Raw genomic sequence first — 57,671 nt, 5'->3', positions numbered from 1 at the left:
CGCGCCGGTCTGCCCGCTGCTGTCGCTCGCCGAAATCTTGGAAACTGGCCTTGGCCAGCGCCCGGTGCGTGCGGGTGTTGCGATAGTCCGGCTCGCCAAGCACCAGCTGGCACTGCGGGTCTTGCTCTAGCAGTGCTGCGGCCAGCTCGCTCAGAAAAGAAGAGAAGATCCCATGGCCAGTCAGTTCTGGCTTGCCGATTGCGATATGGGCTCCCAGGTCGTGGGGTTGAGAGAGATAGCTGCTGCCAATCTCGTCCCGGTGCGGGCGATAGATTTCCACGTACCCCACCGGGGTTGTGGCGTCATTCTCGTCAGACGGTGTAGGAGCTGCGGAGGCATCGCCCCTCGTGGCTTCCTTTGCAGCCCGGATGTGGGGGGAGCGGGGTATCGAATAGGACAGTATTGCGGCGCGAGCGTAGGTGGTGTGAGTTTTTGCGACCCAGTCCTGGCGCCAGCGTTCGGCTGGCCAGGGTTGTTCCCACGTCTCGCGCAAGTGAGGGCGGGACATCCACTCGGCCACCAGATCGGCATCGGAAGATTCGGGATCTGGGTCCGCAGGGCGTAGGGAAAAGGGAGGGTTCATCTGCGGTAACGGTGGCGGGGAAGGGAGGAAATCCGCTGTCGGGATGTCGTGGCGCAACCGGGCCAGTATTTCCTCCGGGCGGGGTTGGGGGCTTCCTGTGAGCAGTGACTCAGGCTGTTGCTGGGGGTCATTGTCAATCATGGGTAAGCATACTACCGTCTATGTGTAAGGTAAGCCTTCACTTGGTAAGGGAATGGTAAGTTGAAATCATTGGCGATCATCGGAGCGGGGCCAAAAGCGCTAGCCGTTCAGGCGAAACTCCACGCTCTGCGCAGCCTGGGCGTTCCAACCCCGGAAGTAACCGTGCTGGATCCGCACGGCATTGGCGGTAATTGGAAGCCTTGCGGTGGGTGGACGGACGGGCGGCAGTTGCTGGGAACCTCGCCCGATAAAGATCTGGGATTTCCCTACCGCACGCGCATCGCGGGCGAGCTCAACGAGGCCGTGGACCGGAGCATGCTGGGGCTTAGCTGGGTGCGCTTCCTTACGGAGTCGGATCGTTATGCCTCTTGGATCGACCGTGGCCACCCCAACCCACCGCACTACCTGTGGGCTAGCTACCTGGAGTGGGCGGCGCAAAAGATGGGAATGCGGGTGGTTCCAGCAACGGTGCGGCTACTCGACGTGACCACTGAAAGTAGTGCCACTAGCCCTACGGGCACGGCCACCGGCACTGCCTCCCAGCCCTGCCGGTGGCGCCTCACTGCCGAGGACACACGTGGCGCCGAGTTCACTCTGGAGGCCGATAGTGTGCTCGTTACCGGCCCTGGCCGTAGCGACGGCAAAATTTCGGATGTTCCGGGTGTGCTCTCTGTGGCAGAATTTTGGGATCTCAAGGCGCGTGGAAGCCTCCCCGAGGTCCCTCGTGTTGTGGTGATCGGTACTGGGGAATCTGCAGCTTCCGTGTTGGACCAGCTAATTCACCTCAATATTGAGGAAGCTCTGGCCGTATCGCCCCTGGCCACGATGTTCAGTCGTGGGGAGAGTCAATTCGAAAACGAGTTGTATACAGATCCGCGCAAATGGGTGACACTCAGCGAAGCAGCGCGTAGAGACTTCATCCGCAGAACCGACCGTGGGGTGCTTTCTGTGCGGGTGCAGCAGGTGTTAGATTCCGATGATCGCGTGGCACATCGCCGTGGCGTTGTCCGCCGTGTGGAGCTGGCGAGCTCGCCGGACGCTGATTTTCGACTGCGGGTGCATATTGATGATGAAGTGTGTGGCTCCTACACCGAGCTGTGCGATCTCGTCATTGACGCTCGCGGTGGTAGGCCCTTGTGGTTCTGTGATGTGATGACGCCACAGGTGCGCCTCCTCCTGGAGCGCGCACTAGGCAACCAGTCCGATGCAGCGCTGAGCTCCGTTCCGGCCTGGGAGGCCAGTATTGGGGCAGATCTGGCAGTGGAGGGATTGGTTCCGCACCTGTTTGTTCCGGCACTGGCAGGTATGCGCCAGGGGCCGGGGTTTGCGAACCTGAGCTGCCTGGGCGAGCTTTCCGATCGGGTAGTAGCTGGGCTCGGTGTAGGGGACGGCCTGGGCGATAATGCCGCCGATGTGCAGGCTGGCATGCGGGCTGGGGTGCAGGCTGGGGTTCGGGCGGAGGTGCGTTCATGAGTGCATTTCCAGCACCGCGGCCTCATGGCCGCCGAGTGAAGCAGCGCTATGCCACGGTGGATGCGATGATTTGTGCGGCAGTCCAGGAGTGTGGGGTAGATAGCCCACGGCTAGCGGTTACGGGGCCTGCTGGGGCCATTACTTGGCCAGAACTGGCTAGAGGTGCCAGGCGAGTGGCCGGCAGTATTAGCAGCCGCGGGCTGGGTAGAGGGGACCGGATCGCGGTACTGGCGCGCCGGGATACTCGGCTACCGGTAATGGTGGCAGGGATTCTTCACTCGGGCGCAGTCTATTGTCCATTGGAGGTGGATTCTCCAACAGAGCGTTTGCGTTGGCAGCTGGAAGATCTTCAGCCGGAGCTGGTGATGTTGCTCGGTGTGGAGCAGTCTGCGGAACAGGAGCTGCGCCGAGTCGTCGCCGAAGCTTGCGCCGCTGAAGTGTGGATTGGTGGCGCAGAGTGTGACCGCGAAAATATAGATGGATCGGGTGGCTCGCTGCAGGTGAGCGGTGCGCTGTTGGAGGTGAACACGGACATTTGCCCGGAGGATCCCTGTTACATCACGTTCACCTCAGGTTCGACCGGGCGGCCGAAGGCGGTGGTGAATACTCACCGTGGCGTAGCCTGCCATTTGGAATGGAGCGCCCGGATCGTGGGGCCTGGCGAGGAACTTCGTGTGCTGCAGAAGGCGCCGGCGGTGTTTGATGTGGGTATCGCGGAGATCCTGAACCCCCTGGCTAATGGTGGAACGGTGGTGATGCCCGATTCACAGTGGTGGATGGGGGATATCGATGGCTTTTTGGATTTGCTGGTGGATTACCAGGTCAGTGTGCTGTCGATGGTGCCGAGTATGCTCGGCACGCTGTTGGATGTCATGGACGACATGGGTGAGCCTCTGGAAAGGTTGGCTGGGCTCAAGCATCTGCTGCTAGGTGGCGAGGCTGTGCCCAGTGCGCTGGCAGAACGGTGCCTGCGACAGATCGGTTGCCGGGTGCATGGACTTTATGGGCCCACGGAGGCCGCGATGGATGTGCTGTGGGTTGAATATACCGAGGAATTGCTGGCTGAGCTGGCGGGATCCAGCGCGGGGGATGGTCGGCAACCGTCGCTGTTGGGTCTGCCTCAAGACAATGTGAGCAGTTATCTGCGCGCTGAGGATGGGAAAGAGGTTACCGATCCTGGCCAGGTGGGTGAGCTCTGCATTGCCGGGGTGCAGGTGGCTACTGGCTATTGGCGCCGCCCGGAGCTAACGGCACAATCTTTTGTGCCCAGTTGGTACCCACAGGTTGATGGCGGCCGAATGTACTGCACCGGAGATCTAGCACGATGGAACCAGGTGGGGTTGCTGGAATTCGTAGGTCGGGTGGGTGACCAGGTGAAGATCCGGGGCAACCGAGTGGAGTTGGGAGAGGTAGATGCGGCGCTGCGACGGGTTCCTGGTGTGCGGCAGGCGGCCAGTCGTGTCGTTGGCGAGGATTCACCAGTGCTGGTGGGCTATGTGGTGTGGGATCAGGAAGCAGTGGTACTACCGCCTACGGAGGTGGCTGCTGTGCTGCGCGAATCAGTACCGGAGTACATGGTTCCCAGCCGTGTAGTGGCTCTGCAGGCATTGCCGCTGAGCAGTAATGGGAAGCTGGATCGTCGTGCCCTCCCCGATCCAAATTAAGTTAAAAAGTCTCAGATTGCCCTTGTTAGCCTACCCTTGGTGATGGTAGCCTTACCTAATCTTGTTTGTTTAGTGAAATGGAAACCCATTCAGAATGAAGAACTCAAACGTTGTCCGTGCGCTCAGCATCGCCGTGCTCTCCACTACCCTGGTGTTGGGAGCCTGCAGCTCCGATGCAGATGACAAGGCGGAAAATACTTTCTCAGGCGCAAACTCCGCAGCGAATTCCGGCGATAATGCCTCCGAAGTCAACATCAAGCACGCCTGGGGGGAAGACACATACCCCGTAAACCCCGAGCGCGTCGTTGCCATTGGTCCAGCCATCGACAACCTGCTGGCTATGGGCATCAAGCCCTCCGCCGTGGTGGTGTCTGCTAAGGACATGAATGCCCCGTGGCGCGACGGCAAGTTGGATGGCGTGGAGATTATCAAGCAGACCGATTTCAAGACTCTGCCGAAGGAAGAGATCGCCGCCGCTGCTCCGGATTTCATCGTCGGGGACTACTGGACGATCTCCGAGGATAACTACACACAGCTCTCCGAGATCGCGCCCACTCTGGGTGGTATTGGCACCGAGGGTGAGGGGATCAGCTGGAAGTCGCAGTTGAAGGAGCTCGGCAAGATCTTCAACAAGGAAGATAAAGCTCAAGAAGTCATCGACCAGGATGAGAAAGTCTTCTCCGATGCGAAGTCCGAGCTGCCGAATATCGAGGGTAAGACCGGTGTGGTCTCCCAGTTCGCTCAGGGATCCTTTGGAGCTGTGGCCGACCCGAAGGATCCAGGAGCCTCCTTTATCTACGACCTGGGTATGAAGTTCCCGGAATCTCTGACCGACGGCTCAATCGAGGTACAGCAGGGGCGCGTGACTCTGTCGCCAGAAAACGTCTCCGCCCTGGCTGCGGACTTCATGGTGATCTATAACCGCACCGGTGACATCGCGGAGGTGGAGAAGATCCCGGGCTACTCAGACCTGCCGCAGGTCAAGTCCGGCGCCACCCTGGCGGGTAACGAGGCTGTGGTTGCTGGCCTGAACACGCCGACCGCCCTGTCCCGTGCATGGGTATTGGAGCAGGTCAAGCCTACCTTGAAAGAGATCTCTTAGTCTCTTTTTCTCCAGCACCCCTCGCGAATGTGTCGCCCGGTGTGGCAGCGTGGGGTGTTTTCTTATGCCCTTTCTTGTTCTCTCACTCGCCTCCCCGCTGCCGCCCGCCGACTCACAAGGAACTTGACTTGTCTTCTACGCTGCCGTTAACGAGCGCTCAATACGGTGTCTGGAACGCCCAAAAACTCAACCCCGAATCGCCCTACTACGTGGTTGGTGAGGTACTGCACCTGGGGCCAGGGCACATCGAGCTGGAAACTCTGCAGCACTCCATCGCACAGCTGCAACAGGAAGCTGAGACATTGCGCGTGCGCGTCACGACGGATGGCCTTACCCCGCAACAATCCGTGGTACAGGAAGGCCCCGGGGTCGACCGCGTGATCGACGTGCGGCACGCCGCGGATCCCCAGCGCAGCGCGGAAGCCTGGGTAGATGCGCTACGCGCCGAATGTGCCGAGACGATGCGCACCATGGTGGATCAACCGTTGTGTCGTTATGTCATTATTCTTCTCGACGTCACCGAGACCTGGGTTGTCCAGCTTTATCATCACCTTATTGTCGATGGCTTCTCGGCTTCCCTGCTCACGCGTCGCCTTAGTCAGATTTATACCGCTCGCGTGGCAGGAAAGCAGGCTCGTCCATTCCGGGCAGCTTCGCTGTCCGAACTGGTGGCGCTGGATCAGGAGTACCGCGAATCCGCGGAGCATACCCGGGATAAACAGTATTGGACGTCCGTACTCGCACAGCTTCCGGAAGTTGCTGAGCGCGCCACGATGAATACGGCCACAAAGGCAGAAGGCACAGGGCAAACCACAATCACCACCACCATGCGCCTGGGGCCGGAGATCATGGAGAAGGCCACGAAAGCCGCTACTGATGAGCAGATTACGTGGGTAGAGCTCATGATCGCACTGTACGGGGCGTTTGTTCACCGTCTGTTGGCTCCACGCTCGACCAGCGAACAATTCCTGGCTGTGCCCGTGATGGCACGCTCGCATACGCGAGAGCTCCGCACGCCTGCAATGGCCGTCAATGTGCTGCCACTGCGAGTCAACGTCGACAATCAACAAACGGTGCAGGAGTATCTACACCATGCGGTGGAGTCGCTGCATGGTCTACTGGCCCACCAGCGACTGCGTGGAGAGAGCCTACCGCAGATCACGGGGGACTCCCGGGTGGCTGACGTGCTACACGGAGTGGGAGTGAATGCTAAGGCCTTCACCACCCGGGCGGATTTCGCGGGGGTTCCGGGGCGGTTGCGCAATGTGGCGGGTGGGCCGCCGGAGGATTTGGGATTGGTGCTCACCCCGGCCGAGGATGGCGGACTGGACATGGCTTTTGAGACGGATCCGGCCCGCGTGAGTGCCGAGCATGCGCGGGCTCGGTTGGAGGCACTGCGGGAGTTCACGTGTCAGGCGCTTGAAGACACATCCCGAAAGATCGGGGAGCTGCCACTGCATAGCCAGAGACGGCGCGTGGAAATGTTAAAGCAGCGGCGCGCCCAAGGTGTCGAAGTGGCCGAAAATAGCCGATCGCAGGACGCTCTGAGCACCGCTTTGTCCACGCTGCGAAACCACACACAGGCACATCTGGTGGTTCACACTGCCGATGGCTGGGATACCGAGCCCGGAACTGAGATGTTGGATCGCGAGATACTGGGCGCTGCAGTGCTGAACAGCAAGGATCTCCACGCTGCAGTACATCGCCTGGCTAGTTACTTTCGCCGTGAGGTTCTGGGAAGCGACAGGTGGCGCCAGGCGGAACAAGTCACCGAGCAAGATAGGGCGCGACCAGTGCTCGCTCTCGAGATGGAGCGGGGGCGCGAATTGGCCCTTGCTGTGCTAGCCGCTTTCGCCGCGGGTGTGCCCTTCGTCTATATCGATCCCACCAGTCCTGCCCAGCGACGTGAGCAAATCCATGCGAACGCTGAACCGGTAGCTAGTGTGGATGCGGCGGCCATCCGCTACGCCCTAGCCTTGGGCAGTACCACCTCGGAGGAGAACGTCGTAGAACGGTCCGCGGAATCGGCAGCCTGTCCAGACCCAGAGCAATTGGCCTACCTGATCTATACTTCTGGATCCACCGGCAAGCCCAAGGGCGTGGAGGTTCCCCGCCGTGCCATTAGCTCTCTGTTTGCCCAACACCGCAGCGGATTGTACGACAGGCCGCACGCGGTGGTGGCGCATACGGCGTCTTTCAGTTTCGATGCAGCATTCGACCAGTTGCTGTGGCTGCTGGCGGGCCACGACGTGCACCTCTACCCAGAACAGGCCACTGGGGATGCAGACAAGCTGGTGGAACACTTCGCTACACAGCAGATCAATGTGGTGGATACGACTCCCTCCATGATGAAGGCGTTGTTGGCCGCGCAGTTATTGGAGAAAGTACCGAGCCTGCAGTTAGTGGTTTTGGGTGGCGAAGAGCTGCCCGCTGAGCTGTGGGATCACCTGGCGGCCACCGGCCTGGAGGTCGTCAATGCCTATGGCCCCACCGAAAGCACTGTAGATGCCCTTTTGGCCCGAGTGGAGCCGGGCGTGGCACACCTGGGGCGGCCCGTTGCCGGTATGCGTGCCTACCTGGTGGATAACGCCCTGCAGCTGGTAGGAGACCAAGAAGTAGGCGAACTGGTTCTAGCCGGTCCACAGCTGGCACTCGGCTACCGTGGCCTTCCGGAGGCCACCGATGCGGCGTTCAAGGAGGACGTTCGCATCGACCCGCGTCGGGCTCCGGAGCGCATTTACCGCACCGGGGATCGGGCACGATGGATTCCTGGGCGGGGCTACCAGTTTCTGGGGCGTGCCGATGAGCAAGTCGAGATCAATGGGCAGCGCGTGGAGCTGGCCGAAGTGGAAGCTGTACTAGCCAGCGTGAACGGCGTGCGGCACTGCGCCGTGGCACCACTGAATCGCAGTGGGCAGGCCACTGTGTTGGTTGCTGCGGTGGTAGGGGATTGGCCCATGGACGCTTCAGATCTGACCGCTATCCGGCACCAGTTGCAAGCTGCTTTACCCGCCGCGGCGATCCCCCGGCGCATCCATCCAGTGCGAGCGCTGCCCACCACCACCTCCGGCAAGATCGACCGGGAGGCCATCGCCGGATACGGACTGCAGCCGCCGACCGCTGGTGCGAAGGAGGATACCGCAGCTCCCGAGGCGACCGAACCCGTGGAGGTCTCTAGCGCAGGTAACGCAACTACAAGCGGTAAAAACGACCCGCTTGCGCCGCTCGACCCTGCCCACCTCCTGCTGCATCGCACGGTGTGTGATGTTCTCCATCTACCGCCGCAGCAGACTGATCCTGATCAGGACTTCATCAGTTTGGGAGGGGAGAGTATTGCTGCTCTTCATGTGGCCTCTCGCGCACGTCAGCAGGGGCTGCTGTTGCAGCCGAAGGACCTAATGGGCGGCATTGCGTTAGCGCAGATCCCATTAGACTTCCGTCCTCCGCAGAATCCGCAGGCTCCCCAGGTTTCGCAGGCTGCGCGCCCGACCTTCCTTAGTTCTGGTGAAGACCTGGGCAAGGGGGGTAATTCGAGATCCAATAATGGGGACAATCAATGGCTGGATTGGGGTGTATTGCCGTGGAGTCCGGTGGCACGCACGCAGATTGCAGCTGCGCCCACCGTGCATGCGATGCGTCGCCACGTGATGTACCGGTGGCTAGATATGCCACCCGGGTGCGGCCAAGCCGATGTGCTACGCGCGGTGGAGGTGCTTCAGCGCCGGCATGCGAGCCTGCGGATGTTGCTGGACTGGGACAACGTAGTGCAGCTGATCCCGCGTGTGCCACTGGCTAACGCCGAGGAGATTGTGGTGGAGCTTGCGCCGGACGGCCCAGATCCGGTGGAGCAGCTGGCCGCCGGCATAGCCCCCGATGGTGGAGTGATGTGGCAGGTCGGACTGTGCAGGGAAGGCGCGCTGGTGATGGTGCACCACCTGGCGATCGATGCGCTGTCCTGGCCGAACCTGCAGCGCGAGTGGAATGCTGTATTAATTGACGCCAACGTGAAGCTTCCCGCGCTCACCGGCCTCCTGCGCGCCCACGGGATGCAGCGTGCCGTGGAGCACCAGGCCGTGCAGAACGTGCCACCGGGATCGGCGGAGCTGTCGGTCTTGCCGGAGTTGCCGGAGAAACTGCTATGCCCACGGGGGCAGGCCACGATGATGTGGCGAAAAATTGCGATGCCGGATGCTGCGGCGATGAGTGCCGAGCTGGCGCAGCGTTTTCGAACAGACCGACAGGTCGTGGTGGTGTCATTGTTAGCGCAAGCGCTGCAGGCCGTAGGTTTGACCGAGCTTCAGCTGGTGGTGGAAGGGCACGGCCGCGATGGCGGCACCGGTGCCACTCGTTCTGGTGACTATGGCAGCACCGGTAGCGCGGTGGATTGCATGGAGCTGATCGGTTGGTTCACTACGGAGGAGCGTTGGGCTTTCTCTGCGAGGGCTGACGGTGCCTCCGTTCATTCATCCGCCAATTCTCCGAGGTTTATGGCAGCGTGGGTTCGCGCTGGGCGCGAGGCCGAGTCGCAGGCTCAGCCGTGGGATCCAGCTTCGTGCCCTCCAAACCGTCGTGTGGTGATTAATGTTCTGGATGCCCAGCCGGAGGAGAGCTTCGGCGTGTTGGAATCCGACGACCGGCGGATGACGGAGGCTCTGACGATAAATGTCTTCCTCACCTCGGACGGCGCAGACGTGGAATACGTGGCGGACCTGGCAGCACTCAGGGATGCATCCCCGACCGTGCTGGAGAAACTGCACGAACAGCTACAGCGTGCGGCGCGGGACCTGCTGGTCGCGGATCGGTTGGTACTGCGCCAAGCACTACCTAGCGACTACCGGGCATTCGATACACAGCCGACGAACCCTCGGCTAGGCCACAGCTCAACCAACCAGCCCACACCGACCCTCAGCGTTGCTCATCTGCGCTCCCTGGAAGCCGCCCACGGTCCCCTGGAAGACATTGTCCCGGCTACTGCTTCCCAGCAGGGGCTGCTGTTCCACGGATTGGCCGGAACCGACCGCTACGTTATTGCCGCCGCCGTGGACCTTACTGGTGTGGCCTCCCCAGAGCTTATCCACCAGTCGATGCGGGCAATTCTGCGCCGCCACGCAGCACTGCGCGCCGTGTTCGATTGCAGCGACCTCCCGCTGATGCTGATTCCGGAGCGGCTCGATCTGCCCTGGACAATCCACGATTGCAGAGACTTCTCACCGGCTGCAGCGCATGCGTTCGTGGAACAGCTACGGGAGTTGCGTGGCCACCGCGCCGTGGACCTGGAATCCGGCCCGCTAGTCACCGCAGACCTGGTGCTGTTGCCAGAGAGTAACCGACTAGAAACCAACCGCCCTGCCACACTTGTGCTGGGCAGCCATCACGTCCTCACCGATGGCTGGTCCACCGCCGTGATGCTGCAGGATTTGCAGCGACTGCTAAGCGGCGAGGATCTGGACCCCGCGCCCTCCTTCGCGGAATTTGCCCGAAGCCTGTGCCAACGCAGCGCCGAACAACTGGAGCGGGAACACCGCGCCTGGCAACAGATTTTCACCGGCACCGATCAGCCCCATGAGGCCAGCCGCACAGGCGAGCACGGAGGTGTGATTGCTGGCTTGCGGCCGGTGGCGTCAAGTAAAAAGAGCACAACAGAAGCCCCAGAGGTGCCGCACGTACTGCACCGCGACACAGATGGGCGGGTGGCAACCGCCGCGGCGAGCCTAGGAACCACACCCAGTGTACTGGTACAAACCGCATGGTTGCTCACGCTGGCTGCGCTGCATGGTGGGCGCCGAGTGACTACGGGGGTGACTCTTTCCGGCCGGTCCGCGGAGCAGCCGCGAATGGCTAGTGCGGTGGGCATGTTCATCACCACACTCCCGTTGCACGTACAACTCGAACCGGGGCACACGCTGCGCCATACCGTGCGACAGGTGGCAGATACCATGGCGCTGATCAGCGAGAACCAGACCACGCCGCTACAGGAGATCGAGACCCTGGTGGGAAGTGCACCGTTGTTCGACACCGCGGTGGTGTACGACCATCACGCACACTACGGTGCACCGAGCGGTCCACACACAGTGGAGACCTCCGAGTCGTGCCTGCGCATCCAGGGGCTGCGCACCAGCGGTCGCACGCATTACCCGCTGACTGTCGTGTGCCCGCCCGGGGACGTTTTGGAAATTACGCTGGTGCACCGTCCGGATGTGGTGGAACGCATTCTTCCTGACGCCGCCGCGAGGTGGTTCGGCACATTCCTCAATGCACTGTGCGACGCCGCCACCGGTAGGGATCTCCGGTTGGTGGAGTTGCTTCCGGAGCGCGGCGAGTTTGAGGAGCCAGCGGACGGGCAAATAGAAGTAGATGGGCACAGCGAAGTAGAGGAAGCGGATAGGTGCAATACTGGTAACCGGGAGCTTTCTGAGGACAACCCCGTATGCGCCCAGGTGCAGGCCGCCATGGAGAGCTTGCTAGGCAACCCGATCGGCCCCGAAGAGAACTTCTTCACCTCCGGTGGTGACTCCCTGCTGGCCATGCGTTTGATGGGTGTGCTGCGCAAGCAGGGCATGCAGTTGAAGATCCAGGACATTGTGGATGCTGGTACTCCGGCAGCCATCGCGGAACGGCTGGGGCAGGGCACTGGTGGAGCTATGAAGGCTAAGCAGCCGCCGAAGCCGCAGCAATCCCAGCGCTTACAGACTGCAGAGCATTCGCAACGCCGCCCGGTGTGGTGCCTCCATCCGATCGGCGGACATGGCTTGGCCTTCGCCCCGCTGGCCAGCCTTCTGGCGGACACTGAGTTCGACACCCGCCTGATCGAACTACCGTCCCCGCTACCCCAGGTGGAAACACTGGCCGAGCTAGCGGAGCTCTACACCGAACAGATCCTGGCCGAGCAACAAGAAGGACCCTTCACGTTGGTGGGCTACTCCTTCGGTGGCGTGGTGGCTGAAAACATCGCTGCCGCGTTGCAGCGCCGGGGCTATGAGGTGCGGTTCTTAGGAATTCTTGACGCCTACCCCAGCGGCAGCAGCCCCAGCTCCGGTACGCATTCCTTGCCGCCGGGCACGCCCGATGGCAGGACAGCCTTTGGTGACTACGACGTTCGGGCAATTGCGCGTGCCGATGGGATGTCACACGAATTGGGTACTGTGGGCGTCGATATAGAAAGCAACATCCGTTTCTGCATGCAGTTGCTACACACAGCAGCACCCACCAGCTACGAAGGCCGGGTCGAGCTAGTGGTGGCAACGCAAAACAACAGTGATGTGGCACACGGGCAGTGGGATCCGGCTGCTGCGTGGAGGCGCCGTCCGGGGGCGTATCCGGTGCAGGTGAGCGAGCTTGAACTTACGCACGCGCAGCTGGTGAAAGCCGATGGCTGGAAGAACGTTTTCCAGCAATGGGCACCGCGGCTGCTGGACAAGAGTTCGGCTGACCGGCCAGCACCCGAGGCGACAGGTATCGACCCACCGCATGCCGACCCTGCGCACTGACCCGCTACACACCGACTCACCGCACACCGCCAACCCAGAAACGAGAAAGGAATGACCATGGCGAGGAATAGCCGAGACAGGGAAATCTACCCCATTACGATCCGCGAACTGCAGGTCGATGACATCGAGGACATCACACCAGGGATGCGTCGCATTACTCTGACGGGCGAACAACTACGCGCCCATAGTGCGTTCGGCGTAGACGCACCACCGCTAGTCAGCGATGGTTTCGACGACGATATCCGCATCATCTTCCCAGACCCGGCCACCGGGGAGCGCCCTCACCCCATCACACGGGAGGACGCGACGGTGCTATGGCAAGAGGAGGTCAAAGATCTGTTTCGGACATATACCGTCCGTTCATTCGACGCCTCCCAGGGCCGCCTCGTCGTAGACTTCGCGCGGCATGGCCAAGGCCTGGCCGAGGACTGGTCCGTACGAGCTCGACCGGGAGATCCCCTGTATATCGCAGGGCCGAAGTCTTGCGCAGCGCTGCCCACCCACACTCCGTGGCTACTGATGGTGGGCGACGAGACGGCGCTGCCGGCGATTGCTCGCTGTATAGAGTCTTTGCCCGCCGGGTATAGGGCAGTGGCGATTATTGAGGTAGCCACGCGGGCACATATCCAGCGACTGGAGTTCGAAGCACAGGTGGACATTCACTGGCAGGTGCGAGACGAGGGCGGGGACTTCGTGGCGAAAGCTACCGAGTTGTACGGAGAACACCCAGAGTGGGCGGCCGAGCCCGCCGCGATGCCCTATGTATGGGCTGCGGGAGAGGCCGGGCGATTGAAGGCGATCCGACGCTGGGTTCGAGCTCTGGGGATTCCGCGGGAAAACGTGGAGATTACGGGGTACTGGCGCGCAATGGCACCGGCACAATCGGAAGCAGGGGCGACGGCTACGCAGGGCGACAGTGAGGGGGCGGAGACAGGGGCTGTGACGAGCCACCGTAATGCGGTGATTGAGCTGCATGAACTCACCGAGATGGGGTCGGCGATTCTGGTGCGCCAAGCCGTAGGGTTGGGGATTTTTGGCCTGATTGATGAGGGCGCGGATCGAGTGGATCAACTGGCCGCAGCAACTGGCCTGCAGCAGGAGCTGGCTCTCCGGATTGCGCGTTACTTGGAGGCAGTGGGGTTAGTGACTTTGTCGGCGGATGCAGCACTGGATAGCTCAGCGGAGGATGTGGCGGACCAACGGGCGGTTCGAATCGGCCTCACTGCGCTGGGCAGCGAGTTAGCAAACCCGGATTCTCCAGTAAGGGATTGGATTGCCGGGCCGGCAGCCGCCAAGACCGCAGCACTTGGCCAGCTAGGGCAGGCACTGCAGAATCCGGCTGATACGGGCGAGCACCGCTGGGACTACATTGTGCAAACCCAGCCACAACTGGCCGTGGAGGAACACGAACAGGCGGCCTCCAGCGCTCAGTGGTCGGCCCCGGCCGCAGCGGAGATTCTGAGCAGCAAGCTACTAGCGCGACAGGATGCTGGCTCGCTTCGGTGCGCGGTGGGAGGTCCGGCCGCGGCGGTGTATGCGGATGAGATTCTACGTAAGATACCGCAGGCCAACGCCGTGGTGTTGGGGTCGTTTTCGGAGGCAGAAGATGACGCAAGGATTTCAGTAGGCGCAACAACTGCAGCGATGACGGAGCCTGGGGCTAGCGCAGAGGAGGTTATGCTGCGCGATATTGCTCCACGCCGCCGGGATCGTGCTCGCTATAGTGCACTGCACGCTCCAACGGTTGGGCGTAGCGGTGAGGATGTGCGCCGGGCGGATTGGGCTGGCACAGTGGCTACTTTGTGTGAGCAGGTAGATGCTGTGGTGCTGGTTGATCCGTGGCGGCGTTGGCCAGCTATAGAGCTGCAACAGCTGGTAGCTGCCGTACTACGTTTTGGGGCGCAGCTGTTCCTGGTGACCCCAGTGTTGCAGGAAAGCGGGGCCGAGGATCATGACTACGAGGAAGATTTATCACGCCTCGTTCTGTATGGATCGCAGCTGCCCACGGCCCGTGTAATTGCGAAGCACCTGGCTGCCGTGGGTGCGGTAGCGCGTTCGCAGCAGGCGGTGGGGTGGAGTGCCCAGCTGTTCGAGGTGGGGAGGGGAGGTAGGTAACTGCCGGTGGTCGGGCGAACCTCAGGACATTTGTCTCGGGCGAAGCGTGTGGAGGAGCGGCGGACGTTTGGTGGTTTGCTAAACCGTTTCTAAAGTGCCCCCTGTCGGCTGGCCCCTAGCGGCTGAGCTGCCTCCATATCGGCGGCCACACATCCCCCAAAATAATTAACTTAGGGCAGCCTTTTGTGTGGTTAGCCTAACCTGTGTAAGATGGGCGTGATTGCTGAATCCACCGTAGCTGAAAGAGGCCATCAGCCCTTTGGGGCTACGGGTACTTTACAGCGCTTCAAAGAGTTCCTTACACGTTAGGCTTCCACATGTTTCGAAACAATTCGCTGACCCGTCGAGCGGCACTGAAGACCGCCGCTGTCTTGGCAGCATCCACTCTTGTTCTGTCTGGTTGCTCCCGAGGCGATGACGCGGCGGCGTCAAAAAATGAGGACACCGGGGACGAGCGCATCGCCGCAGTTGGCCTGGGAGACAGCGATACCTTGCTTGCCCTTGGCATCCAACCAGTCCTCGTAGCGCCCTGGGGTGCTGAGGGAGATGTTGATGCGTCTGGCGTCGGCCCATGGGCAACCGAAAAGCTCGGCGACAACAAGCCTGAAGTGGTTTACGGTACTGCCAATGGATTCACTGCTGAAATCCTGGAGAAGATCTCCGCCGCTGATCCGGACAAGATCATTGCGGTGAACTCTGCCGTAGACGCGCAGGCGAAGAAGGCGCTTAATGACATCGCCCCAACCACCGTTAAGCCAGACGGTGCCACGGACTGGCAGATCCCATGGCGGGATCAGGTCAACCAGATCGCCGGCGCTGTAGACAAGCAAGAAGAAGGCGACAAGCTTGTCGAAGAAACGCAGAAGGCCTTCGATGATTTCCAACAGCAGCACCCTGAGCTCAAGGGCAAGCGTGCGGCTATCGTCATGCCTTATCAGGGAAAGATCGGCCTGTACACCTCCGGTGACGGTCGTGGGCAGTTTATCAAGAGTCTGGGCTTCGAGATCCCGAAGGAGCTTGAAGGTAACGGTGGCGAGTTCTACCGCGACATCGCACCTGAGAACTACAGTGACCTCAACAATGTCGATTACCTCTTCGTCCTTGATTATCAGGGTGCCGCCGATACCTTGAAGAAGGATCCAACATTCAGCAAGCTGGACGTTGTTCGCGAAGGCAAGGTCCGCTGGATGGACGAAAACGTGGGCAATGCAATGAGCATGCCGAACCCATTGACCATCCCCTGGGCAGTCGACAAGTTCTCTGACGCAATTTAGTTGAAAGTGTCTGCGTCAAGAACTCGACATTCTTTGGTATTTTCCCGGCGTTTGCTTACTTCGGCCGCACTCGTTGGTTTGGCTTTGCTGCTGGTTGTCTCCCTGTACTTGGGTTCCAAAGATCTTTCCATTGGCGAGGTGACCAGCATCCTCATGCATGGTCCGCACCCGTCCGCGCAGTCCGGCATTAATGCTGAACAGTCCGGCATCATTTGGGACTTGCGCGTTCCGCGTACCCTCTTGGCTGTGATCACAGGCGCAGCCCTGGCTATGGCGGGTGCCATTGCTCAGAGCTGGACCCGCAACCCCTTGGCAGATCCCGGCATTATCGGCGTGAACGCCGGAGCAAGTTTTGCAGTCGCCGCGGCACTGACCTTGGGCTGGGCAACGACGGTCGGAGAGCGGACACTTGTGGGGCTCGTGGGAGCTGCCGTCGCCGCTCTAATCGTGCTGTTGATTTCCCGCGTATCCCGTAACCCGCTAACTCTGGTACTGGTGGGCGTGGGAGTTACCTTTGCCCTACAAGCGGCCACGAACATGCTGAGCCTCTATTCTTCCGACACCCTGGAAGGGCTCCGTCGCTGGACTGTCGGCTCTACGGCTGGGCGGGGTATGGAAGACGTGGCCTTAGCTGCTTTAGGCCTAGCACTAGGTGCTCTATGTGGTGCGCTTGTAGCACGCCCGCTGGATCTACTTGCGATGGGAGAGGACTCCGCCCGTTCCCTTGGCAGCTCGCCCACGAGAACCCGCTTGTTGGCTGCCGCGGCGGTGATCATCCTCGCCGGCTCGGCGACTGCCACCGTGGGGCTTGTGACATTCGTGGGCTTCGCCGTGCCACACCTACTACGCCCGTTTACCGGCCCGGCACTTACCCGCCTCTTGCTACCAACTGCCATCGTCGGCGGTGCGGCTGTACTGCTAGCCGATATTGTGGGCCGCTTCGTCCTGCAGCCCAACGAGCTGGAAATGTCTATTGTCCTAGCTATTGTCGGCGCCCCAGTGATGATTCTGGCGGTGCGACGTAAGAAGAGTTCACCGACCTCGAATGACTCGGAGCTGGCGATATGAGCGATATGACGTCTATCCGTAGTATCAAGCGTTCACGAAGCAGACGCGTCCTGGCAGCCACATCGGGGTTCGCCCTCATAGCGGCCCTTTGTTATTGCTTAATCCTGGGGCAAGGTGCGGTGAAGCTCAGTCCGGTGGAAGTCATCGAGGTTCTCACCGGTGGGGGAACACAGCAAGCAATCAACGTGGTGTGGGATCTCCGCCTGCCTGTAGCAATCGCTACCGTTCTGGTCGGCGCCGCGCTGGGGCTGGCCGGCGCGTGGACCCAAACCATGGCTCGCAATCCGCTGGCCAGCCCGGACATTCTCGGTGTCTCCGGCGGCGCGGCGGTTTTGGTTGTGGCGGGTACCGTAGTCACCCGCCCTGCATGGAGTGAGGGGGTGCCGACGTTCTGGTGGCGTGCTGCACTCGCTTTGGTTGGCGCACTAGTGATCGTTGGTTTGCTCGTTCTACTCGGTGGTTTCGGGACGTCGCAGCGCGTAGTGGTCATCGGCCTGGCACTGTCGTTCCTCACGCAGTCTTTAGTGCAGTATCTTCTGCTCAGGGCTGACTTAACTCGTGCCACGGATGCCCAAACTTGGCTCGCTGGGTCCACCGGCTTTGTGCGTACGGAAGCTTTGTTGCCTATGGTGTTGGGCCTATTGCCCTTCGTGGTTTTAGGCCTCTGCGTTACGCGCGATGTCCCTCTTCTTTCTCATGATGACGCCACCGCGTCCACACTTGGTGTAGATGTCACGAGGGTGCGCGCTATTTTGCTCATCGCCGCAACGGGCATTGTCGCGGTGGTGGTTTCCTTTGTCGGCCCAATTGGATTCGTGGCACTGTTGGCTCCTCAGCTGGCCAAGCTGGTGGCCGGAACGCCCACGCCCCATCCGCTGTGCTCTACTTTTGCAGGCTCCGCTCTATTGGCCGCGTGCGCCGTCGTGGCGGGCGCACTGCCATTTACGTCCCCTGTGGGTTTGGTTACCGCCATCATTGGTGGACCCGCGCTGGTGTTGCTTGTGTGGTTGGCGGCCCGTCGCGGAACTCTGAAAGGAATGGTTCAATGAACGTTCAAGTTGATCACGTCACCGTGGGCTACAACGACGGCCCAAGCATTGTTAAGGACGTGTCTTTCACTGCAGAGCCCGGGAAGGTCACCACGCTCTTAGGTCCCAATGGTTGTGGTAAGTCAACGCTGCTCAAGACGCTTTCTCGGCTGCTTGCTCCCACCGAAGGACGTGTTCTTGCAGAGGATAAGGACGTGCATAGTTTGGGGGCACGCGAAGCCGCCCAACTAATTGCACTTTTGCCACAACACCCTCTGTGTCCGGCGGGGTTGACTGTTGGAGAACTCGTGGAACGCGGACGGCACCCTTATCGTCGATCGCTCTGGGGTGGGGGAGCGACGGCGTCAGAAGATAAAGAAAAAGTGCGCGAGGCGCTGAAGAAGACGAAGGTTGACCATCTTGTTGCCCGCGACGTGGCGGAGCTTTCTGGCGGCCAGCGGCAGCGGGTCTGGATGGCGATGGTGCTGGCGCAGGATACGCCAATTGTGCTGTTGGATGAACCGACTACGTACCTAGATCCGGCACATGCGATAGAGATTCTAAGTATCGTGCGGGAGCTCGCTCAAGAGGGCAAGACGGTGATTACCGTGCTTCATGATCTTGGCCTGGCGGGAGCTTTTAGCGACGAGATGATCGTCATGAAGGAGGGGGAAAAGATCGCCGAGGGTTCTCCGAAAGAGGCTCTGACGGTGGATGTGTTGCGCGAGGCATATGGCCTGAATGCCGAGGTGTGGGAAGATCCCCGCGGTATGGCTCCGATCATTGTGCCGCGAGGAATTGTGGCTAATTAGGGGCGCGCCCTGCCGAGGAACCAATAGGGGCACCACTGCACGGATTCGCTATCGAGACCCCACGTATAAATTGCATGATGCCGAACTTCCTTGCAAAGCTGGCCCTCGCCCGCGACCCAGACGTACTTTGACTGCGTTGCAGGGTGCTGAGAATGGTCAAGCCCTCTCAAATGCGCAATGGTGGTTTCGCTAAATTTCTCAGAAGGGGCGAACAGGATGTCGAGGCTGCCCAATTCATCTTCCCAGTTGGGGTTGAGCAATGGTTCTAGGTCATTGGGGCTCTCGGCAATCATGCGGACATGCATGTCTTTCAATTGATCTGGTGCGAATGCGTGGGTGTACTCCAGGATTGCGCGCACTGAGGGTGCTGCGGACGGATCGGCGATCAAGGTTTGGGAGCGTCGCCCGCGATGCCATAGCCCCTGGCAGGTCCAGATTGCCACCTGATCGCCAGTTTGGGCACTCAAAACCCAACGGAGACCAGGGCCAACGGTCTCATGGCTGGGGGTAGTGACGCCATGCGTCACAACGTCAAAAGTCAGCTGTCCAGCCTCAGGATTCAGCGAGCGGACGGTGTACCACCGCAGGTGAGGACGTAGCTCATCTGGCATGGCAGCTACGCTGGCGCGAATATTTGCGCCGCCGGCATGAATTGGTAAATGAAGCTTGCCACTGGCCACTTGCGGCATAAAGAGCCCGAAGAATTCATCTGGGCCGGAGAGTTTGAAACCAACTAGTTCCGGGGATTCGATGACAATGCGGCGGAGGTGTTGTGCAGGAGCGCTGACGTTGCACACCGTGGCGCGGATGATGTGGTGCTTGGGTTCGCTAGGGGCCATAACAAGTTCATGGTCGACGAACGCTGAGCGATAAGCGTCGCTTGCGGTTGAGGGATCCAATACGAGCTGCTGCAGTGACATAGTAAAAGTGAGCCTACCCTAACCTCATATAGGGTGGCAAAGGGGAAGGGAGTGGGAGGGGCAGGATCGTAGCGATCTTAGGAACAGCAAAAGCACCCCGCGGTGATCGTGTATCGCCGTGGGGTGCTTGAGGTTAACGGCCAACCAAACTAGTGGGTGACTGGAACCTGTGCTCTGGTAGAACGAAGGGGTTCTTACTTGAACAGGTTCGGGATCTTCTGGAGGTTGGTAGCTAGGGTGACGATGCCTGCAACCAGAGCGCCGATGGTGGTGATCAGGGCCACGACATCCGTGAGCTTCTTCTTGCCTTCGGTTTTTTCGTCCCAGCCGAAGAACTTGTTACCGGAGCCAGCTAGCGGCTGATCCTTGTCCTCTTCCTTCTCGCTGCCGTTCTCGTCGTTCGTGCCGTCGGTCTCGTCCTTGTTTTCGCCGTTCTGGGTGCCCTGGCCAGCGGAGCTGGAATTGGTGGCGGGCTCCTCAGCTACAGCGGTAGCGGTGCCAGCAACAGCAACGGTAGCGGCAGTGGTCAGAGCCAGCAGAGACTTCTTGAGCTTCATGTGTTTAAACCTCACGTAAGAAAAGTTGGTGTGTCGGCCTTAAACCGACCTTGGGTACGCAAAGTAACGTAGCACGACTATTGCCTGTGTGCATGGTGTCAATCTGCTGCCTAGCAGCTGTGGTTGCTGCGGAACTATTGCAGTCTTCGCTGGAGAAGACCGCTTAGGTACCCAAGGAGATTTTGAAGCCTCGCGATCCCTGTCGTCCTCTAGGCACGTTTTAAAAATGGGGAGATAGTTCAGTTTTCAATAATATCCCCATGTGGATGCGGTGATTTTCCACAGTCACAAGTGCAGGGGTTGCAAGATAGTGCAATATGAGCAAGAGCCCTGTTGGGGCGCATATCACACTCACATCACGCTGAGGATGAGGTGGCGTCAAAAGGTATAGAGAACTACCGTCGGGGGTGGGTTGAGCTACCCCCGCCGGAATAAATGGCGCCCCACGGGGCAGATTTCTGATACGGCGATTTTGTTAGCCGAGGGCGCGTGTGGAACAATATTCCAGTTGCCGAAAGGTGCAGTGTGCTCCATTGTGTGCTCGCAATGTGCATTCATGAAGAGCCTGGCGCTTTAACCGGCACAGACCGCGTGCGCGAGGGTCGGTAATCCCACGCACGATACGCAAAAATTCTAGGTCAAATTAGGAGACTCAAGTGATTCAGCAAGAATCGCGTCTGCGAGTTGCCGACAACACCGGTGCCCGGGAAATCCTGGTCATCCGTCCGCTCGGTGGTTCCGTTCGACGCTCCGCTGGTATCGGTGATGTCGTCGTAGCAACCGTTAAGGAAGCTACCCCGGGCGGCACCGTGAAGGCTGGCGACATTGTTAAGGCTGTCATCGTCCGCGCTAAGAAGGAGACCCGTCGTCCGGACGGCTCCTACATCGCATTCGATGAGAACGCTGCTGTCATCATCAAGGCAAACGACAACGATCCCCGCGGCACCCGTATCTTCGGCCCGGTCGCACGTGAGCTTCGCGACAAGAAGTTCATGAAGATCGTTTCCCTGGCTCCGGAGGTGCTCTAAATGAAGATCCGTAAGGGCGACACCGTACTGGTTATCTCCGGCCCGGACAAGGGCGCCAAGGGCAAGGTTATTGAGGCCTACCCGCAGCGCGACAAGGTCCTGGTCGAGGGCGTCAACCGAATCAAGAAGCACGTTGCAAACTCCGCTCCAGAGCGCGGCGCTGAGTCCGGCGGCATCGTTACCCAGGAAGCTCCGATCCACGTTTCTAACGTGATGGTCGTTGACTCCGACGGCAACCCGACCCGTATCGGCTACCGCTTCGACGAAGACGGTAAGAAGATCCGCGTGTCCAAGCGCAACGGGAAGGACATCTAACGATGAGCGAAAACTACACCCCACGTTTGAAGACTCGCTACCGTGAGGAAATCCGCGAGAAGCTGAACGGCGAGTTCAGCTACGAGAACGTCATGCAGATCCCGGGCGTCACCAAGGTTGTCGTCAACATGGGCGTCGGCGACGCAGCTCGCGATTCCAAGCTGATCAACGGTGCAATCGAGGATCTGACCAAGATCACCGGTCAGAAGCCGCAGATCCGTACCGCGAAGAAGGCTATCGCTAACTTCAAGCTGCGTGAAGGTATGCCCATTGGCGCTCGCGTAACCCTGCGCGGCGACCGCATGTGGGAGTTCCTGGATCGTCTGCTGACCGTCGCTCTGCCGCGTATTCGCGACTTCCGCGGTCTGAGTGACCAGCAGTTCGACGGCCACGGCAACTACACCTTCGGCCTGACCGAGCAGTCCATGTTCTATGAAATCGACGTCGACAAGATCGATCGTCCGCGTGGTATGAACATCACCGTTGTTACCACTGCAACCAACGACGATGAAGGCCGCGCACTGCTGCGCGAGCTGGGCTTCCCGTTCAAGTAAGAGCGAGCTGCTGAGTACAGCAGTATAGCAAGCCAAAACCCCGCTTCCCCCGAGATTTCTCGGGATAGGGAAGCGGGGTTCGTTGTTTATGTCGTGGTTCCAGGTTATTTACTTGGAGCCCGGGAACCCGGTGAAGGTCTTGACGATCTTGCCGATGAAGCCCAGAACGTCCTCGATCTTCTTCAGGGTGGAGGTGGAGTCATCCCAACCCAGCAGCTTGTCAACGGAGCCCTTCAGCTTCTGACCCTGCTCGCTGTCAGCGGAACCCTCAGCAGGCTTGGTCTCGTTGTCGTTCTCGTCGGCTGGCTTGGTCTCGTCCTCGGCAGCGCCTTCTTCAGCAGCGTTCTCGTCTGCGTTCTCCTCAGCAGCCGGCTTGGTGTCGGTCTCGTTGGAGTTCTCGGTAGCTGCGGTGACCGGAGCCTCCGGTGCTTCTTCAGCGACGGCAGCCGGGATACCAGCCATTGCTACGGAGGATGCTGCGGCCAGGGTGATGAGGGACTTCTTGAACTTCAAAGAATTTTCCTTCCATGAGGGGTGTATAGAACTGCGATTGTGCCGAGTCAACTGCGATTGATTGCGGCGCAAATAGTCTCGTACTTTGAGTACGTACAACATGTGTAGTGAATCACCAATCAACTTTTCAAGGCGTTACTCGCATTTGTGATACATCTCACGTAACGCCTTGTTTTCGCAGTTTAAAGCTAAGAGAAGATATGACACATCGCTTATTGGGTGTTCAGGAGTAGCATATTGGCTACTTATTTTGCGCTCCGTGGTGTCAAGGGCTGTGAGACCTTAGGTTCTGAATCTAGGGGCGTCATTTTCTCAACAGCGATTTGGGTAAACATGCAGGTGGTTGCTAGAGTTATCTGGTCTTGCGTTGCCCCATGCCTGAAAGGCTGGCTCGGCAACGTAAGCAGTGTAAACATCAAACCACTTTGTTGTAGGCCCCTCGCCCAATAGAGCGGCCGCGCGGACACGGCGGCGAGCACCCCACGTTATTTAGCATGGGGCGCGCTAGTAGCCAGCAAGCGCGCGGTACACGCAGTCTGGGTGGGCTGGGAACCGCAATGAGAAAGGCTATGGGTCAAAACTGATGACCATGACTGATCCCATCGCGGACATGCTGTCCCGCGTGCGGAACGCATCCAACGCGTTCCATGATTCCGTCTCCATGCCTTCTTCCAAGATCAAGGCGAACATCGCTGAGATCCTCAAGGAGGAGGGCTACATTGCTGACTTCACCGTCACCGACGCCAAGGTTGGCAAGACACTGGACATCGAGCTGAAGTACGGCCCGTCCCGCGAGCGTTCTATCTCCGGGCTGCGTCGTGTTTCTAAGCCGGGTCTTCGTGTGTACGCAAAGTCCAACGAGCTGCCACAGGTCCTCGGCGGCCTGGGTGTGGCCATCATTTCCACGTCCCACGGTCTGCTGACCGACCGTGAGGCACAGAACAAGGGTGTGGGCGGAGAAGTTCTCGCCTACGTCTGGTAACTAGAGGAGGTCTAAACCATGTCTCGTGTTGGCAAGGCACCGGTGGCTGTCCCCTCTGGCGTCACCATCAACATCAACGGCCAGTCTGTCGAGGTTAAGGGTCCGAAGGGCACCCTGAGCCAGGACATTCCGGCTCCGATCACCGTGGTGCAGGAAGGCGAGGAGATCCTCGTTTCCCGCCCGGATGATCACCGCAAGAATCGTTCCCTGCACGGCCTGTCCCGTTCCCTGGTCTTCAACATGATCGAGGGCGTGACGAAGGGCTACACCATCAAGATGGAAATCTTCGGTGTTGGTTACCGTGTGCAGCTCAAGGGCAAGAACCTGGAGTTCGCGCTGGGCTACTCCCACCCTGTGCTGATTGAGGCACCGGAGGGCATCACCTTCGCCGTGGATGGCAACACCAAGTTCTCCATCACTGGTATCGACAAGCAGCAGGTCGGACAGATCGCCGCGAACATCCGTCGTCTGCGTAAGGACGATCCTTACAAGGGCAAGGGCATTCGCTACGAGGGCGAGCAGGTCCGTCGCAAGGTCGGAAAGACGGGTAAGTAATGAGCAACACTGCACAAAACGAAAAGCGTCTGCCGGTGGGCAAGGACATCTCCACCCGCCGCCGCACTGCACGCGCACGTCGTCACTTCCGTATCCGCAAGAACCTCTCCGGTACCCCGGAGACCCCGCGTCTGGTTATTCACCGCACCTCTCGCCACATGCACGCACAGGTCATCGACGATGTTGCAGGCCACACCCTGGTCGCAGCTTCTACGATGGAAGCAGATGTACGTGCCATGGAGGGCGACAAGAAGGCACGCGGTGCGAAGGTTGGCCAGCTGATCGCCGAGCGCGCCAAGGCCGCTGGCATCGAGGCTGTTGTCTTCGACCGCGCAGGCTACAAGTACCACGGCCGCGTTGCCGCTTTGGCTGACGCTGCCCGCGAAGGTGGTCTGAAGTTCTAATGACCAACTCCACGAACAACACCAACGGAAGGAACGCGTGATGTCGGGACGTGAACGTAACGGCGGACGCTCCGCCGAGAACAACGACAAGAACGAGCGCAACGAGCGTAACAACCGCAACGATCGCAACAACGACCGTGGCGGACGTAACGATCGTCGCAACCAGCAGGATGAGCGCAGCCAGTTCATCGAGCGCGTGGTTACCATTAACCGCGTCTCGAAGGTTGTAAAGGGCGGTCGCCGCTTCAGCTTCACCGCGCTGGTTATCGTCGGCGACGGCCAGGGCATGGTCGGCGTCGGCTACGGCAAGGCTAAGGAAGTTCCTGCCGCTATCCAGAAGGGCGCTGAAGAGGCTCGTAAGAACTTCTTCCGCGTTCCGATGATCAACGGCACCATCACTCACCCGGTCCAGGGTGAGGATGCTGCAGGCATCGTCATGATGAAGCCTGCTGCCCCTGGTACCGGTGTGATCGCCGGTGGCGCTGTCCGCCCGGTGCTGGAGTGCGCCGGCGTGCAGGACATCCTGTCGAAGTCCCTGGGCTCCGACAACGCCATCAACATTGTCCACGCAACCGTCGCTGGGCTGAAGCAGCTGGTGCGTCCGGAAGAGGTTGCCGCACGTCGTGGCAAGTCCCTGGACGAGGTTGCTCCGGCCGCTATGCTGCGCGCACGTGCAGCAGGACAGGGGGCATAAGAAATGGCTTTGAAGATTACCCAGACCAAGGGCTTGGTCGGAACCAAGCCGAAGCAGCGCAATTCCATGCGCTCTCTCGGCCTGAAGCGCATTGGCCAGTCGGTTGTCCGTGAGGATAGCCCGATCGTTCGTGGCCAGATCAACGTTGTGCGCCACATGGTCGAGGTCGAAGAAGTGGCAGGAGAGTAAACATGAGCGATCCAATTAAGCTCCACGACCTCCGCCCCGCTCCGGGCGCCAAGAAGTCCAAGACCCGCGTTGGTCGTGGTGAGGCATCCAAGGGTAAGACCGCAGGTCGTGGTACCAAGGGCACCAAGGCTCGTAAGCAGGTATCGGCAGCATTCGAGGGTGGCCAGATGCCACTGCACATGCGTCTGCCTAAGCTGAAGGGCTTCCGCAACCCCGCCAAGATCACCTACCAGGTGGTTAACGTGGCTGACCTGGAGAAGGCTTTCTCCAAGGGTGGCGACGTCACCGTTGCAGACATCGTCGCTGCTGGCCTGGCTCGTAAGAACCAGCCGGTGAAGATCCTGGGCAACGGCGAGATCAGCGTGAAGCTGAACGTCACCGCTAACAAGTTCTCGGGCTCTGCAAAGCAGAAGATCGAGGCTGCCGGTGGCACCGTCACCGAGGCTAAGTAAGACTAGATAAGTTCTAATCAGACTTAGTTACTAACAATCGCCCTGTCGGCACGTAATGTGCTGGCAGGGCGATTTTTTGGGGGGCGAAGCGCAGTGGTGGGGAAGTGCCATTTGAAATAGCGCTTGTGGTAGGTGGTAGAGTGTCCTAAGCATTTGTCCTGTCTGCTAACCTGTACAGGTTGCAATTAGTGTCGCCTCACCGCGGGCGTATCTTGAAGTGCAGGTGCGCTAGCCAGTAGATCCCGCACTACGGAAAGAAACTACACAGGAGGCAAAGTTTGTCCGCCATCTCCTCGGCGTTCAAGAACGCAGATCTTCGTAAGAAGATCTTGTTCTCCCTTGCGATGATCATCCTCTATCGCATTGGCGCCCAGATCCCCACCCCAGGCGTGGATTACGGCTCGATTCAAGCGCAGATCAAGGGTCTGACCGATAACTCGGCCATGTACTCCCTGATCAACCTGTTTTCGGGCGGTGCGCTGCTGAAGCTTTCTGTCTTCGCCGTCGGCATTATGCCGTACATCACCGCGTCCATTATCGTTCAGCTGCTCACAGTGGTGATCCCGAAGTTTGAACAGCTGAAGAAGGAAGGCCAGTCCGGCCAGGCGAAGATGACGGAGTACACCCGTTATCTCACTGTGGCTCTCGCACTGCTGCAGTCTGCCGGCATCGTGGCGCTGGCGGATCGCCGCCAGCTACTGGGGCAAGGTGTGCAGGTGCTTAAGGAAGATACCGGCATCTTCGGCCTCGTCACCATGGTGATGATTATGACCTCCGGTGCGGTGCTGCTGATGTGGATCGGCGAGCTCATCACCGACCGTGGTATCGGCAACGGCATGTCCCTGCTGATCTTCGCGGGTATCGCAACGTCGCTTCCGGCACAGGGCGCATCAATCTTCTCGGGCTCCGGCGGCTTCGTCTTCGCCGGTGTCATCGTTGGCGTTCTGATCCTGGTTGTCGGCGTGGTCTTTATCGAGCAGGGTCAGCGCCGCATCCCGGTTCAGTACGCAAAGCGCATGATTGGCCGCCGCCAGTACGGTGAGACTTCCACCTACCTGCCGCTGAAGGTTAACCAGGCCGGCGTTATCCCCGTGATTTTCGCCTCCTCACTGCTGACTGTTCCGATCCTCATTACCCAGATCATCCAGTCCGGCAACCCACAGGCCGCCGGGCAGGACAACTGGTGGAACCGTAACGTCATGGCGGTACTGTCGAACCCGGCCGCCTGGCAGTACATCCTGGTTTACGTCGGCCTAATCATCTTCTTCTCCTTCTTCTACGTCTCTGTGCAGTATGACCCGTACGATCAGGCAGACAACATGAAGAAGTACGGTGGCTTCATTCCGGGCATCCGCCCGGGCCGTCCGACTGCGGAGTACCTTGGATATGTGATGAACCGTCTGCTGATCGTCGGTTCCATCTACCTGGCCGCTATCGCCGCCCTGCCGAACATCTTGATCAACATGGGTGTGCAGACGGCACAGGCCGGCGGACAGGGACAGATGCCATTTGGTGGTACCGCTATCCTGATTCTGGTGTCTGTGGCTCTGACCACGATCAAGCAACTCGAATCGCAAGTCATGCAGTCTAACTACGAAGGATTCCTGAAATGAGACTAGTTCTGCTCGGCCCTCCCGGCGCTGGTAAGGGCACCCAAGCATCCCTGCTGTCCGACTCTCTGAAGATCCCGCACATCTCCACCGGCGATCTGTTCCGCGCCAACATCTCCCAGGGCACCGAACTGGGCAAGCAGGCACAGGAGTACATGGATGCAGGCAAGCTGGTTCCCACCTCTGTCACTGCTGACATGGTTCGCGACCGCCTGAACCAGGAAGATGCTGCCAAGGGCTTCCTGCTGGATGGCTTCCCCCGCACCATCGAGCAGGCAGAGCTGCTGGAGAAGATGCTGCAGGACGACGGCCACTCCCTGGATGCCGTAATCAACTACGTTGTCTCCGAGGACGTTGTCGTCGACCGCATGCTGGCCCGCGGCCGCAACGACGATAACGAGGAAACGATCCGCACCCGCCTGGAGGTCTACCGCAACGAGACCGCTCCGCTGATCGATCACTACAAGGACATCCTGTTGAACATCGACGCAGAGGGCACCGTGGAGGATATCTCCACCACCACGCTGAACGCGCTGGACAAGTAAACTCCACGCAATCGCGCATCCCGCCAGCCGGCCCCACACGGTCCGACCTGGCGGGATTTGTGGTTATTCACCCCGTGAGGGTGGCGTCACCAAAGAAACAGACAAAAACACAACAAAGAAGCACACAACAAAGAAACAAGGACAGGCGAAACAATGGGTTTTCGGCGAAAGAACAAGAAGATCGCAGCGAAGACTCCCGAGCAGCTAGACGCTATGCAGGCGGCCGGGGAGATCGTCGGGCTGGCACTGCAGGAAGTGAAGAAGGCCGCTGCGCCGGGCAAAACCACTCTCGACCTTGACCGTGTAGCTGAGCAGGTTATCCGCGACCATGGTGCCGTGCCCACGTTCAAGGGATATGGTGGCTTCCCTGGATCGATCTGTGCGAGCCCGAATGACATGATCGTCCACGGAATTCCTTCGGAGGATGTTGTGCTGAAGGAAGGTGACCTCATCTCCGTCGACTGCGGGGCTACGCTCAATGGCTGGGTGGGGGACTCAGCGTGGACTTTTGGCATCGGAGATATTGCCGATGAACACGATCGCCTCAACCGCGCTACCGAATGGGTGCTGTACGAGGGGCTGAAGGCTATGGTGCCGGGCAACCGCCTGACCGATGTGTCCTGGGCGCTGGAGCAGGCCACCGAAGCCGCAGAGAAGAAGTTTGACGTAGAGCTGTGGATCGTCGACGGCTACGGCGGCCACGGTATCGGGCGCACCATGCACGAAGATCCGTACTTGGCCAACGAAGGCCGCGGTGGGCGCGGGCCAGAGATCCAGGAGGGCTCCGTCCTGGCGATCGAGCCGATGCTGGCGCTGGGCACTGCGGATTCCCATGTTCTCGACGACGAATGGTCAGTGCTTACCGATGATGGCAGCTTCGCGTCCCACTGGGAGCACACCGTCACGGCGACCGCTGATGGACCGCGCATCCTGACACCGCGCAAGTAGGGGTTTTCCTCCGCACTCTTTGTGACGCCCCCTGCCTGTGCGACCTCGCTGGCGTGAATTCGAGGGGCTTAAGGCGGGGAGAAGGGGTTAATGGGGCAAGGGCGATTATTGGGGCATGAAGTAGTCAGGGTACGCTAATCATTAATCGTTTCTTGAGGACCTACAAGCATGTGCAAAGGGAAGCGCCAGCATGAATCTATCCCGTCTTTTTAAATCACTGCTGTTCAAGATTATCGTTGCGATTATTTTGGGCATCGTATGCAGCCTGTTTTTCCCGGAATGGGCGGGGCGCCTGTTCGCAACGTTTAACGGACTGTTTAGTAACTTCCTGGGATTCTTCGTCCCGGTCTTGATTTTCGCGCTGATCGCGCCGGCAATCGCCAGCCTGGGGCGCGGGGCAGGCAAGTGGCTGGGTGTAACTGCTGGCATTGCCTATGTTTCGACCATCGTTTCGGGCTTGATTGCCTACGGCGTGGCCGAAGGAACGTACCCGTCTCTGCTCGGCAGCGACTCGATTATCGAGGCTGAAGACATCGACGCGGGCGCTTTGCAGCCGTTCTTCTCTGTAGAGATGGATCCGCCCATGGGCGTGATGTCCGCCTTGCTGCTGGCCTTTACTGTGGGCATCGCCATGGCCTCCATGCGTACCGAGGTGCTGTACAAGGGTGCTGAGGAGCTGCGCGAGGTAACGATGAAGGTGATTGAGAACTTCATCATCCCGCTGTTGCCGATCTACATCTTCGGTGTGTTCCTGACGATGGGCATGAACGGCAATCTGAAGCTGACGCTAACCCAGTTCTCGAAGGTGCTCATCCTCGCGGTCGTGATGACCTGGCTAATCTTGCTACTTCAGTACGTGTTGGCGGGAGTTTTTGCCGGGCGCAACCCGTTCAAGGCGCTGAAGAATATGATGCCGGCATATTTCACCGCACTGGGTACCTCCTCCTCCGCAGCGACCATTCCTGTGACCCTGGAGTGCACCCGTAAGAATGGCGTTACGCAGTCCGTGGCTGATTTCGTGGTGCCTCTGTGTGCGACAGTGCACCTGTCCGGCTCCATGCAGAAGATCGCCCTGTTTGCTTTCTCCATCGTCTACATGACGGGCATTGATATGAGCGCCGGTATGGCGTTGGGCTTCATTTTCTTGCTGGGCGTCATGATGATTGCCGCGCCGGGCGTGCCGGGTGGCGCCATCATGGCCGCAGTGGGGCTGCTGCAGTCTCAGCTGGGCTTCGACGATGGCCAGGTGGCGCTGATGATTGCGGCATACATCGCCATCGATTCCTTCGGTACTGCATGTAACGTCACTGGTGACGGTGCAATTGCGCTGACGGTGAACCGTTTGGCGAAGGGGCAGCTGCGCCGCGAGGAGCAGCACGCCTAAGCCTGCTACCACCGAGATATCGACGCTCACGCTGAATTTGAATGGTTCAGAGTGAGCGTTTTTGCATATGCGCAGGTCGCGTGTATTGTTAGCAGGTGGTGCATGAGGCTTTCGTCTCTGCTGGTGATCGGTAGAACGTCGAAAAGGCCAGCAGTGGAAAAGTCCATATGTGTGCCACATGTAGCAAAACATCACCCATCCAGCTATCTGAGCTGGGGAAACGTTGGAGGATATGGCAAAGAAGGAAGGCGCCATCGAGGTTGAGGGTCGCATTGTCGAGCCCCTGCCGAACGCGATGTTCCGTGTCGAACTGGACAATGGCCACAAGGTATTGGCTCACATTTCCGGCAAGATGCGCCAGCACTACATCCGTATCCTGCCCGAGGATCGCGTCGTCGTGGAGCTGTCTCCCTACGACCTGACCCGTGGGCGCATCGTTTATCGCTACAAGTAAATCGTTAAGCCTCCACACATCCAACCTGGGAATCGCTGTTAGCGCAGCGCTTCCTGGTCACTACCTCTGGCCGCGGCGGCCGGAGCCCTCCTTCCAACACTCCAATAGTTGGAATGTTGGTTTCGCACATTCAAGGCACCTGGTGCATGAACAGTCCCTTCCGTGACTGTGGGCGAAATACTCGAAGGATTAATAGGGACGAGTGTGGAGAAAACCGTCGCTAAACCGGAAGGAAAATGCCCTATGGCACGCCTTGCTGGTGTTGACCTGCCACGCGAAAAGCGCATGGAGGTCGCACTGACCTACATCTTCGGAATCGGCCCAGCCCGTTCCAAGGAGCTGCTGGAAAAGACCGGCATCTCCCCTGATCTTCGCTCCAAGGATCTGACCGACGAGCAGCTGTCCGCTCTGCGTGACGTTATCGAGAACACCTGGAAGGTGGAGGGTGACCTCCGCCGCGAGATCCAGGCCGATATTCGCCGCAAGATCGAGATTGGTTCCTACCAGGGCCTGCGCCACCGCCGTGGTCTGCCGGTTCGTGGTCAGCGCACCAAGACCAACGCTCGTACCCGTAAGGGCCCCAAGAAGACGATCGCAGGAAAGAAGAAGTAACCTATGCCTCCGAAGACTCGTTCCGGCGCGCGCCGTACTGGCCGTCGCGTCGTCAAGAAGAATGTGGCAAACGGCCACGCATACATCAAGTCCACCTTCAACAACACCATCGTGTCCATCACGGACCCGAAGGGCGCTGTGATTTCCTGGGCTTCCTCGGGCCACGTCGGCTTCAAGGGCTCCCGTAAGTCCACCCCCTTCGCTGCACAGATGGCTGCTGAGTCCGCTGCCCGCAAGGCAATGGACCACGGCATGAAGAAGGTTGACGTTTTCGTTAAGGGTCCGGGCTCCGGCCGCGAGACCGCTATCCGTTCCCTGTCCACCGCGGGCCTCGAGGTCGGCACCATCGCCGACGTCACCCCTCAGCCACACAACGGCTGCCGCCCGCCGAAGCGTCGTCGCGTCTAAAGAGAAGAAAGGATTAGGGATTAACAATGGCTCGTTATACCGGCCCCGCAACCCGTAAGTCCCGTCGCCTCCGCGTCGACCTCGTCGGCGGCGACAACTCCTTCGAGCGTCGCCCCTACCCTCCGGGGCAGGCTGGCCGTGCTCGCATCAAGGAGTCCGAGTACCTGCTGCAGCTGCAGGAGAAGCAGAAGGCGAAGTACACCTACGGCGTACTGGAGAAGCAGTTCCGCCGCTACTACGCAGAGGCCAACCGTCGCCCGGGTAAGACCGGTGACAACCTGGTCATCCTGCTGGAGTCTCGCCTGGATAACGTTGTTTACCGTGCAGGTCTGGCACGCACCCGTCGTCAGGCTCGCCAGCTAGTTTCCCACGGTCACTTCACCGTGAACGGCAAGAAGATCAACGTTCCCTCCTTCAAGGTCTCCCAGTACGACATCATCGACGTGCGTGAAAAGTCCCGTTCGATGCTGTGGTTCGAAGAGGCTCAGGAGAACCTGGTCGATACGATCGTTCCTGCTTGGCTGCAGGTCGTACCGGCAACCCTGCGCATCCTCGTGCACCAGCTGCCCGAGCGCGCTCAGATCGACATTCCGCTGCAGGAACAGCTGATCGTCGAGCTCTACTCGAAGTAAAGCTGACGGTCTAATTCGTTAGACTTACTTCGGATAGAACACCAAACGCGGTTTCTACCGTCCGCACCGTCCACCAAACCCGGTGGCGGTTGTCCCCGTAACGGCGTCATATAGCGGTCGCCGAAAAAGGAGAAGCTTAAACATGCTCATCTCGCAGCGCCCCGCGCTCACCGAAGAGTTCATCGATGATTCCCGCTCCCGGTTCGTTATCGAGCCACTGGAGCCGGGCTTTGGCTACACGCTGGGTAACTCCCTGCGCCGGACCCTGCTGTCGTCCATCCCGGGCGCAGCAGTAACCTCCCTGCGCATCGAGGGTGTTCTCCACGAGTTCACCACGATTCCAGGCGTGAAGGAAGATGTTTCCGACATCATCCTGAACATTAAGACCCTGGTTCTGTCCAGCGATTCCGATGAGCCTGTCTCCATGTTCATCCGCAAGGAAGGACCTGGCGAGGTTACCGGCGCTGACGTTGAGGTGCCGGCTGGTGTAGAGGTCCACAACAAGGATCTGCACATCGCCACCTTGAACGAGCAGGGCAAGCTGGAGATCGAGATGACTGTCGAGCGTGGCCGTGGCTACGTTCCGGCTGCTACAGCTTCTTCTGAGATCGGACGTATCCCGGTCGATCAGATTTACTCCCCGGTTCTGAAGGTCAGCTACAAGGTTGAGGCAACTCGTGTGGAACAGCGCACGGACTTCGACAAGCTGATCCTGGACGTGGAGACGAAGAACTCCATCACTGCCCGCGACGCCATGGCATCTGCAGGCAAGACCCTGGTGGAGCTGTTCGGTCTGGCACAGGAGCTGAACCACGAAGCAGAGGGCATCGAAATCGGCCCATCGCCGCAGGAAAGCGAGCACATCGCTGCCTACAGCATGCCGATTGAGGACCTGAACTTCTCCGTTCGTTCCTACAACTGCCTGAAGCGTGAAGAGATTCACACCGTCGGCGAGCTGGCTGCACGCACGGAGTCCGATCTGCTGGACATCCGTAACTTCGGTCAGAAGTCCATCAACGAGGTCAAGGTCAAGCTGGCTGGCTTGGGCCTGGGCCTGAAGGACGCTCCGGAGGGCTTCGATATCACCGATATCGAGGGCTACGACGCAGAGACCGGCGAGTTCATCGACACCGAGGGCGAGGACATCGCGGAATAACCCGGTGGTTAACCGCACGCGCTCACTGATTTAAAGATCCACACGAGGAGAACTAATGCCAACCCCGAAGAAGGGCGCCCGCCTGGGCGGTTCTGCTTCCCACCAGAAGAAGATCCTGTCCAACCTCGCTGCTCAGCTGTTTGAGCACGGCGCCATCAAGACCACGGACGCAAAGGCTAAGCTGCTGCGCCCCTACGTCGAGAAGATCATCACCAAGGCAAAGCGCGGCACCCTGTCGGATCGCCGCAACGTGCTGAAGCTCATCCCGAACAAGGAAGTTGTTGCTTACCTGTTCAACGAGCTGGCTCCGAAGTTCGAAGGCCGTCCGGGTGGCTACACCCGCATCATCAAGCTGGAGAACCGCAAGGGCGACAACGCTCCGATCTCCCAGATTTCCCTGGTGACGGAGCAGCTGGCCTCCACCGAGGCAGAGCGCGCTAACCGCGTTGCTGCTTCCAAGGCTAAGAAGGCTGAAGCTGAGGCTGAAGAGGCTAAGGCTGAGGAGACTCCGGCTGAGGAGGCTCCGGAGGTCGAGGCTGACACCGCGACCGACAAGGCCGCTGAGGCTGAGGCTGAAGAGGCTGAGGCTGATGAGGACGCTGAGGACAAGTAAGTCCGGCGCTTTCGCCTAGCTTTGAGGCGGGCCACGGTTACCCTTTTGGGTAGATCGTGGCCCGCCTTTGTCTTCTCTACTTTTTATTGTTGACGCCAACCGGCCCCATCTGCGCCCGATATCGCGTATGGCTTGGCATTTGCCTGTGTACCGACTGAACAGGGGAGGGTTCTGGGTGGGAATGTCGCTAGAACGGGAATGTGTTATTGGGAATCGATTGCAAGTTTCTAAAAGCGCAGGTCAGAGAGTTTTGAATTCAGCTGTTCCCAGATTTTGCATTGCAGATTCCCGATTCAACGACATTTCCCTGGGCGCTGCTGCCACATTCCCGATTCAGCGACATCCGCCAGCCGCGGATGGCTAGTCCATCTCCAACTCCGGCTCCTCCGCCCGTGCCTGTTCGAACACTTCCTTTGCCGCTGACAGGTTAATCAGACCGATAATCACACCCACCACAATGTCTGGCCATGCGCTGGCCCAGAAGAGCATAATCACTCCCGCTGCGAGGATAAGCAGGTTTGCCGCGGCATCGTTGCGCGCAGCCAGCCATGCACCCTGCACCAGGGCACTATTTGCTCCGCGCAGCCGCAGCAACAACACAGCGCACACCAAGTTGATAATGAGCGCGCCGATGGCAGTCGCACTCAGAGTCGCAGGTTCCGGTGGCGTCCCCGTCACCACTTTCCAGGCTGCCGTGCCGAATGCCGCGAAGGCTGGAATGAGAATCAGTCCTGCCAGTGCGTAGCTGGCCTTTCGTCGGCTGGCCACCGACCACCCCAGGGCGGTGAGTACCAACACGTTAATGAGAGTGTCTTCGAGGAAATCTGCGGCGTCGGCAAACAAAGCGGCCGAGCCGATGACCAGCGCAATCACAACCTCAACAAGAAAACCCAGGCCATTGAGAGCCGCAACCCACGCCACCAACCGACGGGCACGAGCATCGAGGGAGGATGCTGAGAATTCGCTGTCGTGCATGCAGACTAGACTAAGTCGCGCGCGATGGAAGCACCAACCGACCCTACCAGAGAAAGGCCACCGACCATGCCCGAGAATCCGCAGGATATTCCAGAGCTGATTCGGGTGCGTCTGGATGTTGCCTACGACGGCACGGATTTCCATGGCTGGGCAACCCAATCCGGTGGGCTGCGCACGGTGGCGGGGGTCTTGCAGGAGAAACTCTCGCTGGTCACGCGCCACCCTATTGAACTTGTTGTCGCAGGGCGTACCGACGCAGGCGTGCATGCCAGCGGCCAAGTGTGCCACGCCGACATTCCTGTTGATGCGTTTGCGCAGCGCTCGCTCACCCGCCCGGAGGATCTAGTGCGGCGCCTTTCCCGCATGTTGCCCTCCGACGTGCGCGTGCACGGCGCTCGTATGGCACCGAAGGGTTTCGACGCCCGATTCTCCGCGCTGCGCCGGCACTACATCTATCGCGTAACGACTCACCCGGCCGGCCCCGTGCCGGTGCGTGCCCGGGATACGGCCGCGTGGCGCCACCCGATTGATCTGGAGAAAACTCAGGCAGCTTCCGACGCGCTGCTTGGGTTGAACAACTTCGCAGCGTTCTGCAAAGCTCGTGAAGGCGCTACCACTATCCGTGAGCTGCAGGAATTCCGCTGGGTTGACGTCTCGACGGAGGCTGAGCCCCAGACGTACGAGGCACACGTGACCGCCGATGCTTTCTGTTGGTCGATGGTGCGCTCGTTGGTAGGAGCGGCCTTGACAGTGGGGTCGGGCAAACGATCCGAGGACTTTACTCCCGGGCTGTTGAAAGAGACAAAGCGTAGTTCCGCAGTGCCAGTCGCGCCCGCGGAGGGGCTGAACCTAGTGCGCGTGGACTACCCAGCTGATGAAGATCTCGCGGAGCGGGCGCTGACAACCCGTGCTAAGCGTTCGCCGGTGGGCATGGGCAACGAATCTCCCGCCGAGCCGTGATACAAACGCGGTTTGGGGGAGCGCGCCGTTGGAGGTAGCGCTGAAGCGCGCGCTGATCGCGCTGGTGAATGCGCCGCGCTTGTTGCAGTTTGTGCTGGCTGTGCCACCGGGGCAGGGGTGCGAGCAGGTGCGGTGACGGCGAAGAAGTTGAAGTATTCCCGATGATCCCCGTGGGCCAGGATTGCTCCCGTGCCAACTGCTGGCACTGCAATGCATACATCCACTGCCGCAGCACCGACAGCCTGCAGCCGGGCACGTCCCTGGTTCAAGATGTCCTCCGCGGAATCGAACCCGATACCACCGTGAACTCCCGTGTGAGCCCCCTGATGAGCCCTCTTCTGCGCATCGACCATTCTGTGTCTACCAGTATTACCGGCGACAGCGGGGGAGACCTCCACGAGCACAACATGTGTCTTAACGCCTGCAGCTCGCGTGGCATCCGCTGAATCGTCCACGGATCCAGCGCTCCCGAAACGCTGCAAATCGAAAATCTCCTCCGGCCAGTTCATTGACCCCTCAAGCGCACGCAGCTGTGCAGGGGTGCCGAACAGTGCGAACGTTGCGCCGGGAATGGGGTGGATCAGCATGGGTTCGCCTGCATCGGAAAGACCTACAAACCAACCGGGTACCGCCGGTACAGTCAGCTGCTCTGGTAACCGAGTCACCTGAGCCCCCACCGGTGGAGTCTCCACAGGTAGAGCCCACACTCCGCACCCGCTGGCAGCAAAAGGCATCCTAGCCGCCGCAGACTCGGGCACGCCCACCAGAGTGGCATGGGAATCGCCCAGCCAGCTGCGGCCGAAAGGTTGGGTGGGGATGATGGCGGTGGAAATGTGGGCGTCCACAAGAGAAAGACCCACACCACCCGCTAACTGGTCGCCGGCGATCCGCCGTGGCGACGGCTCACCCCACAATTTGTCGTGCACGCAGAGAAGGCGAAACCATCGCGTGTTCTGATCCGCGGTGGTGCGACCGCGGGTGAATACAAACCACCCCGCCACCATGCATGTGATGGCCACGGCGCCGCAAAGAACCCACGCCCACCAGGCAGCGTGTTCGGCATTGGACGCATCGGCTGGCATATCGGCAGCTAGAAATGCCACGAAGCCCATTATTCCCATCCCCCAAAGTATGAAATTACCCCGAATGCGAAGTTCCCCTCGCGCCAGCAATTCAACCATGGAATACTTAAGCGCGCTAGCGGGGGCTAGAAGAACGCAAAACAACTCAAAACAACGCAAGATATCAAGCGCATTAAAACAAGGGGGAGCGCAGTAATCATGCGCACAACGGGGATACAGGTTTCTGGATTTAATTTTCTATTGCGCAGACTGGAGCTTGCGCTGGTCATCGGTGATCCGCGCATGGCTCACGACCCATTGCGGAGTCAGCGGCGGGCACTTATTGTCGGTGTACTGCTGAGCCTGCTGATCGCGGGAGGTGCGGTGATGCTGGGGCTGCTGCGCCCGCAACCCAGCCTGGATGGCGCCGATCTCGTGGCCGATGAGACGGGCGCACTGCATATCCGCTTGGCCGATACCTATCATCCGATCACGAATGTCGCCTCAGCACGGCTGATTCTGCAGCAACCAGTCGAGGCGCAGAAGACTACCTCCGAGCAGCTTGCACAGGTGCCGTTGGGGGAGCCAATTGGCATTGGGCAGGTTCCGGGGTTGGTCGCTGCGCCAGAACGCGAGTGGCTTTACTGCGATCGGATCCGCGGCGGGCTAACAGGTGGCACAGGTGGTGCTGCTGCCGCTGGTGGCACGGGCACGGTCGTGGCTGCGGAGCACATCGATCCCCATCGCTTTGCTCTGCTGGCCGCCCCTTCGGGCTATTGGCTTATTGACGCCACCACTCGCGCCCGCATAACTCCAGACGCGGCAAGAGCATTTGGCACCGAGGCAGTGCCCGCCAGCGATGGTTTAGTCCAACAGTTCCGGCGGAGTCGCGATATCGCCATGCCCGTGGGGAAAACCAAGATGCCTGCACCCTTCGACGTCGCGGGGAGGATCATCACGGCTGGCGACCGGACATTTCTGGTGGACCGCAATGGGATTGGTGAAGTAAAGGGCGCGCGCCGCGACTTCGCTCTGGCCAGCAGTGCTATGCCGACCGTGGAAACTCCACTGGCGGAGGTGATGCGCCAGCCGAGCATTGATGTATTAGCGGGAATCCCAGAACTCGATGGGGACCAACCAGTTACCTGGGCACAACCGAAGATGGTGTGTGCCGGGCCGGAGGGACTGGCAGAACCCGTTGAACCAGGACGGACGAAAGGCACGACAGACGCGGTCAGTGGTTCCGCTCAGATTCGGGAAGTCCTCTCATCGGAAAAGCCGAGCGCATTCTACGGGCCGCGCGGAACCTCTGCATTACAGACGGAGCGCGGTTACGTGCTGATTAGTGACAACGGGGTCCGCTACTCCGTGGGCAGCGAAGCTGAGTTACATGCCCTTGGGTTCAATACACCGCGCAGTGTTCAGTTCTCGCGCGTAGCCTCGTTGCCCGACGGTGGCTTGCTCTCTGCGGACAAGGCTCGGCAGACGACCGTGGCGATGATGCCCAGCGCCAGTACAAGTGAGAGCACGATGGGGACGGAATAGTCTGTGGCCGTTGGCTCGTGCCGTGGGGTGCTGACGGTATACAGACCATAAGAAGCGTCCACTGCCGCGGATCCATCCTGCAGGTCAAGAGCCCTATCCAATGCTGCGGCGGGATTGACGACTCGCATTTGTTCGCCCATCCCTGGACCACTCGCGCCGGGCAACGCCGTGGTTAGAATCAGCTCTCGCACCTGCCGTGCGCTGAGTTGCGGAGCGACCTGCCACACTAAGGCCGCGGTACCCGTCACAACTGGAGCAGCAAAGCTGGTGCCTTCAAACGGTTCGGGATTACCGACGATGGTGTGCACCTGTTTGCCGACTTCCACCTGTCCTTCTACGGGCCCACCCGGCGCGAAAAGATCCACCCACTGAGTCGGCGCACTATACGGTGCGGGCACTCGCCCCTGATCCGCTGAAGTCTCCTTGCCACCAGTTCTTCCCACAGCCGTACGGACCCCTTCTGCCGTTCCTGCCCGCGGGGATACCGCTCCCACTGCCAGCACTGGATCCAAGCTAGAGGGGAAGGTCGGAACACCTGCCGGGCACTGACCTACGTTCCCGGTAGAAGCCACCACTAGTACTCCGGCTTTGTCAGCACGCCCGATGGCCGCACGTAGCTCCGCCGTATCTTCGCAGGCCACCATCGAAATATTAATGATCTTTACCCGGGCCTTCAGCGCCCGGTCGATTGCCCGAACAAGATCCTCTACCGTGCCCTCAGCCCGGTCGGGCGAGGCATTATGCCGAAAGGAAAATACTGTTACCTCCGGCGCCACTGTTCGCAGCACGCTAGTGACCATGGTCCCGTGCAGCACGCAAAAATCCCGGTCGCCCTTCACCCCTGGTGCGGCTGACCCCGTATCGATAACGGCCACGCTCACGTCGCGTCCCCGCGCCAAAGCATGCAAAGCGGGGTACGAGGGGGCGTCGATATCCGGTAAAGGCACAGTACCCGGTGCGGCGACGGTGCCTTCCTGGCAGGTGCCGCGCGGCGAAGAATCTTGAACGATCATTAGCCGATTCCCCGAATCGCTGCGAACAGCCCTGTAGTTTGCAGCGCCAGTGGGATGGCCACACAAAATGCGAAGGCTTCCACCATGTCGATGATCCGCCCCAGCATCGGTGAATTCACGCGGACAGCAGGTAGGGCGACCAGCACCAGGCATACCGCACCCCAATGCGTGTGGAGGGCTAACCACAGAAGCGTTGCAGCAGAGAGAACCGCTAGCGCGACCGAGTGCACAGGCCGAGTGCTCCGTGCGCTCACACCGAGCACCGCCACCATAAGCAATAGCGCCATCTGCCATATATCCAGTGGCTGCCCCCATGGAGTCAGCTGGTACACACAGGCGCCCAACACCACCACGATGCCGACGACCAGGGCGGAGTGAACCTCCACCACCTGGCCCGCGTGCGTGGGCGTGGGCTTGGTGAACACACCGGTCGCAGGAACCTTCGGCAGCTTGATGCCAGCTAGTCCGATGGCGATTTGCCCAGAATAAGCCAGTGCAAACATTGCCAATAGCAGCGTGAGCCCTGGCCAGAAGTTCACCGCTGCAAACACCACCCAGGTGATCGACACGATCCGTGCCGGGCCGCTGCGCCACACCAGGAGCGCCGCGACAAAACAGGCACATAGAACATTGACGTGCAGCCCCAACCCAAAGCCGAGGATCGCGGCGAGGTAACTGAAATTGCGATGGTGCAGAGAAGCCGCCGCTGCAGCGAGAGCGGCCACTGCTGTAGCCACGAGCGTTGCGATGTCTGCGGTCGTACCCAGATTAGTGACGCCCCCAGGACCAATAAGTTGATTATCCAACGGGTGCCACGCAGGTGCCGTCTGTAGGCCAAAAAGCGCAATGATGGCTGCCGCGACCCAGGCTGCGGGGCTCGTGGGAATGGGGCCGGAGAGCTCTTCGACTGCCTCAGCCGGTGGAGCGGGGATGGTGGCGGTTTGCAAGGTCAATGACTCGCCGGGACGCACACCGGCCTCCGCTAGAGTGTGCTGTGGTTGAACCTGGCCGACGGCGCGGTGGAGGGTCCAATGTTCCCCTGGTTTCGCGTCGACGAGGTGTGGGATGAGCTCCGCTACCGGTACATGATCGGCAATGGCGGCGTTGATGGTGGTGCCTTTTGCAGGCACGGAAATGCTGAGAGCCAGCACGTTATTCCCCCTGTTGAAAATGTATGAACGCATGTATGTGTGCGTGTGATGGGCACAAAATCCCCCCTGGATCTTGCGCCGATGTGGCTTACACGGCACAAATAGTAGCCGAGGGGAAAGGATTGCGCTTGCTCTGCGGAGTGAGCGAGGAAGGTTTAGAATCTAAAACCACATCCAAGGGGGTTGGATGGGGATTAACGGGGACAAACATAGAAATCGGGGGGATTTCTTAACATGCAAACACAGGCGCCGCCGACGCTGCCTAAAGACAAACAACCTTTCCTCAGGCTGCTAATGCCTGCCGTCATGTTGGTGGCGGTGGTCGGTATGGTCGCCGCGATGGTGCTCTCTGGATCGGGGCGAAATCCCATCAGCTTTATTTTTCCGCTGATGATGCTGGGCAGCATGGCGATGATGTTCCAGCCGGGGGCGAACGTGGATGAGACTCGGCGTTCCTTTCATCGGCACATCGACGCCCTGAAAGATAGCGTGGAGCGGAGCCGCGAAGAGCAGCTGCAGACCATGTTGGCAGCGCATCCACACCCGCAGTCACTGTGGACGCACGTGCATACCGGAACCGATGTCACCGTAGAACCGGGCGTGGTGCGCATCGGCACAGCAGTGCAAACTCCAGATGATCCTCTGGAGGTACCGGTCAGCTCCCCGCCGGAAGACTTAGAGCCGGTCAGTGCAATGAGCTTGCGCGAGGTTGTGCTGCGGTACGCCACCATCGAAGCGCCAGTGGCGGTGGAATTGGCTAGTTTCCACTGCATTGTGTTGCTCGGCGACGGTGCACCCGGATTGGCGCGGGCCATGCAAGCGCAATTGGCCATGCAGGATCCGGATGTCATTGGAATAACCGGCCCCTTTGAGCAGTGGCTTCCGCATGATGGGCCTCGCAAGGTGCATTTTTGCACGGGTGATAGCCCGGTGACCGCCGGCGCTATCGTCACGGACCCCAGCGAGGAATGGGTGGAAAACGCCAAAGGGAATGGCCTGCTGCTACAGGTGGATGGCACTGGTGATGGTTGCCTGCTCAGCGCCTGGACGCTCGACGGTTGGGTGCCCTTTGGAGTGGCAGACCAACTCAGCGAGGTGGAACTTGCTCACCTTTGCCGAGCACGAGCAACGGTGAAATCCAGCACGTCATTGTTAGAACTTCCGGGCGGAGACTTGCGAGCGCCTATTGGGTTTTCCGGCGCGCCGGTATACCTGGATATCAAGGAATCCGCCTTGGGAGGTATCGGTCCGCACGGTCTCTGCGTAGGCGCGACGGGTAGCGGCAAGTCAGAACTACTAAAAAGCGTAGTGATCAGCTTCGCCCACCAGCACAGCCCGGAGGAGCTGAACTTTGTGCTGGTGGACTTCAAAGGTGGCGCCAGCTTTCTGGGAATGGATCGGCTGCCACACACCTCTGCGCTGATCACCAATCTGGCTGAAGAGGCGGGATTAGTTGACCGAATGCAGGATAGCTTGCTGGGGGAGATGCATCGGCGTCAAGAAAAGCTCCGCGCCGCGGGTCTGACCACAGCGGCCGAGTACAACCGCGTCTATCCGGGGCAGATGCCTGCACTGTTTATCGTGGTGGATGAGTTCTCCGAGTTGTTGCACGCCCGGCCAGAGTTCGCGGAGGTCTTCGCCGCGATCGGGCGATTGGGGCGAAGCCTGCGGATGCATTTGCTGTTGGCCACGCAGCGTTTGGAGGAGGGGCGACTGCGAGGCCTGGAATCGCATTTGAGCTATCGCATTGCTTTGCGCACGTTCTCGGCTTCCGAATCCCGCGCGCTGATCGGAACGACGGAAGCTTATGAACTGCCTGCGACTCCGGGTGCGGCGATCCTTTCGGCCGGCGACAAGGTGCGTTTTCACTCGGCCTACGTTTCAGGCCCCGAGCTGCCCCGGGATCAGCGACTGGTGAGACTACTCGGGACAACAGTGCATGCAGAGACAACGACCATGCAGATGGTGATCGACCGGCTGGCAGGCCCCAATAGGAATCCGGTGTGGTTACCACCGCTGCCGGAAGACCTGCCTGCCAGCGAGATCATTGAGCCCGGTGCGCCAGGCGTTGCTCGCATCGGCCTGGAGGATCTTCCTTTCGAAGGGCAGCAGGTGCCTTTGGATATCGACCTGCGCCGCAAGCATTGGGCAATAGTCGGCCAGCCCCGAACTGGCAAGACAACGGTGGTGCGCAGCTTGGTGCTGGCCTGGGCGCTGAGTTCACCTGGCTGGCCGGTATACATCTTTGATCCGGGTGGTGGGCTAAGAGACCTTGCTCGATTGCCTCAGGTAGCTGCGGTTGTGGGGCCGGCTGGGCTGCCACGGCTTTTCGACGAAATGGAGCAAACGGAGGGCCAGCGCCTGCTGATTATTGACGGACTAGATCAGGTGGGTGCCGCGGGAAATGGAAATGGCGAGGAAGAACAACGCTTGATCCGCCTGGCGACCACGGGGCTGGAACGCGGCTTGCATGTGGTGGTTACGGCTCTACGCTGGAATTTCCGTCCGTCGCTGCGGGACGTGCTGACCGGGCAAATCGAACTGCGGATGACACCGTTGGATGCCCACTTCCGGGATGCACAGAAATCCTTGCCCGACGTGCCTGGACGAGGAGTGTCGCCCCGTGGAAAGCACGTGCAGTTCGCCAACTCCAACGCGCAAGACATTGAGCATGTCCGGATGGAAAGCGTGCAGCGTGGTGAGCCGGATCTAGCTATGCGCGTGTTGCCCGAGCGAATCGACTGGGAGGATTTGGGCGACTCTCAGGCCTTCGCCATAGGTGGCCCAAAGCTGGATCCAGTGCAGTGGGATCACGGTACTTTCCCTCACTTGGTCGCAATCGGCCAGGCGGGAAGTGGGGTGACGACCGCATTGCGTGCAGTGATGCAGTCCGTGGCACAGAGCCAAAGCCATACTGGAGAGCCGCCGGAGTTCCTGGTCACGGACACACGCCGCGGTTTACTGGGCGTAGCGGGTTATCGCGTGCCGGAGGACTTCCGCAAAGACCTGGCCGAGTGGACCACTACGCTGCGGGCGCGAATTCCAGGTAGCGACGTGACACCCCAACAGCTCCGAGAACGCACCTGGTGGTCTGGCCCGGAGTTGTTCATCATCGTCGACGACGCGGACGCCGATCCCGGCCTTGACCAGCTTATTCCCTTGCTTCCCTATGCCGCCGATATCGGCCTTCACTTGGTGCTTGGCCGTCGTTCGGGGCAGTTCGCCAGGGCAGCCTATCAGCCCTTGATGCAGTCGATTCGCGACCAAAGCGCTTGGTTGCTGTTTTCTGCGCCCCGTGAGGATGGGCCGATTGCCGGGGTTCGTCTACTGCGACGCCCACAGGGGCGCGCGGCTTATGTCCACAGTGAAACCTGGGAGGTACACGTGGCGGAGATTGTCGATGAGAACTAAAAGGGCGCGCAATTGTTGACCAAGGAAACGACGGACCGGGGGACACAATGAGAGTAGATCAGAGGATCGGAGATTCCAGGAGCCTGCTGGCTGAAGCTGTGGCATTGCAGGAATCGGGGATCCTGATTAGCGGTATGACGGTGACGGATCTTGCTACTGGCTTTGCCGTGACCGGTGATGCGCAGATGCAGCAGCCGGGGTATTTGCAGTATCGGGCTTGGTCCGATCCTACGGAGCAATCTCGCGGGAGACCGCTGGGAGAAACTGAATCGGAATGGGTAAAGGACGGAGAGGATAAAGACGTTGAATTCCAACGTTCCGGGCTGAGCCTAGGCAGGCTTTCGGAGCTTTATGAGATGCTCTGCGAAGTGCTCGAACAGCGTGCGGAGCATCCCGACGCAGCGGCAGTGAACCCGCCAGAGTCACGTGAACGTTTCCCTTGGGGCATTGGTTTGTGGGAAGTAGACGTGCTGGTCACCGGAACTTTTGCCGTGAAGGTGGTGCATTATCTTCGGATTAGGGGAGTGCGAGCCCGATTGGTGGATAACGATACGGTGCTGCGGGTGGCTAGTGAATTGGCATTGGCCCAGCAAGAGTTGGAGCACCTGGAGCTTGAGTATCTTGACCCGGACAAACCTGTGCGGATTCAACGCGAGGGAATTGAATCGGCGGAAGAGCTCGAGGAAGCGGACATACGGGAAAGGCCTGACGAGGGGGCGTCAATAGATATAGAAAAAGCGGAGGAAAAGAGCGACCGGCGACTTCCGGTTGCGTTGGCAGCGCTGACGCTCTTCATCATCGGTGGGCTGGTGGCGACCTTCACAGTGTTTGATTCGCAGGCGGCTGATTCGCAGGCGGCTGATTCGCAGTTAGTGGACGCTCAATCAACCGATTCGCAAGCCGCAGACGTACAGGAGTCTGGCTCGTATGCCACCACTGAGGCGAATGAGCCATTTCCAGAACCACGCCGGAAAGGTTCAAAGGTCGCAGACTCAAGCGCGCGCCGGGCGGACATTCCAATCAGTGTGAATGTTGATGGGTGGCGGCTTGGCAGTGCAACGCGAGCACGTGAGGAATATGTCGGTGATGACGCGGGAATGCGTGTATTAGTAGCGGCGAAGCAAACACCCCTTAGAACACAGGATGAGCTGGATGCGGCAATGCTAGGTGCGCTGAAGGACGTGGAGGGGGTTGCAGGCGGAGTGACGGTTGTATCAACTCAGCCGGTGAGCTACGAGGAAAATTACGAGAACTCCACAACTAGGTGGCATGTACGGCTGGTGGATGGACACCAGATTTCAGTGGGGTGCCAGTACCGACAGTGGAATGAACAGCGGGAAAAGGTTTGCCAAGAGTTTGTGGATACAGCACGACCAAGGCGGTGAACCATTTTGGGAAGCCGTGAGTATAACTCTTGTGATGGTGCCTCTATAACGGGGAAGACCCGGCGCCATGAAGAGTGAAAACAGTATTTGAAATGGGGGAAGTTAGGGCATGAGCTTCAAAACAGATGTCACTACGATGAACCAAGCGGCAAGCAATGTCGACCGTGTGAAAGGCGAGGTTCAGGGTGAACTTTCGCGTCTGCGTGGTGTGGTGGAAGATGTATCCGGTAGCTGGAAGGGACAGGCGCAGGCTTCCTTCCATTCGTTGATGGAGCGTTGGGACGAGAATGCCCGCGACCTCAACGAGGCACTGCAGAGCATTGCGGACAACATCCGCTCCAACGCGGGTGACTTTGACAATACGGATGTCGATAACGCGGCGGCCTTTAACGCCTAGAGGGGGACAGTGATGATTCAGTACAACTTTGCTCAAATTGCCAATGCTGCGGATGACATCAATCGCGGAAACAACACCATTAATGGGTTGCTGGGGGATCTGAAACGTGACCTGCAGCCGATGGTGAACGAGTGGGAAGGCTCGGCAGCGGACAGCTATGCAGCTGCGCAGAAGAAGTGGGATGAATCCGCACGGGAGATTAACGATGTGCTGGGGCAAATCTCTCGCACGGTGCGTCAGGCGAATGATCGGATGAGCGAGATCAATACGAACGCTGCAAATAGCTGGGCATAGAGGATGATTTAAAACTTTTTAAATAATCTCTCAGCTTCCCTTTTGGTCTTAATCTTGACCTAAGGGTGAGGCTGAGAGTTTTTGTTTTTCGACGTCCAGTTTGAGGAATTGTGGACTTTTGGAACGATGGGAGAAAATGTGACCCAATCGTGATGTGTGCTGCGAGCTGGACTTATGTATGTAGATAATTGTTTAGTGGCTTGGCGAAGACCATCTTGGTTGAAACGTTAATCATTTCATGCGTAGCGTCAATGACGTACGGGAAACGAAAATAATCAGCGACACCACTGCTGGTTCTACACCACTAAGTAATTCCCCACTGTTGGTACTCACCAAGCGAGACTTACCCCGTATTGCGTACCGACAAGGCGAAAGGATTTATCAACAAATGAGCAACGATATCAAGGATCTTTTCAAGGCAACCGCTTACGACAACGCCGGCGACAAGCTGGGCAGCGTCAAGGAAATCTTCGTTGACGACAAGTCCGGTCAGCCTACTTTCGTTGAGGTTAACCATGGTCTGTTCGGTATGAACTCCAGCCTGGTACCGATGCGCGGCCACAAGTTCGACGGCGAGAACCTGAACCTGGCCTTTTCTAAGGATCGTGTGAAGGATGCGCCGGACTTCGATGCTGATCAGGCTCTGACCCCGGAGCAGCAGAACGAGATCTACCGTCACTACGGCCTGGACAATGTTGAGGACACCACCCGTTACGGTGACACTGCAGGCGATCGCTCCGCTTCTGATGATCGCTCCACCCTGGATCGCCACGAGGCTGCTGATGGTCGCGGTGCCGCGGGCGCTGGTGCCGCGGGCGCTGGTGTGGCTGGCGCTGGCGTTGCAGGTGCCGGTGTTGCAGGCGCGAACACTGAGCGTGACAATACTCGCGACAACGCTGCTGAGCGCGAGGTCTCCGCTAACACCGCAGCTGCTGGCAACGAGGGTGAGATTATTCGCTCCGAGGAACAGCTGAACGTTCAGAAGGAGAAGGTGCAGACTGGCGAGGCTCGCCTGCGTAAGTACGTCGTCACCGACACCGAGACCGTTGAGGTACCGGTAACTCGCGAAGAAGTTCGCGTTGAGCGCACCCCGATCTCCGCAGAAGAAGCTGCAAACTTCAAGGGCAGCATCGATGAGTCCGGACAGGAAGCGTCTGTGACCCTGAGCGAAGAGCGCGTCAATGTAAACAAGGAAACCGTGCCGGTAGAGAAGGTCTCCCTGAACAAGGAGCAGATCACTGAGACCGAGCGTCACACCGAAGAGCTCCGCAAGGAGCAGATCGACACCGACATTGACGGTGACGTTCGCAAGTAAAACCAAGGGGCATTAGCCGCCAACACGATCGCGCGTTCCGCGAAGGTCGGTTAGTCGCCGACTAGCACTCAATCCCCGGTGCCTAGCTTCCCTGTAAAGAGGGAAGAGGTGCTGGGGATTTTTGCTGTCCAGAGGATTTTTGGTGTTCGGGACACTATGTAGTAAATTCCCAAGGGTTGTGTGCAATACGCGAACTTAGCTCTCGAGTCATTGCATTTCTGCGGGTCACAACCGGCCGCCGCAGAAGCACTGCACTAGATCGTTGCACGTGTTCATCTGGCTGGCAGTTCCAAGATCAAGACTTTAAGGAGTCCAGCGTGACTACTTTCCACCCAAAGAGCGGTGACATCACTCGTAAGTGGTACGTCATCGACGCCACCGACGTGGTGCTGGGTCGTCTTGCTGTTACCGCAGCTGACCTGCTGCGCGGCAAGAAGAAGCCCTACTTCGCACCGAACGTTGACTGCGGCGACAACGTCATCATCATTAATGCGGATAAGGTCCACATTTCCTCCAACAAGCGTGAGCGTGAGATGCGCTACCGTCACTCCGGCTACCCGGGTGGTCTGAAGACCATGACCCTGGGTCGTTCCTTGGAGCTGCACCCAGAGCGCGTTGTTGAGGAAGCTGTTAAGGGCATGATGCCGCACAACAAGCTGTCCCGCGCGTCCATCAAGAAGCTTCGCGTCTTCGCCGGCCCGGAGCACACTTTCGAGGCCCAGAAGCCTGAGACCTACGAGATCAAGCAGGTGGCACAGTAATGACTGAGTACAACGAGAATGTAACCGACGAGCAGAACGCTGCCGTCGAGGAGAACTTCGAGGGCGAGTACACCGCTACCGACGCAGTGAACGAAGAGTTCGTTGCCACCATCGGTGACTCCATCGCTTCCGAGGACGAGTCCGAGCAGATCGAGGCTGAGCCGGTTGTCTTCGAGGGCACCATCCAGACCGTTGGTCGCCGCAAGGAAGCTGTTGTCCGCGTCCGCATGGTTCCGGGCTCCGGCGAGTTCAGCTGCAACGGCCGCACCCTGGAGGACTACTTCCCGAACAAGCTGCACCAGCAGCTGATCAAGGCTCCGCTGGTTCTGCTGGACCGCGAGAACCAGTTCGACATTCAGGCAAACCTGAACGGTGGTGGCCCCTCCGGTCAGGCCGGTGCTTTCCGCCTGGCGATCGCCCGTGCTCTGAACAAGTACAACCCAGCAGAGCGCACCGAGCTGAAGCGTGCTGGCTTCCTGACTCGCGACGCTCGTGCCGTGGAGCGCAAGAAGGCTGGTCTGCACAAGGCACGTCGCGCACCGCAGTACTCCAAGCGTTAAATCGCTTCGCCCTTTTTGGTGGCGACGCCCCCACGCTCCAGCCGAGCAGTTTTTCGGCCGGGACGTGGGGGTTTCCCTTTATAGAAGCATTTATGACAATTTGCTGATATCGGGAGTGGCACCCGCCAGACCGGCGGGGTCGCCGGGTAGAATTGCGCCCCATGGGTAAATTGTTCGGAACTGACGGCGTCCGTGGTCTAGCGAACAGGAAGCTGACTGCAACGCTGGCAATGAAGCTGGGTGCTGCCGCCGCGCGCGTACTGGTATCCAAGGAAGAAGTGGGCGGCCGTCGCCCTACCGCTGTGGTGGGGCGCGACCCGCGTGTATCGGGGGAGATGTTGACAGCGGCGTTGTCAGCAGGTATGGCATCGCAGGGTGTGGACGTGCTGGACGTCGGCGTGATCCCCACCCCGGCTGTCGCTTTCCTTACAGATGACTTCGGCGCCGACATGGGCGTCATGATCTCCGCTTCCCACAATCCGATGCCGGACAACGGCATTAAATTCTTCGCTGCGGGTGGCCGCAAGCTGCAAGACGACGTGGAGGATGAGATCGAGGCCACGATGCTGGATCTGCCGGAGACCGGCCCTAAGGGGGCAGCAATTGGACGAATTCTTGATGAATCCGCAGATGCACTAGAGCGTTACCTGGCTCATGTGGGCACGGCCATTAATCATCCGCTGGATGGAATTCGCGTGGTGGTGGACTGCGCCAACGGAGCAGCCTCGACTGCCGCGCCGGAGGCGTACCGCCAGGCAGGTGCGGATGTCGTGGCTATCCACAGCCGACCCAATAGCTTCAACATCAACGATGGAGTGGGATCCACTCACATTGAGGTTCTGCAGAAGGCTGTTCTGGAACACCAGGCGGATCTAGGGCTGGCCCATGATGGCGACGCAGATCGCTGTTTGGCTGTGGACTCCGAAGGAAACGTGGTGGATGGCGACCAGATTATGGCGATCCTGGCCGTGGCCATGAAGGAAAACGGTGAACTGAAGCAGAACACCCTGGTGGCCACCGTCATGTCCAATCTGGGGATGAAGCTTGCCATGCGCGCCAACGGCATCAAGGTGCTGGAGACGCAGGTAGGTGACCGTTACGTGCTGGCCGAATTGTTGGCCTCTGATCTGTCGCTGGGTGGCGAACAGTCTGGGCACGTGATTATCTCCGAACATGCAACTACCGGTGACGGCACCCTGACGGGGCTTACGTTGATGGCGCGCATGGCGCAGACTGGCAAGCCGCTCTCCGAGCTGGCGAAGGTGATGACCGTTCTGCCGCAGACGCTGATTAACGTGCCGGTTGCAGACAAGACCGTGATCGCCGACGATGAGCGCGTTGTAGAAGCCATCGCCAAGGCAGAGGAGGACCTGGGAGATGCCGGACGCGTACTTCTGCGCCCCTCCGGTACTGAGGAATTATTCCGAGTGATGGTGGAAGCTGCAGACCCAGGGACGGCACGTCGCATTGCTGGGAAGCTGGCCGCCGTGGTTGCGGAGGTTTAGCGCCGTAGCTCTTTCCCACGGCTTTCTGCGGTTTCCCGCGAACCTTTTTTACATCCGCGCAGTCTAACTGTGTGGATGTTTTTGTTGTGCAGCGCCAATGTTGCGTGAATCGGGGCGAGTCTTCGAGCGGAACGAAGAACCCTTCGCCTGCAGGTTGCGTGTTTAGGGGATTGGCGGTGCCGGGGAGTTTCAAAAGGGGGAGTAAGAACAGTGGGAGAGCTACACATAGATCCACTATCGGCCGTTGATCAGGCGGGGAAGCTGCGGGAAGTACAACGGTGCTGGGCCGATCATTTGGGAGGGGTTCGTCCTTCCGTGCCAGCCTCAATCTTTGGAGCTGGCCTGCAGGATAAGGCCAAGCAGTTCCTATCACTGGTGGATCAGGGGCACACAGTCCGACTTAATCACGCGAAGCGTCTGGCAACTGCAGGGGATGACTTGGTGGGACTTGTCGGTCGAGTGGGGGATGCAGATATGGAGAGTTCCGCCAGCCTAAACGCAGGGGAGGGGTGGACATGACAGGCTCTTTGGATGTGCGTTTGCATGCTGCCCTCGGTATTTTGGCCAGCTTTGGGGGCCAGGTGGAAGGCGCGAAAACTGCGGCGTCATTTACTAACGGCATGAACCCCGAAGCGATTAGTGCCTCGCTTGGACCAGCGAGTAATGGCAAAGACAAAGTGCCTTTACTCGCAGGGCAGACTGACGATAAAGAGAGCTTCGATGGTGTGGCTGAAGGAAAGCCGGGAGAGGCCACGCGTAAGGCCGGCAAAGAGCAACTCAACCACGAGCGCTGTGTGCAGAACCGCTGCGTTGCTGTGCGGGACACTGCTGAGGTAATGGGGACTACATCGGAGTCCTCAGTAAGCACGATTGAAGGAATTGCGGAGAAACTCGAGTTCTTTGCAATTGCGTCGGGTGTTGTGGGATTCGTTGGAAAACCCTTGCTGGATCTGTTGGCAAAGGTGGCAGCGGAGGTTGCGGAGAACATTCTGCACAGTCGAAACAATTCCCTCGACCGGACGATTGACATGCTGATCGCAGATGCGAAACCCGCGGCAGAGCCGGGTAATTCGCAGAGCCCGGTGTGTCATGATCCGACACCTCCAAAAGTGAAGTGTCCCGAGGAGGTAAAGGAGCCACCAAAGTGTGAGCCTCCTGTGCAGCCTGCGCAGTGTACTCCGTTGACTCCACCTCCTCAGGCAGCAACGCCGGTGGTGACAGATTCGGCGCCTGCACCAGGGGTAGCTCCGGCTCAGATAGCCCTGCCGGAGGCTAACCAAACACTGCTGCCACCGCCTCCGCCACCGTTAGCTCCAGCAGCTCCATCGATGCCGTTGGCGCCTCCACTTGCGGGTAGTTTGCAGATCAATGTGCAGGGAGTAGCGAAGCTCTGGGCGGAGATTGTGCAATGTGCGACGGAAGCATTTGCGCCCCCTGCGGAAAGCTGTCCGCCGACTATCTCTGTTCCGGAACCGGAACTGGAATCAGAACCAGAGCCGATGCCGCCAGTGGAGCATTCATCCCAGCACGAAGAATGCGCAGTGGAAAAGCACACATGTACGGCCTCAACGGAGACGGAAACTGAGCAGAAGCCGGAGTCCGCGCCCAAGCCAGAACCAGCACCGGAACCGGAACCGGACCCCAAGCCAGCACCGGAACCGGAACCGGACCCCAAGCCAGAGCCAGCGCCGAAACCAGAACCCAAGCCAGCGCCGGAACCAGAACCCAAGCCGGAACCGCACCGTTGCGAACCACCCGTCTCAGAGCACAAGGGATCCGAACACAAGGTGCCGTCTCCACCATCCGACCGGGGTGATCATAGTGAAACCAAGGATAAGCCGATCACACCTTCTAGTCAGTGGACCCCCGACGTCTGGGTATCAGCAGCAGGTACTGCGTCCATTGAGGTCACAGAGGCCTCCGTGGAGCTTGCGGGCGCCGGAACTGTGGCGGCGGGCGTCAACCTCGAAAGGAGCGGTGAGTGGTGACCCACAGAGAACAACTAGCAGCGCGCTACCAGCGCATCGTTGACGACTACATGGCCGAGGTCGAGGAATCCGTACGGGAGTTTGAGGAAACGCTCAAAGAATGCACGCGGCAGCTTGAAGAAGCGAAGAAAGCGCAGCGCGATGGCAAAGAAAATAAGACTGCTGCGCTTAGGGAACCCAGGAACGGATCAAGCGGAAGCGCCCGAATCCACGGAGCCCGCGGGATAAAGGGGAGAATCTTCGACTAGAAGATTTCCGCCAGACGCTCGTCCAGGTTTACGTTTTCCGGCAGGTTCTTGTACAGCTCATGCTGGGTGGATGTGCGAGTCTTTTTCAGCTCGGCGTGGCCATCGCGGAAAGACTTGTACTTGCCCTCGTGCTCGGCCAGTACGAAACCGGCCATCAGGCCACGTGCCAATTCCTGCTGGCTAAACTGCGGAAGGCCTGCGCCAAGTGCAAAATTGCGACCGTACTTCTCGTGGAAGCTGCTAGCGGAAGCACCCAGCAGTTCGCGATAGACAACGTCGCCACCCCAATGTGCGGCCATGCGCTTTGCATTGCCCTTAGGAGTCTCGCCCAAACGGCCGGCCTCCAGCACCAGGCCGGGAGCCTTCACATACTTTGCAGCCTCGGAAGCATCCGGGGAGCTATCAGCCGGGTAAACGGCCATCACGCCGGCGATGGTGGGTTGGGTGTCGTAGCCTTCGAGCTCGCTGCGGTGGCGACGACCCGTTGCGGCCAGCACTGCGGCGGAGGCACCCATGCCGTGGCCGGCGAGGTACAAGTCATTCGGCTGTACCGTCACGTTGCCGTTGCCCAGACGCACTCCGGCCAAGATCTGCAGGGCGGTCTCCAGATCCGCAGCGAAACCCCGGTGATTAGGAGTAAAGCCCTTTTCCGTGTCCGGTGCCGCCACCGCGAAACCCCAGCTGGCCAAGTGTCGAAGCGTTGCATGGTAGGAATCCACACCAACACGCCAATCGTGACCGAATGCGATGCCGGGGATGCCGTTACCTTCTGCCGGGGTGTACACACGCCCGGGGATTCCAGCGAAGTTCAGGTCGCCGACCATCACGCGGTGCGGGCCGCGCTTGCCCAAGCGAGTAATCAGGTTCTTCATCTTATCTGCCACAGCCCCACAGCTTACCGAAATCGATCGCCCATTGTGTATCGTCAGAGGCATGTGTGCAATCGTTGGCTACGTAGGTAACTCCGAAGCGCTCCAAATCGGGTTGGATGCGCTGGAGCGAATGGAATACCGCGGATACGACTCCGCTGGTATCGCAGTTGTCGAGCAGGGGTCCCTGCATCTGGAAAAGAAGGAAGGAAAACTGCAAAACCTCATCGACCGCATCGATGAGGTCGGCCGTGATTCCTTCCACGGTTCTTCCTGCATTGGCCACACCCGCTGGGCCACCCACGGTCGCCCGAATGACGTCAACGCACACCCGCACCGCTCCTACGATGGCAAGGTCGCCATCGTGCACAACGGCATCATTGAGAACTTCTCCACCCTGCGCGCCGAGATTGAAGCTGCAGGAATCGAGCTGCAGTCCGAGACAGACTCAGAGGTCGCAGCACACCTGTTGGCATTGGCATACAACGAGGGGGAGACGGCAGGAGACTTCCAGGCGTCCGCACTGAAGGTTCTTTCCCGCCTCGATGGTGCATTTACCGTGCTGTTCGTTCACGATGATCACCCCGGAACCATCGTCGCCGGCCGCCGTTCCACTCCGCTGATCGTCGGAGTGGGCGAAGGGGAAATGTTCCTCGGCTCCGACGTGGCGGCTTTCATCGACCGCACCAAGAACGCTGTGGAGCTAGGACAGGACAATGCGGTGGTTATCACCGCAGATTCCTACGGCATTTATGACTTTGCCGGTAACCCCGTGGAGGGCAAGCCTTTCACCATTGACTGGGATCTGGATGCCGCCCAGAAGGATGGCTTCGATTCCTTCATGATGAAGGAAATTCACGAGCAGCCCGCAGCCGTCCGTGACACCCTGGCCGGTCACTTCGATGGTCGTCGAATTGTCCTAGACGAGCAGCGCCTTTCCGACGAAGATCTGCGCGGTGTGGAAAAGGTGTTCGTCGTCGCCTGTGGCTCGGCCTACCACTCAGGTCTGCTAGCCAAGTACGCCATCGAGCACTGGGTGCGTTTGCCCGTGGAAATTGAGGTGGCCAGCGAGTTCCGCTACCGCGACCCAGTGCTGGATCAACGCACTCTCGTCGTCGCTGTTTCCCAGTCTGGTGAGACCGCAGACACTCTCGAAGCTGTGCGCCACGCAAAAATGCAGGGCGCTCGTGTCCTCGCAGTTTGTAACACCAACGGCTCCCAGATCCCGCGCGAGTCGGATGCCGTACTGTACACCCACGCCGGTCCCGAAATTGGCGTGGCCTCCACAAAGGCTTTCCTGGCGCAGGTTGCCGCCAACTACCTAGTTGGCTTGGCCCTGGCTCAGGCCCGTGGCACGAAGTATGCCGATGAGATCGCGGAGATCTACTATGCGCTGGAGGCAATCCCGGAAAAGATCGAGAAGACTCTGCATCTGCGCGAGCAGATCCTGGAACTCTCCAAGGAACTCGGCCCGGTGAAAACCATGCTGTTCCTGGGGCGCCACGTGGGCTTCCCGGTTGCGCTTGAGGGCGCGTTGAAGCTTAAGGAACTGGCCTACATTCACGCCGAGGGATTTGCCGCTGGTGAGCTCAAGCACGGTCCCATCGCATTGATCGAGGATGATCTACCCGTCGTCGTGGTCGTGCCCAGCCCGAATGGCCGTCCAGTGCTGCACTCCAAGATCGTGTCCAATATCCAGGAAATCCGCGCGCGCGGTGCCAAGACCATTGTGATCGCGGAGGAAGGCGACGAGGCTGTGCGACCGTACGCCAACTGGCTGCTGGAGATTCCGGGTACTACGTCACTGATGCAGCCACTGTTGTCCACGGTTCCGCTGCAGTTCCTGGCCGCGGATATCGCTCGCGAGTGCGGCAACCAGGACATCGATAAGCCGCGAAACCTAGCCAAGTCCGTGACCGTCGAGTAACTCGAAGCTCATTCTTTGTGACGCCCCCTGCCGTGCCCCCTTTCCCGGGATCCCAGGAGGGGTGGCTAAAGTTATGGACATGTCGGATCGTCACCTTGCGGAATTAGTCGTTGACCTGGATGCCATTGCGCACAATGTGCGGGTGTTCCGGGAAGCAGCGTCGCCCGCTGGTGTGATGGCGGTGGTGAAAGCCGATGCGTATAACCACGGGGTGGACAAAGTAGCGCCGGCAATGCTGGATGCCGGAGTCGAACAGTTGGGAGTGGCAACACTCGGGGAGGCCTTGCAACTGCGGGAGCTGCTGCGGGCAAAAGAGGAGCGCTATCGTCACGTCCCCATCACCGCGTGGATGTGGATGCCCACCGATGACCTAAGGGACGTTTTCGCCGAGGAGATCACCATAGGTATTCCCTCGTTGGCACATGCACGCACCCTGGTAGAGCAGGCCGTCCGCGCGGACGTGCCGGTGCGCGCATCCCTCATGGTGGATACAGGTCTGTCCCGTTCCGGGGTGAGTCCCGCCGAATGGGAGGGGACGGTAGAGCTGCTGGCCGCGCATACTGAACATGTGAACGTCACCGGTGTGATGAGCCATATGGCTAGTGCTGATGAGCCACAGTCACCGGCTAATGACCTGCAGGCTACCCGCTTTGCGGAGGCTATCGAGTTCTGCCGCGCCCGTGGCTTGCAGGTGCCCCGCAATCACATTGCCAACACACCGGCTACGCTCAACCGTCCGGAGGTGCGCCACCAACTGGTCCGACCGGGCGTCGGGCTATATGGCATCGACCCGGCAGGGGCGGGCGTAGAGCTCAAAGAAGCGATGACGCTGCGCGCCCGAGTTATCACGACCCGTGTGGTGCCGAAAGGCGAGGGCGTGAGCTATAACCACACGTGGCAGGCTCAGCGAGATACCCGCACCGCAGTGGTGGCGCTGGGCTACGCCGATGGGCTGCCTCGCAGCGTGTCGGGGACGATGCAGGTGACAATCAACGGGCGTGCATATCCGCAGATCGGGCGGGTATGCATGGATCAGATCGTGGTGGAACTCGGCTCGGCAGAAGAACCCACCGACGTGCAGCCGGGAGACTGGGCGGTGATTTTCGGCCCGGGTGGCACAAGTGTTGACGACTTTGCGGAGTTGGCGGGAACGATTAGTTATGAAGTGCTGACGATGCCACGCGGGCCTCGGATTGCGCGTGTCTTTAACGGTGGGGAGCCAGACTTTTCCGCCGACGGATCGCGCGACGTGGCCACTGCGGAGGACATGCGCCAATTGGGAAAACAACTTGGCGAGGTGCTGCAGGCAGGAACAGTCGTCGTGCTTTCCGGTCCGCTGGGAGCAGGGAAGACGACGCTGACTCAGGGACTGGCTTCCGGGCTCGGGGTGAAAGGGCGCGTGCAATCGCCGACTTTCACCATCGTACGAACCCACCGCGCTGGACAACGCGGTGTGGGACTGCTGCACATGGATGCTTATCGCCTGCTGGGGGCAGACGTGGATCAGGGAATCGAGCCTGGACGCCATATTGACCGCAACGAGGTGCTCGATGCACTTGAGAGTTTGGACATCGACGCAGACATCGATGATGTGGTTGTGGTTGCGGAGTGGGGGCGCGGAGTGGTTGAACCGCTGAGCGAAACTGTGCTGGATGTGCAGATCGAACGAGGTAGTGCGGCTGGCGATGAAGGCGACGCTGCCGACACCCGTACCGTGACATGGCGCTGGAAGTAGCCTGCGGGTGGCGGAAACCTGGCAATTCCTTAGGAAAAACTAGGGAATCTCTCGGGTAGGTTTGCTCCGGTGGGGGTTGGTGTGTAAGAATGGTTGACGAATCACCGTGAGGGGTGTTTCACAAGACGCTGGCACTGATGGGCCTGATCAACCCGCCAGGCGTACACCGTCCCTGAGAGGTTTACTGCGAGAGCCTCTCGGGGACTTCTTGTTTTTAGCGGTGCCGCCTTGAACGTGGGTTAAGTAAAGAAAAGTGTGTCTTTTCCGGGCGTGTTGCGGTTATTTGATCCAGCCTTTTT

At 59.6% G+C, this 57,671-nt stretch carries 51 protein-coding genes and 1 pseudogene (1 of these 52 running past the window's edge); 43 read left to right on the top strand and 9 right to left on the bottom strand.

The features are described from left to right. Positions 1–724, bottom strand: partial view of a GNAT family N-acetyltransferase gene (locus tag ACWXWJ_RS04900; RefSeq protein ID WP_473963712.1) — the 5' portion only. It extends 71 nt beyond the left edge of the window; the window shows 724 of its 795 coding nt (coding positions 1–724); it begins with the start codon at positions 722–724; its stop codon lies off the left edge, out of view. Between the two features lie 69 nt (positions 725–793). On the opposite strand from ACWXWJ_RS04900, the gene ACWXWJ_RS04895 reads away from it, so the two are divergent. The 9 genes from ACWXWJ_RS04895 (at position 794) to ACWXWJ_RS04855 (ending at position 18,747) form a co-directional block, all read left to right on the top strand. Next, positions 794–2,197, top strand: a complete 1,404-nt coding sequence (locus tag ACWXWJ_RS04895) for a SidA/IucD/PvdA family monooxygenase (RefSeq protein ID WP_293791609.1) — start codon at positions 794–796, stop codon at positions 2,195–2,197. Continuing rightward, the gene (locus ACWXWJ_RS04890; protein WP_473963711.1) at positions 2,194–3,861 is read left to right on the top strand and encodes an amino acid adenylation domain-containing protein; all 1,668 of its coding nucleotides are present in this window, start codon (positions 2,194–2,196) and stop codon (positions 3,859–3,861) included. Before ACWXWJ_RS04895 ends, ACWXWJ_RS04890 begins: the two co-directional genes overlap by 4 nt. Before the next feature lie 94 nt (positions 3,862–3,955). After that, complete coding sequence (locus tag ACWXWJ_RS04885; protein WP_473963710.1) at positions 3,956–4,963, top strand: ABC transporter substrate-binding protein; 1,008 nt, start codon at positions 3,956–3,958, stop codon at positions 4,961–4,963. A 128-nt stretch (positions 4,964–5,091) separates the two neighbouring features. Next, positions 5,092–12,450, top strand: coding sequence for a condensation domain-containing protein (locus tag ACWXWJ_RS04880; RefSeq protein WP_473963709.1), 7,359 nt, complete (start codon positions 5,092–5,094; stop codon positions 12,448–12,450). A 57-nt stretch (positions 12,451–12,507) separates the two neighbouring features. Next, on the top strand, positions 12,508–14,565 hold the full coding sequence (locus ACWXWJ_RS04875; RefSeq protein WP_473963708.1) for a siderophore-interacting protein: 2,058 nt from the start codon (positions 12,508–12,510) through the stop codon (positions 14,563–14,565). 317 nt (positions 14,566–14,882) lie between these two features. Next, on the top strand, positions 14,883–15,839 hold the full coding sequence (locus ACWXWJ_RS04870; protein ID WP_473963707.1) for an iron-siderophore ABC transporter substrate-binding protein: 957 nt from the start codon (positions 14,883–14,885) through the stop codon (positions 15,837–15,839). Between the two features lie 51 nt (positions 15,840–15,890). Continuing rightward, entirely contained in the window at positions 15,891–16,907 is a 1,017-nt protein-coding gene (locus tag ACWXWJ_RS04865; protein WP_448307983.1) for a FecCD family ABC transporter permease, read from the top strand. Beyond that, complete coding sequence (locus ACWXWJ_RS04860; RefSeq protein ID WP_434826288.1) at positions 16,904–17,956, top strand: FecCD family ABC transporter permease; 1,053 nt, start codon at positions 16,904–16,906, stop codon at positions 17,954–17,956. The genes ACWXWJ_RS04865 and ACWXWJ_RS04860 overlap by 4 nt, the downstream gene beginning before the upstream one ends. Continuing rightward, positions 17,953–18,747 (top strand): ABC transporter ATP-binding protein, encoded by a 795-nt coding sequence (locus ACWXWJ_RS04855; RefSeq protein ID WP_473963706.1) that lies wholly within the window; start codon positions 17,953–17,955, stop codon positions 18,745–18,747. The genes ACWXWJ_RS04860 and ACWXWJ_RS04855 overlap by 4 nt, the downstream gene beginning before the upstream one ends. On the opposite strand, the gene ACWXWJ_RS04850 is transcribed toward ACWXWJ_RS04855, so the two are convergent. Further along, positions 18,744–19,667: a siderophore-interacting protein gene (locus tag ACWXWJ_RS04850; protein WP_473963705.1), complete on the bottom strand. Its 924-nt coding sequence runs from the start codon at positions 19,665–19,667 to the stop codon at positions 18,744–18,746. The genes ACWXWJ_RS04855 and ACWXWJ_RS04850 overlap by 4 nt on opposite strands. A 194-nt stretch (positions 19,668–19,861) precedes the next feature. After that, positions 19,862–20,224, bottom strand: a complete 363-nt coding sequence (locus ACWXWJ_RS04845) for a hypothetical protein (RefSeq protein ID WP_473963704.1) — start codon at positions 20,222–20,224, stop codon at positions 19,862–19,864. 656 nt (positions 20,225–20,880) lie between these two features. On the opposite strand from ACWXWJ_RS04845, the gene rplN reads away from it, so the two are divergent. From rplN to rplE, 3 genes are read left to right on the top strand one after another with little or no spacing between them, the layout of a single operon-like run. Next, positions 20,881–21,252 carry a 50S ribosomal protein L14 gene (rplN, locus tag ACWXWJ_RS04840; RefSeq protein ID WP_293791601.1) on the top strand — a complete coding sequence of 124 codons (372 nt, stop codon included), beginning with the start codon at positions 20,881–20,883 and terminating at the stop codon, positions 21,250–21,252. Further along, positions 21,253–21,567: a 50S ribosomal protein L24 gene (rplX, locus tag ACWXWJ_RS04835; RefSeq protein ID WP_005291939.1), complete on the top strand. Its 315-nt coding sequence runs from the start codon at positions 21,253–21,255 to the stop codon at positions 21,565–21,567. A 2-nt stretch (positions 21,568–21,569) separates the two neighbouring features. Then, complete coding sequence (rplE, locus tag ACWXWJ_RS04830; RefSeq protein WP_448307987.1) at positions 21,570–22,121, top strand: 50S ribosomal protein L5; 552 nt, start codon at positions 21,570–21,572, stop codon at positions 22,119–22,121. A gap of 108 nt (positions 22,122–22,229) precedes the next feature. Here rplE and ACWXWJ_RS04825 read toward each other — a convergent pair whose 3' ends face one another. Continuing rightward, positions 22,230–22,634 carry a hypothetical protein gene (locus ACWXWJ_RS04825; RefSeq protein WP_473963703.1) on the bottom strand — a complete coding sequence of 135 codons (405 nt, stop codon included), beginning with the start codon at positions 22,632–22,634 and terminating at the stop codon, positions 22,230–22,232. A gap of 583 nt (positions 22,635–23,217) precedes the next feature. On the opposite strand from ACWXWJ_RS04825, the gene rpsH reads away from it, so the two are divergent. The 16 genes from rpsH to rplQ all read left to right on the top strand — a co-directional run bounded on the left by rpsH (position 23,218) and on the right by rplQ (position 34,272). Further along, positions 23,218–23,616: a 30S ribosomal protein S8 gene (rpsH, locus tag ACWXWJ_RS04820; RefSeq protein ID WP_293791597.1), complete on the top strand. Its 399-nt coding sequence runs from the start codon at positions 23,218–23,220 to the stop codon at positions 23,614–23,616. An 18-nt stretch (positions 23,617–23,634) separates the two neighbouring features. Beyond that, on the top strand, positions 23,635–24,171 hold the full coding sequence (gene rplF / locus ACWXWJ_RS04815; protein WP_293791596.1) for a 50S ribosomal protein L6: 537 nt from the start codon (positions 23,635–23,637) through the stop codon (positions 24,169–24,171). Continuing rightward, positions 24,171–24,575, top strand: coding sequence for a 50S ribosomal protein L18 (rplR, locus tag ACWXWJ_RS04810; protein ID WP_293791595.1), 405 nt, complete (start codon positions 24,171–24,173; stop codon positions 24,573–24,575). Before rplF ends, rplR begins: the two co-directional genes overlap by 1 nt. 40 nt (positions 24,576–24,615) lie before the next feature. After that, complete coding sequence (gene rpsE / locus ACWXWJ_RS04805) at positions 24,616–25,269, top strand: 30S ribosomal protein S5 (protein WP_293791594.1); 654 nt, start codon at positions 24,616–24,618, stop codon at positions 25,267–25,269. Between the two features lie 3 nt (positions 25,270–25,272). Continuing rightward, positions 25,273–25,458 (top strand): 50S ribosomal protein L30, encoded by a 186-nt coding sequence (gene rpmD, locus ACWXWJ_RS04800; RefSeq protein ID WP_293791593.1) that lies wholly within the window; start codon positions 25,273–25,275, stop codon positions 25,456–25,458. 2 nt (positions 25,459–25,460) lie between these two features. Then, a complete protein-coding gene (gene rplO, locus ACWXWJ_RS04795) occupies positions 25,461–25,910 on the top strand; it encodes a 50S ribosomal protein L15 (protein ID WP_005291915.1) in 450 nt (149 codons plus the stop codon). A 278-nt stretch (positions 25,911–26,188) separates the two neighbouring features. Beyond that, a complete protein-coding gene (gene secY, locus ACWXWJ_RS04790) occupies positions 26,189–27,523 on the top strand; it encodes a preprotein translocase subunit SecY (RefSeq protein ID WP_293791592.1) in 1,335 nt (444 codons plus the stop codon). Then, positions 27,520–28,065, top strand: a complete 546-nt coding sequence (locus ACWXWJ_RS04785) for an adenylate kinase (RefSeq protein WP_293791591.1) — start codon at positions 27,520–27,522, stop codon at positions 28,063–28,065. The genes secY and ACWXWJ_RS04785 overlap by 4 nt, the downstream gene beginning before the upstream one ends. A gap of 153 nt (positions 28,066–28,218) precedes the next feature. Continuing rightward, a complete protein-coding gene (map, locus tag ACWXWJ_RS04780) occupies positions 28,219–29,013 on the top strand; it encodes a type I methionyl aminopeptidase (RefSeq protein ID WP_473963702.1) in 795 nt (264 codons plus the stop codon). Positions 29,014–29,203: 190 nt separating this feature from the next. Then, positions 29,204–30,397: a dicarboxylate/amino acid:cation symporter gene (locus tag ACWXWJ_RS04775; protein ID WP_293791587.1), complete on the top strand. Its 1,194-nt coding sequence runs from the start codon at positions 29,204–29,206 to the stop codon at positions 30,395–30,397. 232 nt (positions 30,398–30,629) lie between these two features. Further along, positions 30,630–30,851 carry a translation initiation factor IF-1 gene (infA, locus tag ACWXWJ_RS04770; protein WP_005519800.1) on the top strand — a complete coding sequence of 74 codons (222 nt, stop codon included), beginning with the start codon at positions 30,630–30,632 and terminating at the stop codon, positions 30,849–30,851. Between the two features lie 243 nt (positions 30,852–31,094). Continuing rightward, a complete protein-coding gene (rpsM, locus tag ACWXWJ_RS04765; protein ID WP_005291872.1) occupies positions 31,095–31,463 on the top strand; it encodes a 30S ribosomal protein S13 in 369 nt (122 codons plus the stop codon). A gap of 3 nt (positions 31,464–31,466) precedes the next feature. Then, a complete protein-coding gene (gene rpsK, locus ACWXWJ_RS04760; protein ID WP_005291870.1) occupies positions 31,467–31,871 on the top strand; it encodes a 30S ribosomal protein S11 in 405 nt (134 codons plus the stop codon). Between the two features lie 26 nt (positions 31,872–31,897). Further along, the gene (rpsD, locus tag ACWXWJ_RS04755; RefSeq protein WP_034971104.1) at positions 31,898–32,503 is read left to right on the top strand and encodes a 30S ribosomal protein S4; all 606 of its coding nucleotides are present in this window, start codon (positions 31,898–31,900) and stop codon (positions 32,501–32,503) included. 142 nt (positions 32,504–32,645) lie between these two features. After that, positions 32,646–33,659 (top strand): DNA-directed RNA polymerase subunit alpha, encoded by a 1,014-nt coding sequence (locus ACWXWJ_RS04750; protein ID WP_473963701.1) that lies wholly within the window; start codon positions 32,646–32,648, stop codon positions 33,657–33,659. 55 nt (positions 33,660–33,714) lie between these two features. After that, positions 33,715–34,272, top strand: coding sequence for a 50S ribosomal protein L17 (gene rplQ / locus ACWXWJ_RS04745; protein ID WP_293791575.1), 558 nt, complete (start codon positions 33,715–33,717; stop codon positions 34,270–34,272). 360 nt (positions 34,273–34,632) lie between these two features. Here the strand turns inward: rplQ and ACWXWJ_RS04740 are convergent, their stop codons facing one another. Then, positions 34,633–35,247: a cation efflux transmembrane domain-containing protein gene (locus ACWXWJ_RS04740; protein WP_448307991.1), complete on the bottom strand. Its 615-nt coding sequence runs from the start codon at positions 35,245–35,247 to the stop codon at positions 34,633–34,635. Positions 35,248–35,313: 66 nt separating this feature from the next. On the opposite strand from ACWXWJ_RS04740, the gene truA reads away from it, so the two are divergent. Then, the gene (gene truA / locus ACWXWJ_RS04735; RefSeq protein ID WP_448307992.1) at positions 35,314–36,207 is read left to right on the top strand and encodes a tRNA pseudouridine(38-40) synthase TruA; all 894 of its coding nucleotides are present in this window, start codon (positions 35,314–35,316) and stop codon (positions 36,205–36,207) included. On the opposite strand, the gene ACWXWJ_RS04730 is transcribed toward truA, so the two are convergent. Then, positions 36,111–37,310 carry a hypothetical protein gene (locus ACWXWJ_RS04730; RefSeq protein WP_473963700.1) on the bottom strand — a complete coding sequence of 400 codons (1,200 nt, stop codon included), beginning with the start codon at positions 37,308–37,310 and terminating at the stop codon, positions 36,111–36,113. The genes truA and ACWXWJ_RS04730 overlap by 97 nt on opposite strands. A gap of 219 nt (positions 37,311–37,529) precedes the next feature. Here ACWXWJ_RS04730 and eccB point away from each other — a divergent pair, with 219 nt between their 5' ends. Beyond that, positions 37,530–38,813: a type VII secretion protein EccB gene (eccB, locus tag ACWXWJ_RS04725; protein WP_293791571.1), complete on the top strand. Its 1,284-nt coding sequence runs from the start codon at positions 37,530–37,532 to the stop codon at positions 38,811–38,813. A gap of 143 nt (positions 38,814–38,956) precedes the next feature. Here the strand turns inward: eccB and ACWXWJ_RS04720 are convergent. Both ACWXWJ_RS04720 and ACWXWJ_RS04715 read right to left on the bottom strand, forming a co-directional pair. After that, positions 38,957–39,613 (bottom strand): annotated as a pseudogene (locus tag ACWXWJ_RS04720) (S8 family peptidase); the annotation flags it as partial. Positions 39,614–39,825: 212 nt separating this feature from the next. After that, positions 39,826–41,010 carry an EsaB/YukD family protein gene (locus ACWXWJ_RS04715; RefSeq protein ID WP_473963699.1) on the bottom strand — a complete coding sequence of 395 codons (1,185 nt, stop codon included), beginning with the start codon at positions 41,008–41,010 and terminating at the stop codon, positions 39,826–39,828. Between the two features lie 201 nt (positions 41,011–41,211). On the opposite strand from ACWXWJ_RS04715, the gene ACWXWJ_RS04710 reads away from it, so the two are divergent. The 11 genes from ACWXWJ_RS04710 to ACWXWJ_RS04660 all read left to right on the top strand — a co-directional run bounded on the left by ACWXWJ_RS04710 (position 41,212) and on the right by ACWXWJ_RS04660 (position 52,841). Continuing rightward, the gene (locus ACWXWJ_RS04710) at positions 41,212–44,388 is read left to right on the top strand and encodes an FtsK/SpoIIIE domain-containing protein (protein WP_473963698.1); all 3,177 of its coding nucleotides are present in this window, start codon (positions 41,212–41,214) and stop codon (positions 44,386–44,388) included. Positions 44,389–44,435: 47 nt separating this feature from the next. Beyond that, positions 44,436–45,773, top strand: coding sequence for a type VII secretion-associated protein (locus ACWXWJ_RS04705; RefSeq protein ID WP_473963697.1), 1,338 nt, complete (start codon positions 44,436–44,438; stop codon positions 45,771–45,773). A 109-nt stretch (positions 45,774–45,882) separates the two neighbouring features. After that, positions 45,883–46,170: a WXG100 family type VII secretion target gene (locus ACWXWJ_RS04700; RefSeq protein WP_293790686.1), complete on the top strand. Its 288-nt coding sequence runs from the start codon at positions 45,883–45,885 to the stop codon at positions 46,168–46,170. Between the two features lie 12 nt (positions 46,171–46,182). Further along, the gene (locus ACWXWJ_RS04695; RefSeq protein ID WP_293790687.1) at positions 46,183–46,464 is read left to right on the top strand and encodes a WXG100 family type VII secretion target; all 282 of its coding nucleotides are present in this window, start codon (positions 46,183–46,185) and stop codon (positions 46,462–46,464) included. A 388-nt stretch (positions 46,465–46,852) separates the two neighbouring features. Further along, complete coding sequence (locus tag ACWXWJ_RS04690) at positions 46,853–47,779, top strand: PRC and DUF2382 domain-containing protein (RefSeq protein ID WP_473963696.1); 927 nt, start codon at positions 46,853–46,855, stop codon at positions 47,777–47,779. A gap of 317 nt (positions 47,780–48,096) precedes the next feature. Beyond that, positions 48,097–48,540 carry a 50S ribosomal protein L13 gene (rplM, locus tag ACWXWJ_RS04685; RefSeq protein ID WP_293790689.1) on the top strand — a complete coding sequence of 148 codons (444 nt, stop codon included), beginning with the start codon at positions 48,097–48,099 and terminating at the stop codon, positions 48,538–48,540. Next, complete coding sequence (rpsI, locus tag ACWXWJ_RS04680) at positions 48,540–49,100, top strand: 30S ribosomal protein S9 (RefSeq protein ID WP_293790690.1); 561 nt, start codon at positions 48,540–48,542, stop codon at positions 49,098–49,100. Before rplM ends, rpsI begins: the two co-directional genes overlap by 1 nt. A gap of 161 nt (positions 49,101–49,261) precedes the next feature. Beyond that, positions 49,262–50,605 carry a phosphoglucosamine mutase gene (gene glmM / locus ACWXWJ_RS04675; protein WP_293790691.1) on the top strand — a complete coding sequence of 448 codons (1,344 nt, stop codon included), beginning with the start codon at positions 49,262–49,264 and terminating at the stop codon, positions 50,603–50,605. 315 nt (positions 50,606–50,920) lie between these two features. Continuing rightward, a complete protein-coding gene (locus ACWXWJ_RS04670) occupies positions 50,921–51,124 on the top strand; it encodes a hypothetical protein (protein WP_293790692.1) in 204 nt (67 codons plus the stop codon). Further along, positions 51,121–52,593 (top strand): hypothetical protein, encoded by a 1,473-nt coding sequence (locus tag ACWXWJ_RS04665; RefSeq protein ID WP_473963695.1) that lies wholly within the window; start codon positions 51,121–51,123, stop codon positions 52,591–52,593. Before ACWXWJ_RS04670 ends, ACWXWJ_RS04665 begins: the two co-directional genes overlap by 4 nt. After that, entirely contained in the window at positions 52,590–52,841 is a 252-nt protein-coding gene (locus ACWXWJ_RS04660; protein WP_293790694.1) for a hypothetical protein, read from the top strand. The genes ACWXWJ_RS04665 and ACWXWJ_RS04660 overlap by 4 nt, the downstream gene beginning before the upstream one ends. Here ACWXWJ_RS04660 and ACWXWJ_RS04655 read toward each other — a convergent pair. After that, positions 52,838–53,713 (bottom strand): dienelactone hydrolase family protein, encoded by an 876-nt coding sequence (locus ACWXWJ_RS04655; protein ID WP_473963729.1) that lies wholly within the window; start codon positions 53,711–53,713, stop codon positions 52,838–52,840. The genes ACWXWJ_RS04660 and ACWXWJ_RS04655 overlap by 4 nt on opposite strands. Positions 53,714–53,774: 61 nt before the next feature. On the opposite strand from ACWXWJ_RS04655, the gene glmS reads away from it, so the two are divergent. Then, positions 53,775–55,637, top strand: a complete 1,863-nt coding sequence (gene glmS, locus ACWXWJ_RS04650) for a glutamine--fructose-6-phosphate transaminase (isomerizing) (RefSeq protein ID WP_448308001.1) — start codon at positions 53,775–53,777, stop codon at positions 55,635–55,637. A gap of 79 nt (positions 55,638–55,716) precedes the next feature. Then, positions 55,717–57,372: an alanine racemase gene (gene alr / locus ACWXWJ_RS04645; RefSeq protein ID WP_473963694.1), complete on the top strand. Its 1,656-nt coding sequence runs from the start codon at positions 55,717–55,719 to the stop codon at positions 57,370–57,372. Positions 57,373–57,671: the final 299 nt, after the last annotated feature.

It is taken from the genome of Corynebacterium sp. p3-SID1761, from assembly GCF_055862885.1.
This window is presented reverse-complemented; position numbering and strand designations above follow the sequence as displayed.

Bases quoted from the DNA above. Each gene is read 5' to 3' on its own strand.
- ACWXWJ_RS04890 (WP_473963711.1), top strand. From the start codon at position 2,194: ATGAGTGCATTTCCAGCACCGCGGCCTCATGGCCGCCGAGTGAAGCAG.
- ACWXWJ_RS04885 (WP_473963710.1), top strand. From the start codon at position 3,956: ATGAAGAACTCAAACGTTGTCCGTGCGCTCAGCATCGCCGTGCTCTCC.
- ACWXWJ_RS04875 (WP_473963708.1), top strand. From the start codon at position 12,508: ATGGCGAGGAATAGCCGAGACAGGGAAATCTACCCCATTACGATCCGC.
- ACWXWJ_RS04870 (WP_473963707.1), top strand. From the start codon at position 14,883: ATGTTTCGAAACAATTCGCTGACCCGTCGAGCGGCACTGAAGACCGCC.
- ACWXWJ_RS04860 (WP_434826288.1), top strand. From the start codon at position 16,904: ATGAGCGATATGACGTCTATCCGTAGTATCAAGCGTTCACGAAGCAGA.
- ACWXWJ_RS04855 (WP_473963706.1), top strand. From the start codon at position 17,953: ATGAACGTTCAAGTTGATCACGTCACCGTGGGCTACAACGACGGCCCA.
- ACWXWJ_RS04850 (WP_473963705.1), bottom strand. From the start codon at position 19,667: ATGTCACTGCAGCAGCTCGTATTGGATCCCTCAACCGCAAGCGACGCT.
- ACWXWJ_RS04845 (WP_473963704.1), bottom strand. From the start codon at position 20,224: ATGAAGCTCAAGAAGTCTCTGCTGGCTCTGACCACTGCCGCTACCGTT.
- rplX (WP_005291939.1), top strand. From the start codon at position 21,253: ATGAAGATCCGTAAGGGCGACACCGTACTGGTTATCTCCGGCCCGGAC.
- rplE (WP_448307987.1), top strand. From the start codon at position 21,570: ATGAGCGAAAACTACACCCCACGTTTGAAGACTCGCTACCGTGAGGAA.
- rpsH (WP_293791597.1), top strand. From the start codon at position 23,218: ATGACCATGACTGATCCCATCGCGGACATGCTGTCCCGCGTGCGGAAC.
- rplF (WP_293791596.1), top strand. From the start codon at position 23,635: ATGTCTCGTGTTGGCAAGGCACCGGTGGCTGTCCCCTCTGGCGTCACC.
- rplR (WP_293791595.1), top strand. From the start codon at position 24,171: ATGAGCAACACTGCACAAAACGAAAAGCGTCTGCCGGTGGGCAAGGAC.
- rpsE (WP_293791594.1), top strand. From the start codon at position 24,616: ATGTCGGGACGTGAACGTAACGGCGGACGCTCCGCCGAGAACAACGAC.
- rpmD (WP_293791593.1), top strand. From the start codon at position 25,273: ATGGCTTTGAAGATTACCCAGACCAAGGGCTTGGTCGGAACCAAGCCG.
- rplO (WP_005291915.1), top strand. From the start codon at position 25,461: ATGAGCGATCCAATTAAGCTCCACGACCTCCGCCCCGCTCCGGGCGCC.
- ACWXWJ_RS04785 (WP_293791591.1), top strand. From the start codon at position 27,520: ATGAGACTAGTTCTGCTCGGCCCTCCCGGCGCTGGTAAGGGCACCCAA.
- map (WP_473963702.1), top strand. From the start codon at position 28,219: ATGGGTTTTCGGCGAAAGAACAAGAAGATCGCAGCGAAGACTCCCGAG.
- ACWXWJ_RS04775 (WP_293791587.1), top strand. From the start codon at position 29,204: ATGAATCTATCCCGTCTTTTTAAATCACTGCTGTTCAAGATTATCGTT.
- infA (WP_005519800.1), top strand. From the start codon at position 30,630: ATGGCAAAGAAGGAAGGCGCCATCGAGGTTGAGGGTCGCATTGTCGAG.
- rpsM (WP_005291872.1), top strand. From the start codon at position 31,095: ATGGCACGCCTTGCTGGTGTTGACCTGCCACGCGAAAAGCGCATGGAG.
- rpsK (WP_005291870.1), top strand. From the start codon at position 31,467: ATGCCTCCGAAGACTCGTTCCGGCGCGCGCCGTACTGGCCGTCGCGTC.
- rpsD (WP_034971104.1), top strand. From the start codon at position 31,898: ATGGCTCGTTATACCGGCCCCGCAACCCGTAAGTCCCGTCGCCTCCGC.
- ACWXWJ_RS04750 (WP_473963701.1), top strand. From the start codon at position 32,646: ATGCTCATCTCGCAGCGCCCCGCGCTCACCGAAGAGTTCATCGATGAT.
- rplQ (WP_293791575.1), top strand. From the start codon at position 33,715: ATGCCAACCCCGAAGAAGGGCGCCCGCCTGGGCGGTTCTGCTTCCCAC.
- ACWXWJ_RS04740 (WP_448307991.1), bottom strand. From the start codon at position 35,247: ATGCACGACAGCGAATTCTCAGCATCCTCCCTCGATGCTCGTGCCCGT.
- truA (WP_448307992.1), top strand. From the start codon at position 35,314: ATGCCCGAGAATCCGCAGGATATTCCAGAGCTGATTCGGGTGCGTCTG.
- ACWXWJ_RS04715 (WP_473963699.1), bottom strand. From the start codon at position 41,010: ATGCGTTCATACATTTTCAACAGGGGGAATAACGTGCTGGCTCTCAGC.
- ACWXWJ_RS04710 (WP_473963698.1), top strand. From the start codon at position 41,212: ATGCAAACACAGGCGCCGCCGACGCTGCCTAAAGACAAACAACCTTTC.
- ACWXWJ_RS04705 (WP_473963697.1), top strand. From the start codon at position 44,436: ATGAGAGTAGATCAGAGGATCGGAGATTCCAGGAGCCTGCTGGCTGAA.
- ACWXWJ_RS04700 (WP_293790686.1), top strand. From the start codon at position 45,883: ATGAGCTTCAAAACAGATGTCACTACGATGAACCAAGCGGCAAGCAAT.
- ACWXWJ_RS04695 (WP_293790687.1), top strand. From the start codon at position 46,183: ATGATTCAGTACAACTTTGCTCAAATTGCCAATGCTGCGGATGACATC.
- ACWXWJ_RS04690 (WP_473963696.1), top strand. From the start codon at position 46,853: ATGAGCAACGATATCAAGGATCTTTTCAAGGCAACCGCTTACGACAAC.
- rpsI (WP_293790690.1), top strand. From the start codon at position 48,540: ATGACTGAGTACAACGAGAATGTAACCGACGAGCAGAACGCTGCCGTC.
- glmM (WP_293790691.1), top strand. From the start codon at position 49,262: ATGGGTAAATTGTTCGGAACTGACGGCGTCCGTGGTCTAGCGAACAGG.
- ACWXWJ_RS04665 (WP_473963695.1), top strand. From the start codon at position 51,121: ATGACAGGCTCTTTGGATGTGCGTTTGCATGCTGCCCTCGGTATTTTG.
- ACWXWJ_RS04655 (WP_473963729.1), bottom strand. From the start codon at position 53,713: ATGAAGAACCTGATTACTCGCTTGGGCAAGCGCGGCCCGCACCGCGTG.
- glmS (WP_448308001.1), top strand. From the start codon at position 53,775: ATGTGTGCAATCGTTGGCTACGTAGGTAACTCCGAAGCGCTCCAAATC.
- alr (WP_473963694.1), top strand. From the start codon at position 55,717: ATGTCGGATCGTCACCTTGCGGAATTAGTCGTTGACCTGGATGCCATT.